Genomic DNA, 57,671 nt, shown 5'->3' with positions numbered 1-57,671 from the left:
ATTCGTTGTTTTTCGCATATAAACTACCCTTTCTGACCCATAGGCCCATTTAATTATTTAAATACTAAATTCAGGAATGCTCTCAATGCCTTCCTCCAAAATGTCCAGTTATGTTCTCCGGGTATATGGAAAAAAGTGATTGGAAGCTCATATTCCTTAAAAGAATAACCGCTGTTCATTACTATGATCATTTCCTGACACTTTTTTTCTGCAATTAAATTATCTAAAATATAATTGGCCTTTCCACTCCAGAGCCAACTGGTCTCATCTTCACATACACCATGCTGCAAATAAAGAACGGGGTACAATTTATCGACATTTTCTTCATACAAAGGCGGTGTATAAATATAGGCATATTTTGTTCTTCCATTCACGGATGAATGATAAAGTTCAATGCGTACCGTCCCATGCGGCACTTCTCTTCTGAAATAGAAATCATCCTGTGTCTCCGGAATATCGAAAAAATTCATCATTCGAAAGCCGCCATAAAAACGTCCATCCGGATTTGAAACTCTTACTCCGTCTACAAACCAGTCACAATAATGGAATCCTGCAGGAATGCCGCTGAGTATTCTGGTAAAATACCCGTTTTCTTTTTTGAATAAAGGTATTTTATCGCTTTTAAACGAACCTGTAACTCCTGCCACTTCCACGCACTCCGCTGAGGGCGCATAAAAATTAAATTCAACATCGCCATTGTCAAATACATTCACCGCCTGAATTCGATCGATGTAGTGTAAAAAATCAATCCCTTTTTCTCCGCCTGCCGCCTGTTTGGCGATTGGTGAATAGGCCAAAGGATGTGACAACAGCGCTGTATTGGTAAGCCTCTTCATATCATAATTCCCCTTACGCTTTTTCTTCTATTTTACCATTCTCAGTTCATAAATAATTATGAAAAATTGCTTACAAATCTATTAAAGTTGCTTTTTCATTATCTTATTAGGAATAAATGCAAATTACATACTTGTACCTGCCGTTTTCATTCACCTTTTCATGTTTCATAAAGTGATTGTGTCTTCACTTTTTTTTGAATAATTATATAGATTTATTGCTCTTTTTTTGGAATAGTTGTCCTTGCTAAAAAAACAGCTGATAATTATAATTTAATAAAAGGATGATATTTAGAATCGTCTTTTGGCAGCATTTTACTAATTGTTCTTGTGTCATTCAATTCTGCTTTATAGAATTGGAACAGATACACAGAAAGGGGGATTATTTTGGAATTGCATTTAGTTAAGCAGGAACGTCATGAATTTTTCGGATTTGGCTGGACTTTCCATTATGGAGATCTGGATATTCACGAAGCAGAACAGGGAGAAAAAGATTTTTCACCGGTTACTCTTCCGCATGACTGGCTTATGGATTATGAAGCAAACGGGCCGGATGAAAAAAGCGGTTCTATGAACTGGAAATATGGGGTGGGAATATATCGTAAAAAATTCATTATTGATAAATCAAACAAAAATCGTATTATCAGCCTGTTGTTTGATGGTGTTTACCAGGATGCCACCGTGTATTTAAATGGGGAAAAGCTTGGAAATAATTACTATGGCTATATTCCTTTTGAATTTGATATTACTAATAAAGTAAATATAGGTGAAGTAAATACATTGCTGGTCAGGGTGGATAATTCCGCACAACCCAATACAAGATGGTATTCAGGAAGCGGAATCACAAGAGATGTCTGGATTTCATCACTCCCCCCTATACACGTGGCTTCTAATGGTACTTATATCGTAACGGACTCACTGGAGAATAATATTGCATCTTTATCAATTACAACAGAAATCAGCAACAGCGCGGCCGTTGATTCTGAGATTGAAATAAAGAATAAAATTTACAGCCCCGATGGTCTTCTAATTGCATCCATGTCCGAAAAAATGACTATCGGAGCAGGTCTCAACAATGCACTTATCAAACAGAATCTGTCAATAAGAAATGCCCTTCTCTGGAGTCCGGAGCACCCCTGTATGCACCAGATGATAACAGAGATTATAGTAGACGGTATCATAGAAGACCAGTACGTTACCCCTTTTGGAATCAGAACCCTTTATTTTGATGCCGACAAAGGTTTGTTAATCAATAAAGAACATATAAAAATACATGGTATGGCCATCCATAACGAAGCAGGACAATTAGGCGCCGCAGTTCCCATTAAAGTATGGAAAAGGCGTTTTGAAAAACTGAAAGGCATGGGCTGTAATGCAATACGGACAGCGCATAACCCGGCCGATCCTTTAATATTAGATTTAATGGATACTATGGGACTTCTATGCATGGATGAATTTTTTGATGAGTGGACCATTTGTAAATGGAGTAAGTCCAGAGGCACTAAAGAAGTCCCTCCCCGCGGTTATGCAGAACATTTCGACAGGCTGCATATAAAAGATTCCGAGACAATAATCAGGAGGGACAGGAATCATCCTTGTGTTATTTTATGGAGTGTCGGCAATGAATGTGAAGAGGTTAACACGGTAGACGGTTGGGAGGTAATGAAGGAGTTACGTGATATCTGTCACAGAATGGATCCCACCAGACCAGTTACCGAAGGTACTAATATGTTGGCTCATAACAGCAAATATACCTACGAAAAATTTATGGAATATCAGGATGTCCGAGGATTTAACTGGGTTAATATCTGGAATGACAGGGCGGAACTATTCTATGAACCGGATAAAATCCGTCATCCCGCCGCCCCTATGGTCATAACAGAAACAGGCGGCATTCCGGGAAGCCGGGGCAATTACCCCCTTCTTGACAGAAGGTCCGGTTCAAACAGCCCTTTCAAAGTTACACCCTACTATGCATGGCCGGTAGAAGCCAGTAAACATATGCGTTTTATAGAGACCAGAGATTATATTTCGGGTGTATTTTACTGGACTGGTGTGGATTATATGGGTGAGTCCCCCTATCCCTTCAGATCCGGCGAACACAGTCCTGTGGATCTGGCCGGATTTATAAGAGATAATTGGTATTTTTACCGTTCCATGTGGATGCGTAAGGAACCCACTGTACACTTGCTGCCTCATTGGAATATGGATGTTGAAAAGGGAAAAATCATTCCTGTTATCTGTTATACCTCCTGTCCTTCTGTAGAGTTGTTTTTAAACGGAAAAAGTTATGGTGAAAAAGCTTATTTGTATCCTGCGGTTGGAATTGATGAATGGCCCAATTTTGATCTGACAAAGCCATATGCCAATACTGACGATCTCTTCCTTTCCTGGGATGTTCCTTTCGAAGAGGGAGAATTAATTGCCATAGGCTACGACCGGGAAGGACATGAAATAGCCCGCCATGAGGTGCGCACTTTCAAGGAAGCAAAAGAAATAAATCTGAAATGTGATTCTGCTTGTATTAAAGCTGACGGGCGTGATATAGCTCAGCTTGAAATATCTCTGACAGATGAAGATGGGAATTTGGTAATGACCGCGGAAAACGAACTCGTTGTCAAAGTAACCGGTTCCGGGCACCTTTTGGTTCTCGAAAATGGAAACAGTACGGATCATACCATGGGAAAATGCGAAACCAGAAAAGTACATTATGGCCTGCTCCTCGCTGTAATACAGTCTAACCGGGACGAAGCCGGAACAATATATGTAGAAGTTGAAGGAAACGGCTTTAAACCCCGGACATTAGAAATCATTACAAAATAAAAACATACCTTCCGCATCCATAAATAATTCCCGCCCAAGAACCTAAAAAGTGTTTTGGGCGGGAATAAACTTTAATTTTCAATAATAACGGAATATTCAGGTATCAGCTCAACGCCCGTAATCTCGCATCCTGCCTCTACAGATAAGTCATAGTATACATCCTGACCAAAACAACAGGGAATTGTATGGGCGCTATCATATATTCGTATTTCTAACATTGCAGGATAGTGAAAACGGCGGAGAGGAATATTCCAGGGCTTACCCGTATTAAACCAATCGTCGATTAGCCGTTCTCCATCATATACCTCAGCGCGATCTCCCAGGAAGTGTACATTCAGGTAAATTTGGTTTACCAACTCCGATGACAAATGTTCTAAATTAATCTGATAGGAACGATACTTAATATTCCCGTTTTTATCCCTTTCTTCTCCTGTCAGCTCGAATTCTGCCCGCATCCTGCACACCGACAGCAATGCGCTTTCAGAGGGCCCTGCCATAAACTTTTTCACAGTTCCATCTTCATGATAAATTTTAATTTCCTGCTTTTCCTGCGTAATCAGCTTCTTTGTGCCATCTTCCTCAATAATACAGCTGTCTTCTCTTTCCACTACATATAAACCATCACTGAACAGGAATCCTCTGTCGGCTTCTGACTCTGTAAGTACTGTTACCCAATCATTACAGGGTATTGCTTCTATATGCGGTTTTTCATCTGAATACAGAAAAACTCTTTTGCCGAGCCTGCACAGAAGGCTGCAATTTGTTTTTTTAATTATAGTATCGCTTATCTTCAGTTCAATTGGAATAACATAACATCTGTCTGCAGCAAAATGCAAATGTTCCACAGAAAATTGTGTTCCATCAGGCAAATGGATATATATATTCACGTCCGGATGTTCCTCCATAAGGCGGTTCCTGACATGATTATTTACAAAAAGGAATCCTGTTTTGGAGGTATAGTTCCAGCGTAATGCAGCACGTATTGTTTTCATATCTTCCGCAGATTCAGGAACAGACGCCGGAAGAACTGTTTCAGCCTCTGCAATCTCCCTTTCAAAGGATGAAAGCAAAAGATGATACTTTTTTAAAACCCCGAAACTCTCATTTATTTTTCCCGCCTCATTAATACAGGCATCGAAATCATAACTCTTTCTCGGAACTGTAGTATTTCCTCCAATACTTTGTGCTTCATTCAAATACGAATATTTACCATCAGGATTAATGCCCCCATGATACATATAGTACCCGATTAAATTAGCGCCAGCACCGAGCACGCATATAATATGCCCCGCGTTATCAATAGCTTTTGAAACAGGTCTCCTGTGGCTTGTCACCTGCAGCCCTCCGCCAAGTTCGGCGGTCAAATATGGATAATCCCTCCGGATCGTTCCGTTTTTTTCATCAGCCTTATGGAAATCAGAACCTGTATTGGCATCATCACGATAAGGAATAAAAAGGAAATTTTCCATCGCGGGTAATTCTTTTGTAGAATTATCCCAGGGAGCATCCACATATCCGGATAACACCTGCAGTGTCTCATCTATCGTACACGCTCCGCCCCAGGCAGTCGCTGTATAATAGGGTGTATCCAATCCTGCTTTTTTTGCAAGATGCAACAATGTCTTCATATGCCTGGCCTGTTCTGCTTTATCGTTCGGGCCTCCACAATGTCCATATTCATTTTCCAGCTGAATTCCAATTACAGGACCACCCTCTTTACACATCATCCCCCGTGATTGTTCACCAATCTTTGTATAGAGTGTTTCTACAAGCGCCAAATACTTTGGATCATCTGTCCTTTTCTCAAAATCGTCTGCATACTGTACATAATCAGGAAAACCGCCATGACGGCACTCGCCATGCGCCCAGGGCCCTATTCTAAGCCATACCTTCATATCAAGCGCCCTGCACACATCCAGGAATTTCCTTAAATCCCTGCATCCTGAAAAATCCCATTCTCCTTGCCGTTCTTCATGATGATTCCAAAAAACATAGGTAGCAGCAATATTCACGCCTCCGGCTCTCATTTTCAAAATAGCCTCTTTCCATTCTTCCGGTTTCAAACGTGAAAAATGGATTTCTCCCATAACCGGTATAATACGTCTTCCATTAACAAGCAGACTTTTTTGATCCGCCTGATATAAATTACCGGCCAAATCTCTGCCTCCCATATTCAATAATTCTGGCGTATTCTTAACTGCCGGAATTTGAAACATTAATTTTTCCATTACAAATTAATCTCCATTTCTTAGTATTTTTAATTAAATTTTTGAAGTCTTTGTACTTGTCAGTTTTAGAATTCTTGCTTATAATATAATTCAATTAAATCCAAATTACATAATTTTTTGCCTGTTAATAATCAAAAATTGCGTTCAGAGGAAAATATGAAATCGGTTGAAGACAAAATCGACAAAAAGTCGGATTATTTTATTAATTCCCCGACAGATGCCATAACTGAATATTTTTTATATCCTACCCATTTAGGGCATTTTTTTTATCAGCCAGGTTACAGGCAGCATCGTATGCATTTTGACAGTTTTTTGCTTATGTATGTACTGGAAGGTTCACTTACTGTAGAATTCGAAGCTAAAAAATGGCCAGCTGAAAAAAACAATTTTATTCTTATTGACTGTTATCAGGAGCACAGTTACTATTCAGATACCGGCTGGGAAGCGATATGGATTCATTATGACGGATTTTCGGCACGCAAAATGTATACTATGATCGTAAGTAAGTTCAGCAATATATTTTCTCTTGATGATCCATTGCCGATTATGAATCGCATGGCAAAAATTTACCAGCCTTTTACTAAAAAGGAACCTGTAAGAGAAGTATTGCTTTCGAAATACCTCAACGATATCCTGACGGAACTTATTATTTACACACCTCTCCAAATAAAAGAAGTTCAACGTGCCTCTGCAATTGAAAACGCGAAAATATATATTCAGGAACATATACAGGAAGAACTAAGAGTTGAAGAACTTGCAAAAAAAGCGCTGATGAGCACCTATCATTTTATACGTGTTTTTAAAAAAGAAACGGATATGACGCCTCATGAATATATTATCAATTACAGACTCCGCATTTCAAAAATTTTACTTTTGGAGAGCAACATGTCAGTCAATGATATCTGTTATGAATCCGGCTTTTCCTCTGCCAGTATATTTTGTGCCGCATTTAAAAAAAGTGTAGGCCTGTCCCCAACAGCTTATCGAAAAAAAGGACGCATTGATTAGATGCGTCCTTTTTTTGTCACTATTGCTTTACCCCTTCACTGCTCCTATAGTCATTCCTTTAACGAAATAGCGCTGGACAAAAGGATACAATAGTACAATAGGACCGGTTGCAATCACCGTCATAGCCATTTTCATACTTTCCAAGGGAACGGTAGTAATTGCGATCCCGGATTTTTCTGCAACTAACCTCATCGCCTCCGCACTGCCCAGCATTCTCTGCAGATAATACTGAAGCATAAATTTATCCTCATCCGTTATGTACAGCATACAGTTATACCAGTCATTCCAATATGCCAATGCCGCAAAAAGACATAACGTAGCAATCAAAGGCTTGGACAAAGGTATAATCAATTTAATATAGATTGTAAAATCGTTCGCGCCATCAATTTTAGCCGATTCTGTTATAGATGCTGGTATTCCCGCCATAAATGATTTAGCAATAATCATATTCCAAACTGAAAAAACCATCGGAAGAATTAAAGCCATATAATTATTTTTAAAATGAAGATATCGCATACAAAGCATGTATGTCGGCACAAGCCCACCGCTGAACAGGGTTGTAAAAAAGAAGAAAAACGCAAACTTGTTCCTCCATGGAAAATCTTTTCTGGAAAGTACATATCCCGTCATAGTTGAAAGAAATACCGCCAAAAAGGTTCCTATTAAGGTAATACATACAGTTGTTCCATACGCACGAATAATCTGTTCCGGATTCTTCAGACAAAGGCCATAGCTTTCCAGGCTGAATACCCCTGTAGGAATAATTGGATATCCGTTTTTTATTAAGGATGTTTCCGGTGTAAAGGATGCCAATATAATTAAATAAAATGGAAGTAAGCAGATTATAGCAAAAATGCCGATAAATAAATAAGCAACTATATTAATGGAAATTACATCCGCACCAATGTGTATACGATTTTTTGCTGCATTTGCTTTGCGATTATTTTTCATACTGCCCTCCTCCTTTAATACAATGCATAATCAGGATTTGTTTTCTTTACTAATCCATTTGCACACATAATCGTAACAAAACAAAGTACTGACTGAAACAGGCCTGCAGCTGCCGATACTCCTACATCACCGGAAGAAATCAATAATCTGAAAACATAGGTGTCAATAACATCAGTTACAGACTCAAGTAAAGCACTTGATTTTACTGTCTGATAAAACAATCCAAAATCTCCTCTGAAAATATTTCCGATTGCCAAAAGTACCAGGGTCATCATCGTTGGTATCAAAGATGGTATGGTCAGATATCTGATTTTCTGCCATGCATTGGCCCCATCCAGCGAAGCTGCTTCAAACATTTCCTGATCCATAGACGTAATGGCCGCAAGATATACTACCGAGCCATAACCCGTCTGTTTCCACATTTTCAAAAAAGTCAGCAAAAACGGCCATGCGCCGGGAGAGTTGTATAAATCAAAAGGTTTTGCTCCAAGACTTGTAAGAATATTATTTGCAACACCTCGTTCGAAACTGAAAATATTATAAACGATTGCGCCTGCAACTACCCAGCTGATAAAATAAGGAAGGAACATAAATGATTGTGCTGTTTTCTTAAAAATTTTGCAGCGCAGTTCATTCAATAAAATAGCGCTTCCCATTTCCAGGACCACACCAAGTGATATGAATATAATATTATATAGGATTGTGTTTCTTGTTACCATTCCAAGTTTTCCTGAAATCATCAGTGCCTTAAAGTTATTGAGACCATTCCAGGGTGAAAAATAAATTCCGCCATTATAGTTATATTTTTTGAATGCCAGTACAACACCCGTCATAGGAATATAGGAAAAAATCACCACATACAAAATTGCTGGAAGCAGCATCAGAAGCAGTATCCAATGTCTTTTCACTGTTTTTAAAAACGGTGTTTTCACTGGTTTCACTTTATTTATCCCATCCATTGTTTTTCCTCCGCCAATGCATATTTAATGAAAAATGGCGGGGTATCCGCCATTTTTCTTACTCATTTAACGAGCTGCAAGCCATTCATTATACTGTTTAAATAACTCTTCCTCAATCGTTTTTATCCCGGCCCCGTCCAGTTTGGCATTCATTTCTGCAAGGTATGCATCTACATCATCTACCAGGCCTAACTGAAGCGACGGAATATAATCACCAAGGATTGCTTTACATGCAGATGCATAATCAGACACTTCTGTATCATTAAATACGAAAGTTATCGTTGGATTGGAAGTTATCCTCGGTTCCCAGGAATCAACCATTTCCTGTTCACGCGGTTCCACTCCGGTTTCCTTGTAAATTCCATTATTTATCCCCCAGGATAAAGAAACACTGTTTGGAGCATATGCTTCCACATTCGCTGCTTTAGCATAATTAAACCCGTCAATCGTATAATGATCATTTTCAAAGCCCAGGGTTATAAGTCTGTTTACGTAGGTATCCATCTTCAGGATATCAAGTATCATAGCCGTACGTTCAGGATTTTTTGAAGCTGCTGCAATAGCAATATCCGAATTATTGTACTCCTCGCAGGCCACAATATTTTCTTTTGTCAAATCATAGGCCGCACACTTAACACCTTCATTCTTTTCGGCCATCCTCATATAATTAAACACAGTACCGTTCCAGGCTATGGAAGCTCCCTGCAGTGCGCCAAACGCATCATCATCGGAAATTGTATTGGAAAGTGCGCCGCGGGACCAGCAGCCTGCATCAGCTAAAGTCTTCATATCCTTTGCAAATTTAACAAATGATTCTGAATTCCAGCATAGTTCAATATCATCAGTAGAGGGCAGTTCTCCTTCTTTATATTCATATTGATAATGTAAATAATTATCCTTGAGAATATAAAAAACATTATATTGCTGACGGTATACTTCCCAAAGTTCCGCATTGTTTCCTGAAGAAGCCTGTGCAAGTATGCCTGATTCCGGTGTTTCTTTTTCTGCAATTGTAAGCATAAAATTCATATAATCCGACCAGTTGTCCAACTTCTCTATGCCGTATTTTTCAGCTAAATCCTGACGGATTGCAACAATTTTAGTGTCCGCTTTTTCAGCGTTGCAGGGAATTGCAACAATCTTACCATCGATTGTGGCTTCCGCATAACTTGTCTCTGCCTGATATTTATTTGTTAACGGCATATTCTTTGCTACAAAATCTCTGTCAAACGTATAGAAAGAGCCTTTTGCCGCTTCAGTATACATATAACACCATGGAGCTGTATAAATTGCATCCACTTCTTCACCGCCTGCCAGAACCAGTGAATATTTTGTACCGTAATCAGCCCAACTCATAATCACTGTTTCAAGCTTGGTATTAAAAGGCTCCAGGTATTCGTTAACAGCTGCCATAACCTTATCCCAGTCCTGAGGCGTATCACCAATTAAATATAAATAAACAGTATAGGGCTTGCTTAAGTCAACATTTGTATACATTTCCGGTGTTGCTTTAACCACTCCGTCTGTCAATGAAGCCGGAAGTTCCGCTAATACATCAGCCGCAGGTTCTGCTGCATCTACTGCTTCTGTACTTTCCTGTGCTCCTCCTGTTGCCCCTCCTGTTTGTTTACTCGTTCCTCCACATGCTGCCAGCAGTGAAAGTGCAAGCACAGCAACAAGTAAACACGATAACCTTTTTTTCATAAACTGTGTCCCCCTTTATTTTTTCACTAATTTTTGCTAAATCTTAGCAATGTTTTATATAGATAATATAGCATTAACTTATTCTGTTTTCATTCTTATTTTTGCTTATTTTTATAGAAAAATTGCTTTCACACAATCATAAATTATGAAAAAATGTTGGGAAATCCATATTATAACCAAGGGTATAGTTTTCTTTTTCTCCTTTCCATTCAGCATAGGTATGATCCCGTTGCAGATAAATAATCATAGTTACTCCTTACTAAATTTTAAAATATAAATAACCCTGTCGTTTTCGTTTTAATTGATTGGATTATATGATTTATTTATTCCTTCAATATTTATTCTATAATCAATATATTATTTTGCTAAATTAATAAATCTGTGCTAAAATGATTTCAATATACCTAATTCGTCTCTATAGCTATAATCAACAGCAATTTTCTTATTACTCAGAAAATCTCATATAATGAACAGAATTTTAGCTATAATCCTTTTGTTCATTTATGATATTTTTATATCAGAATTATTTTCTACATATCAAAAGGAGGATTCTATGGGTACTTTTAAAAATCTTGACAAGCTGCTTGATTCGTTTACACAGGGTTCGATTCCCGGCTGTGCCTGTGTCGTCATGCAGAATCATGATATTCTCTACGAAAGCTATTCCGGCTTCGCCGATATCGAAAAGGGGACTAAAATCAACGAACGTTCCATTTTCCGCCAGGCGTCCACAACAAAACTTTTTACTTATGCCATCGGCATGATGCTGTTTGAGGAAGGGGCGTTCCGTTTCACGGATCCGATATATGATTTCCTGCCGGAATGGCAAAATACTACCAAATATGTGCAGCTTCCGGGGCGCGCAGCCCAGGTGGTTCCTGTGGAGCATCCCATTACTGTAAAGGATGCCTTTACCATGTCCTGCGGCCTTCCCTACTGTATGAGACCGCTTGATCATGTGACGGATAATCCTACCGTCAATGCCATGTCCGAAGCGGTAAGGCCCTATTGTAAAGATGGGAAAATCCCCACACTGCGCGACGAGGTCCGCGCCATGGGCTCCGTTCCGATTATGTTTGAACCCGGCACCCATTGGCTTTACGGGCTGGGAAGTGAAATTGTGGGAGCTATTGTGGAAGTAATCACAGGAAAATCTGTGCGTCAGAACATGAAAGAAAGGCTGATTGATCCCCTTGGCCTGAAGGATACCGCAACTTTCCTGGATGAGGAAATGATGGGCCGACTGGTCACCTGTTACCAAATCACTCCTGATAAAAAGAAAGAGCCTATGCCCCGGGAACTGGACGATATCATAAAGATCGGCTGTGCTCCGGAATACTCCAGAGCCAACTTAAACTGCAGCTGCAGGGATTTTGCCGTATTTATGAGCATGCTGGCAAACGGCGGCCGCTACAAGGGTGAAAGTCTTCTGGGAAGGAAGACCATTGACCTGATGAGAACGAATCAGCTTGGGCCGGATCAGCTCAGGGATTTCTGGCATTATAACGGCGTGGATATTCTCGGTTATGGCTATGGAATGGGAGTACGGACCCTGATGGACAAAGCCCCCGGCGCATCCAACGGCTCGCTGGGCGCCTTCGGCTGGTCCGGCGGTTACGGCTCCTGGGCGGAGGCCTCTCCTGAAGATCATCTCTCTATTGTTTATATGCACAATACGCAGGGAGAACATAATGAGCTGTTTCATGTGAAGGTCCGGGATGTTGTTTATGGGTGTATAGAATAAACATCTGTTTTATGCATTTATAAGGGGCTATCAATTCCTGACAGCCCCTTATCTTATTTCAAATATTATAAAAAACTTTTTTGTATCTATTAGGAGCTGATTTTAAAACAAATCCAATTAAAGGAAGTTGTGAAATCAGTTATTACAGTACCTGCTAAAAACACTTATTAAAAGTATTCTCCAGATATTTACCTGAAATCCATGACGAACAATTATATTCTCCTGCAGACAAAATCTATTACCGCCTTTTTTATTTCATCATCTTCGCCATACATACTATTATTATTGCAAAGCAAAAATGATTTCACACCCTGTTCACTCATTGCCTTAAACATACGAACGCTCTGTCCCATAGGAACCTGAATGCCGCACTCATATATTCCATGAACAAAACATGTTGGAGCACTGTTTCTGGTTACCTTGGAAATCGGGCTGGCATCATTTGTCCGTTTTACTAGTTCGCGGTAAGAAGAATCATTCCAATGAAGTTTTACATCTCCGAGTCCTTTTCCTTCTCCAGAGTGTCCAATCATACATCCCAAAGGTGCAAAAGGACCGTCTGACTGAAGAATTTTTTCGGGCTGGTTCGGCCATATTTCAGCGGAGTCTTCTGCAAAATGAAAATAATCTGTAAACCCAAAATATACAACTGCCGCATTAATTCGGCAATTTTCCTCAAGGCAGCCTCCCACAACGCCTTCCATATCCGGACTACCATTACATGCGGCGAGCATTGCCGCCAGATATCCTCCCATGGAGCCGCCGATTACGCCAAAACGCCGGCTGTTTAGATGCAACTCTTTGTTATGAGCTTTTATATAGCGTATACAAGCCCTAACATCATCATCCGGCATGGGCCAGATATTCGGCGGCGAAAGCCTGTAATCCAGAGAAGCAATTACATATCCCTTATTCAGTAAATCCTCTGTTATTGGATCAAAACTGTGATGATGTCCTCCATATCCATGAATATTAATAATACATGGGTAATTTTCCCGCCCTTGTTCCGGGTACAAAAGTGTAACACGTAAATCCATGGTCTTGCCAATCTGTAAATTAGGATTACCTCGCACACCTTTCATCAAAGGTACTGTAGCTATATATAGTTCTTTTCTCTTGGCAATTCCCTGCCATGCCGGAACTTCCGGAAGAGATGGAAGGTATTCCTGATTTTTTCTAAAGAAATAGCGTCTGGGAAGCTTTTCACGTGCATAGAATGTAGAGCCGTTCAAATCTGCCCATACCTCTACAAAATTTCCACTGACTTGTTTTTGAACTGTAAAATCAGAAGTTTCATAGATTAATGTATTATCGCCTTTTGGATAAACCTGTCGGCATGGATACTCATAAAACTTATCATTTTCTTTCAAATAAACAGCACTTCTAAAAATATACAATGTCCTCATTTTTTCATGAAATACTGTTATTTCTGGTTTAATGATAGGAAGAACCAAGTTTGACGGAAATTCCTTCCCATAATGAAAGTATACAAAAGCTCCCTCCGGACAAAAGTCTTCCGGCTGTTCAAACCCGCTGCCTCCGCAGGAAAGAGTAATTCGGATCCTGCTTCCTTTTCCGATTATTCTGGATAATGCTTCCAAATGAAAACTAAGCTTCAGCGGAGAATCCTCTTTTAGCTCCACTCTGTCTTCTTTAAAACCTCGATGATAAGGAATTCCTAATGAATTATAAATTGTATTCGTATGTGTTTTTGCATGAGATGCCCGAATCATCCCCTCACTTAAATAATGACTTACACCATCCGGAGTTACCTCTTCCAGACATGCAATAAAATTTCCATCCTTATTATTGGAAGTCACGTATAAATGCAGAATGGGGATTCCTGTTATTTCCATTTGTTCCGGAATCGGAGCTGAAGTAAAGCAGACCGCCTTCCTATCATATGCAGTCATATCCTGCCTGTTATCCCGATTCATCCTCCCCATCCCGCCATATATGGAAAGATCATCTCTTACCATATATTTATTCCTCCCGTTCTCTCCGGGCTCCAGCGTTGTTTTTCCGTTTTTCCCTAAATATAAGCACGAAAACATTGTTCCTTCTACAGGGAAATCTGCTTCATAATGCCACTGTCCCCCTTCACGTTCAATCGTATAGTATCTTACCGGAGGCTCATGCCTGTATGGATCCTCTTTTTCTTTCAGATAGGCATCAAAAAAATGAATATATTCCTGTACCCAGTCCAGTGTACCTCCCGGATACTCTCTGCACTCATGATAAATTCCGGTATGCATCCATGGTCCAAGTATCAGTTTGCCTCCCCAATGCTTATATGTCAGGATTTTATTTGTACATCCAGGATCAAACCATGCCCCCGTATGCCAGACAAAGGCCTTGCCAAATCTGATGCGGTCCATCTTTTCCCAAACCGGAATATCCAGATTAGGTTTGTATCCTAAATCCGGATGAATACTGTCCCTGTACATATTAGGCAAGTATTGCGCCAGAAATGGAAGATTACTCATATGCATCTTTGCTGCAGCTCTCGCCATCGGATAATCAGGTCCCGGATCCTCATCTACCGGATCGCCCAACAGAACCTGTGGACTTTCTGCAATTCCATGCGTCATATAGCTTACTCCATTAGGATAATTTTGATCATAAATATCCATACTGCAGTCACATGGAATTGCTGCGTATAATGAATCCGGTTCTTCCGCCAGCACCAGTTCCTGACTCATCCCATAATTAGATCCCCCATACATCCCCACTTTTCCGCTGCACCACTGTTCTGCCGCAAGAGTATCACATACCTTTTTTATATCTTTTCCATCGTATAGTCCAAAAAATCCATCATTTGTGCCAAAAGACGCACCAGAACCTCTAACGTCCATAAACGCAACCGCATAGCCCGCATTCAGGAACCGATGTACTGCATCTTTTTCCTGTTCATAAGCCATTCTTCTGGAAGTATAACCAGCTTTCAATAAAAGCGGCACCCTCTCCTCCGAAATCGGTAAATAAATGTCCACCGCCAATTTTGTTTGATCATTCGCCTCAATATATTTTGATATTCTTGAAAAAGAAGGTTTTTGAATCACCCCTTAATTCCCCCTATTACAATTCCCTTTACAAAATATTTCTGGAAAAAGGGATAAATAATTAAAATCGGTATAACTGCAATCACAGCGATGCCCATACGCACTCCGGACGTCGGTACGCTCAGATTCGATTCTCTCAAAGCAGCCACATTTGAATTGTTTGTAAGAAAATCCGCATTAGCCATCATAGTATTCAATACATTTTGTATTGTATATAAATCTGTGCGCCTTACCAAATAATAAAGGCCATTAATCCAGTCATTCCAATATCCCAATCCAGCAAGCAATCCAAGGGTTGCTACCATGGGCTTTGACAGCGGTGCTACAATACGGAACATAATTCCAAGCTCACTGCAACTGTCAATTCTAGCCGCTTCAATAATTCCATCCGGTATATTTGATGTAAAATAAGTCCTTGCCAAAATTACCGAATATGCTCCCAGCATTAAATTGGGAAAAATTAGTGCAAATATCGTATCCCCTATTTTCATCACATTTCCCCAGATAATATAAGATGCTACCATTCCTCCATTAAAAAGCATAGTAAAAAAAATGAAAAAAGATAAAAAACCTCTTCCAGGCAAATCCTTCTTTGACAGCATATACCCCAGCGACAACGTTAAAAATACATTTAAAGAAGTACCAAGCAATGTAACCAAAAAGGTCATGCCATAAGCTTTTAAAATTTTTCCTGCTGCTGAAAATAAATATTGGTAAGCTGTAAAACTGAATCTTGCCGGAAAAAAAGAATAGCCATTCAAAGTCAATGTAGTTTCGTCCGTAATCGAAGCCATAATCAGTAATATAAATGGTAATATACATGCACATGATAATACCGTCATAATAATATTCACAAATATTTTGAAAAACTTATTTTTTCCTGCCATATCAATCTCCTAAAATAATGCACTGTCTTTTTCAATTTTACGTACAACGGCATTGGCGCTCAGGACTAATAAGAATCCCAATATAGACTGTAAAAAACTTGCTGACAGGGAACGTCCAATATCATGGTCCTCCATAAGAGCTCTGTAAACATATGTATCAATTGTTGTAGTTGTGCTGTACAGCATACCGCTGTTCTGGGGGACCTGATAAAACAGCCCGAAGTCCGAACTGAACATTCTGCCAAATCCCATAATTGTCATAATGATAATTGTGGGTTTAAGAAGTGGAAGCGTTATTGCTGTAATTTGTTTCCAGGTACCGGCCCCATCAACTACTGCCGCTTCGTAATATGCTTTATCAAAACCTACAATTGTAGCATAATAAACGATACTCTGAAAGCCAAACGCCTTCCAAACCTCAACGATTGTCAATATTACAGGCCAATACCCCGCTGATGTATACCAGTTAACCGGCTCTGCCCCCAAAAATGCCAGTATGCTTTTGTTTATAAATCCATTTGTATTGCTCAGGAATGCAAATACAAGGTATCCGACTATCACCATAGACATTAAATGCGGAATCAGAATAACGGTCTGATATATTTTTTTTGCTCTGTGGCCGGTAACCTCGTTTAAGAAAATAGCGATGGTTACCGCCACCAAAAGATTCAGCAACAGAAAAACAATATTATATAAAACCGTATTTCTGAACATAATTGCGGCCCATTTAGAGTGAAAAAGATATGTAAAATTCTTTAGCCCATTCCATGGGCTGCCAAAGATACCCTTGGCAAAACTATACTTTTTAAATGCCAGTACAAGACCTATCATTGGCATATAATTGTTAATTATTAAATAAACTATACCAGGCAGTGCAATAAGATAAACCGGTAAATATCTCTTGAACCTGCGTTTCAGCGGTGCCTGTGTTCTGACTGGCGCACTGTTTTTTGCTTTCATTTCTATCTCCATTCCATTTGTCATAACAACGGCGACAATAATTATTTATTATTTAGAAAAGCATCGTATTGTGCCTGTTTTTCTGCAATCACGCTGTCAATACCTGCTGCTTTCAATTCCTTTTGAAATTCAGGCAACATAGTATCAATATCCACTTCCGCATAAATTAATGCAAGAAGATACTCATCAACAACATTCGCTACCGCGGAATATTCATCATAAACGCTGCTGTTATCAAATACAAAGCCCAGACCGTCTGTCACCTTACATGTACGATTGCTTTCCAGCATATTGCTGAAATAAGCCGAATTATCTGTTTCAAAGGGATACGTTAATGTACCATTAGGAAAATAAGTAGCACAACCTGCAACCCAGTTAACATTGGAAAGATCCTTACCATCCGCAAACCATGAACATCCATTTTCATCTACCACATAATGACGTCCCTCTATACCCTGCGCCACGAATTTTGCAACTACGGGATCCGTATACAGAAGAGACAGCATCTTCATTGCTGCATCTGGATACTTACATACAGAAGATATATAATACAGACTACCGCCAGACGATGCATTTGCAACCGGCTCATTAATTTTAAATACTACATAATCACCATATGTATTCATACTTGACTTTACTGCTTCAATACTATATCCTCCGCAGAATTCCCCTCCTGCAACACCATTTTTTAAATTAGTCGCTACTGCTCTGTCAGCATTAAGCGGATCGGTAAGAAACAAACCTGCATTTTTCCATTTTTGAGCATATTCTAAATAGTTCATAAATGTTTCTGATTCATAAAAATTTACCACTTCAGCAGTATCAATTCCTCTGTTCAAAAGTACTCCTTCATATGAACTATCTCCCATATTATCAACACCAATACCATAACTCACAGTCGCATCAATGAAAAAGCAGAGATCCGGAAAAAGTTCTTTTGCTTTAATAAGCATATCTGTCAATTCATCATAATCCAACATTTCCCCTTCTTTATCTGCTACTCCGATTGACTCTGCAATATCTCGACGTAATGCATAACAGTTGGATGTGGCATGTGAACTGACAACAGGAAGTCCATATTGTATACCGTTTAACTGGCCGCACGCAAGAAACTGTTCTCCAATCATATCTACAACCTCTGGATACTGTTCCAAATATTCATCAAGTGGAATACATTGTTCATTTGAAACTGCACCAGTCAGATTTGTGTAAAAACAATCTGTGAAAATATCAATAGGATTATCAGATGATGTCAGCATCAACGTCAATGTCGTCCCAATATTTCCCAGCTCAAAATCAACAATATTAGCAAGAACTCCCGCGTTAATGGAAATCAGATAATCATTTAACGCCTGATTTACAATATCCATATCAGTCACGCCCTGCAGAGTACATATTGCAAAAGAAACTGTTGGCCATTTGTCAGGATCCGATTCTTCTTTTTTTACTTCGCCACTGCCTGGTGTAGTCTTTTCTTTCTCCGCTGTCATCGGGGCGGTCTTTGAGCATCCAGAAATCAATGAACAGCACAATACAACTGCCAATAATAAACTCACTATTTTTTTCATATAATTTTTCTCCTTTAATCCTTTAGTAGTTCTGAAATAAGTGCTGCCATATTGGGACTCAGCGAACAGGGGTGTGTGTTAATATACATAACATGCTCTCTTTCACTGATATATTTTCCCAAATGCTGTGCAAACCATTTTATAGAAACATATAAAATGCCTTCATGTGTTTCTGCCTGCCGTTCCATACAATATATACGATTATTGACAACAACGCCAATGCTTCCTGCAGCTACCTGCATGTATTCTCCCTTCGGGCTAATCAGTTCAGCATATTCTCCATCTGTTTTTACCATATACCCCAAAATTGCAAGAAAGCTTACCGGAACATAAAGCACATCTTCAAATCCATCCGGTGTTCCAGGAGGAAGGCCTAATTCTTCTATCCTGTCCTGCCATTCAAATGTAACCTTGACATAGTAGCTGCGGCTGCCTTTCTCATCAATATGCTGTTTTCTGTTCCCAATATAAGCAAAAAGCTTTCCGTCCGATAATGCAACAGCATTTTCATCATATCCCGTTTCATCAGGAACCGTATATTCAACTGTTCCATCTTGTTTCCGACGCAGGCCAGAGAAAAAACAACTCCACATAGTATCCGCGCTATCAAAGGTCTGGCCATGTCCACGACCAAGCACTTCCCTAAAAACTACCGGTGCCAAACCGCCATCGTAAAATGCCATATTTTCATTTCCGATAATTCTCAATTTAGGATAAGGATTTACCTGATTTACCGTAATCCAAAATGAAAGATTACGCATTTCTTTAGATTCCAGACGGCTTGAAGGCCTGTCTTTTGCCAGCATTCCAATATCATTGTTAGAACAAAAATCAATATACGCAGGAACAAATGTCTCATGTTCACCCGGATTTCCTTCCGCGTCAAAAAAAGAATCCGCCGAGGCAGGCCCATTAGACTGACCTATTCCAGCAAGCATACCTCCATGCCTGATTGCAAAATTCATCGTAAAAAAGTCTCCCATGGACATACCCTGCATAAAAATTCTGCTGAGATCTATATTATACCGTGAACATATATCGTCAATTATCGCTTTCATCTCACGTACAAGCAAGTGTTCCGCAGGTGTATAAATATCAAATACCAGATTAAGTATATCTGCTTTTTTCCCTTTTTCTGATGCATTGTCATAATACGCTTTTCTTTCCTCCTGTGTTGGAAAATGCCAAGCGTTCGGATTAATATCCGGAAAGATTACAATGAACCCTTCTCTATCTGCCACACAACTCCATGAAGTTGCATGGCACTGCATCCACCCCGTATGTCCGCCTCCCGGACGGCTTATAACCAGAGGAACAGGTATTGTCCCGTCATAAACTGCCGGTACATATTCGGTCCAGGAAGAAAGAACATCATCAACCAGTCTTTTTTCTATGTGAGGAAGATTTTCAGAGGTAACATGTGAATTTTGATCATATACTCCTTTAGTATTTATAATCTGCCCAGACTTAGGGTATACCTGGTTGGCATCCACATCAATACTTTCACCCGCTAACAGATAAATTTTTTCTTTCTCCTTCATTTATTTCCTTTCTCCGGCCCTCTGATTTATTTGCTTTCAAGAAATTTATTCAGCTGTTCCTGCTTTGCATCTATCACCTTTTCTATACCAGCATCCCTTAATTCTTGCTGGAACTCAGGCAGATAGCTTTCATAATCTATTTCGGCATAAACCAACGCTTTCAAATATTCATCGATTACTGTGGAGACCGCAGAATATTCATCATAAACTTCACTGCTGTCAAATACAAAACCCACCGCATCTGTCACCTGGCAGTCCTGATTGCTCTTAATCATATCCTTATAATAATTCGGATTTGAGGTTTCGAACGGATAAGTTAAAGTTTTGTTCGGAAAATAAAATTGTGATCCTGCACACCAGTTCACCGTAGTCAGTTCTTTCCCTGCCGGATACCACGAACAGCCATTTTCATCTAATACATAATGAATATCTTTAATTCCCTGAGCAACATATGTTGCCACCACTGGATCCGTATACAGCAATGCAAGCATTTTCATTGCAGCATCCGGATTCTTGCAGACGGAAGAGATAAAATAAGCACTTGAACTGGATGATGCATTCACAAGCGGTTCATTCAGCTTAAACATTGTAAATTCATATCCATAAGTACTTATACTGGTCTTGGCATCTTCAATACTGTAACCTCCAAAAAATTCTCCGCCTGCCACTCCTGTTTTTAAATAAGAATTATCAATGGTCTGGTTCAGAGGATCTTCCAGAAATAACCCTGCATCCTTCCACTTTTTTGTATAACGAAGATATGATAAAAACTCTTCAGACTCATAATAATTTACCACCTCTGATGTATCCAGCCCGCGATTCAACAAAACTCCCTGAAGCGTGCTGTCTCCCATTGTATCGATATTCGTATTACATCCGGTTACTGAATTGATGATAAAACACATTTCCGGATGTGCTTCTTTGGCTTTCAGCAAAATTTCCGTCAATTCATCATATGTCAGTACTTCCCCATCTCTGTCAGCCACTCCAATTTCATTCGCTATATCTTCTCTTAACGCATATCCTGAAAATCCTGAGTATGCACCAACTACTGGAAGTCCGTACTGTATTCCGCTTATCTGTGCAAAGGGAAGATATTCTTCACCTATAACATTCACTATTTCCGGATATTTCTTAATATAATCATCTAGTGGAATACACTGTTCATTATTAACTACATCAATCATAGTTGAATAAAACATATTTGTAAAAATATCAATAGGTGTATCCGAAGATGACAGCATCAATGTCATTGTTGTACTTAAATTACCAAACTCAATAGGCACTATGTCCGCCAGAACACCTGCATCAATGGATACCAAATACTCATTAAGCTTATCCACTACCAAATCAACATCCGTAATTTCCTGTGTAGGAAGAATTGCAAACGTTACCGTCGGCCACTTTAATGAATCAGTTATCGTTCCCTCCATTTCCGCTATAGATACTTTTTCCCCGTCATTGCTATTTTTCTCCGCTGCAGGAGCAACGCAGCCTGCCAGAAGCAATCCGCTCATCGCAACTGCCAAAAATAAACCAATTATTTTTTTCATAACTTATCTCTTCCTTTTTTGCCTTTCAATGGTAATATCCTTTAAAAACTCCCTGATGCATATTTCCCACATGTCCCACTCATGACCCAGTTCATACGTATCAAAATCTGTAATTACTTCAGCGCCATTCTCCTGCAAAAGTTCTGCATACAGCAGCGAAAATTCGCACACATCCTCCGTTCCATTCATCATAAAAAACTTTGGAAGGCGTTCTTGGCGTGAGCCGGCCGCTTTCACCGGTTCAACCAAATCCGGTATCAGATTTGCTGCCAATTCATCATGGGACAGAGTTATTCTGTCTGCCTGAAACATTTTCTGATTAAACAAATAGCCCGAAAATATTCCAACTTCCGCAAAATGTTTTGGATAAGTAACACCATAATATGCAGCACCATATCCGCCTAATGACAGTCCCGCAATATATGTATCTTCTGTATTGGACGAAACAGGAAAATAGCCTGTGACAATATCATTTAATTCAGACATCATAAAAGTCTCAAAGTCTTCAACCTTAGGTTTTTCCCAAGCCATCCCCGGATAGGTTATCTCTGCTTTCCGCCAGCATGTATTTCTGGAAAAAGGCATAACCACTGCTATTCTGGCTTTTTGTGCATAACGTTCTATCGCCGTGTGACGTATCCATGGTGTTCCATCACCGCCATGCAATAGATAAAGAACCGGATATTTCTCTCCTGTCAGGCCGTCAGGAAGCAAAATATCCACACTTGCAGGATACCCTAGAGCCTGAGAAGGAAATTCACATTTCATAAACATATCTTTTCTCCTCCCAAATCATCTTATTTATCTGCCAGAAAAGCATCATACTGTGCCTGCTTCTCTGCAATAACTGTCTCAATACCCGCAGCTTTCAATTCCTGTCTGAATTTTGGTAAATACTCATTCACATCCACCTGATGATAAATAATAGCTTTCAAATACTCTGTTACTACATTCGCGACTGCCGAATATTCATCATAGACACTACTATTATCAAATACAAATCCTAATCCCTCTGTAATTTCACATTCAGCATTACTTTTATTCATACCTTTATAATAATCAGCATTGTCTGTCTCAAACGGATAGGTAAGAGTCCCATTGGGAAAATAAAAGAAAGTTCCGGCGCACCAATTAACATTAGATAAATCTTTTCCTTCCGGATACCACGAGCAACCATTATCATCTACCACATAATGAATACCTTCAATGCCCTGCGCAACGTATGTGGCAACTACAGGATCCGTATATAACAGAGCGAGCATTTTCATAGCGGCATCTGGATGCTGGCTTACAGAAGAGATAAAATAGGCACTGCCACCAGAAGAAGCATTTGCAATAGCATCATTGATTTGGTAAATAACAAAATCCCCGTACGTATTCATGCCGGATCTGGCAGCTTCTACACTATATGCACCGAAGAATTCACCTCCGGCGAGTCCGTTATTCAGCATTCCGGCAATTGTATTGGAATTATTCAGCGGATCATCCGCAAACAGCCCGGCCTCCGACCATTTCTTGGTATAATCCAGATATCTATTGAACTCATCTGTTTCAAAATAATTTACGATTTCATTCGTATCTACTCCTCTGTTTAATAGAACACCTTCATATGAGTTATCTCCAAGTGTATCAATGCCAATCCCCAGACTGACTCCTGCATCTGTAAAAAAACACAACTCTGGATAAGCCTCTTTTGCGTCTATCAGAATTTCTGTCAAGTCGTCAAAAGTAATCTTTTTCCCATCCAAATCGTCTGCACCAATGGTTTCTGCAATATCACGGCGAAGAGCATAAGTATTCAGTGATGCATATGCATTTACAATTGGCAAACCATATTGAATACCTTTCATCCGACCAAATGGAAGAAACTTTTCCCCAATTACATCAATTACTTCCGGGTACTCTTTGAGATAATCATCAAGAGGAACGCACTGATCATTTGCAATAATATCATTTAATGTGCCATAGAATAAATTGGTAAACAAATCTATGGGCTGTTCCGTAGAAGACAGCATCAATGTCAGTGTTGTTGACAGATTTCCGGCCTCCAGACACAAAATATCAGCATAAACTCCTGCATTAATAGATTCCAGATACCCATTTAACGCATCATTAACCATTTGAAGGTCCGTAACTTCCTGTAATGGACAAATTCCCAAGGTAACAGTCGGCCAATCTGACGTATCTGTTTTATTTTCAGCTTTCTCGGTCTCTGTCTCACTCTTTGACATCGTTTCTAAAGCTGCAGTTTCAACATTCCCACACCCTGTAAGCAGTGTACAGACCATCACAGTCACTAACAGTAACCTTAATCCCCTTCTCATAATTTTCTCCTTTCAAGACCTTAGATAAGATTTAACATCTTTTCTTTGATTATATTGGGAACAAGAAAAAAGAAATAGCCTTTTTCTATCCAAAACACTTACACTTTCTGCCAAAAAAGGCATAGGAAAAATCCTATGCCTCATCCTTGATTCAGTTTATGAATTATTTCTATATTCTAATGGAGTGCACTTTTCTACTGCCTTAAAAGTTCTGATGAATGTATTGTAATTCTCATATCCTACATGATCCGCTATTAAAGTTACTGTCATCTCCGTTTTCGTCAGAAGCATTTTTGCCATCTCCATCTTTTCATGGACTATTGCTTCCTTTATCGAATATCCCGTACGCTTTCTAAATAGCTTTGTCAAACTTTCAGGAGTCCTGCATACATAATCAGCAATCTCGCTTACAGACATCGGTTCATCAACATGTTCCTTAATGTATTTTACAACAATATCAATAACATCTTCACATTCATCTGACTTTTGAGCGAGCACTCCTGCGATATAATGTACCATTTCTCTAAATTTCTCTACATTGCTATAAGAATTCATATACGTGGAGTAATCCCACGGCTCTTTAAATATCTCCTGTGAAGGAATATTGCATTCTATCAGATATCTTAATAGAGTCCTGCTAAATGCCTGGTGAAAAGGTATCATAAAATAAACATTTATCTGTTCTTTATTTTTATCCAACATATTCCATATGGAGTAGCAAAATTGATTATATTCGTGCATGGTCAACATTTCGTGCCATAGTTTCGCCTCATCCTCAAACGAATACTCTTTCACCATTGGAGAACCTTCATCGGTCTCCCACATCACTTTTTCTCCTTTAGGTACATAATGAGAAATATACTTTTGTAAACTTTGGTATGCCGACTTTACTTCCCTTTTAACTACCTCTTTTCCAAAACAATATAAACTTTCTATACCCAAAAGCATATCGCAGTTTTTTTGTATTATACTTATTTTATCATATAGTTGCTTCCTTTTTTCCAATCCATGACTATAGTCCGTCAGAAAAAGTATTCCTGCATATTCCTCATCATTTTTTATCATTAACACACATTTTCCCTGAATTGAGTATAGCTGTTCATTCATAATATTTTCCAAAATAAAACGTTGCAAAGCTCGCTCCATTCTTTTAGATGATACCATTCTCTTAGTAATAAGTACCGTAAAAGGCACCATAACTAAATTATCGCAACTGCCGATCTCACAAAAGTCCATCAAATTTTTCAGAAACATTTCGTCCTCATTTTCCGACAGCAGCCATGACAGAACACCTCTTCTCAAAACCTCTTCTTCTCTTGACTGATAAAAGCTTCCCTTCTTTTCCAACATTCGTTTTTTTTCCTGCAGATGATATTCAATTATAGCATTTTGTAATACCCGTTCCAGATCATCTTTCGAAACTGGCTGAAGCAAATACTCAAAACCATGAATGGAAATAGCTTCTTTTACATAATTAAAATCGGCATGGGATGTCAGAAATATAATTTTAGTATCTGAAGAAAATTCATTCACCCACTTTGCCAGACTCAGCCCATCCTCCGCAGGCATTTCTATGTCACATAGCATTATTTCATATTTATATTCTCTATACTTTTCTCGGGCAGCATCGGCGCTTGTAACAATATCCAGTTCGTCAATTCCCAGTACCTGACAATCCACCTGACTGCGAATCAAATCCAGAACTATTTTCTGATCATCAACTGCCAGTATTTTCACTTTTATCCCCTCCTGCCTTCTTCGCTATTCTTTGTGTCCGCACATTCCTGCTCGATATAAACCTCAGCGACTGCGCCCCCAGATACTCCATTATATAAAATTACTTTTGCCTTCTCCCCATACAAAAGCCATAAGCGGCTACGCAGATTGTCTATTCCTATATGCTCTTTGCTGATTACCGGCGCGCAAAGCGGTTGATTTACTGCAGCTATCATTTTATCACTATACCCTTTTCCATTATCGCTGACCACCAGTAATAGAATATTCTTTCCATCAACACTTATAAAAGAAGTTCTTATTTTAATATCCAAGATTTTTCCGTTAATCTGCGCATATTTATAGGAATTTTCAACAAATGTCTGAAGTGCAAAAACTGGAATAAGACTGCTTTTTGTATTTTCGGCAATTTCTTTTTCCAATAATACCGGTGTCTGGTGCAGAATCGACATAAGAGAATAATAATCTTGTATCATCTCTTCTTCCTCTGCAAGAGAAACCGTAGCCGACAAATAGGAAAGCCTCTTTCGCATATAATCTGAAAGCACGCGCAGAAAAACGTCCAGAGAAGGACTGTTATTCTGGTACAAGGCGTCAATACTTTTAAGACAATTTAAGAAAAAATGAGGTTTTAGGCAAATTTGGTAACTCTGCAGCTCCACCTGCTGCTTTTCTGACTCCACCTTAAAAATTTCATACTGTAGATTATAGATACGCCTTATCAGTTCATCTATTTGGATTTCTATCTCACGAAACTCTTGTACTTTACTATAGGTTTCTTTCTGATGGGGTATATCTTTTTTTTCCAGATTATTTACTTTTTGTACTAATTTATTTATCGGCACCAGTACCACCTTTTTAGCAAAAGCATTGTAGCCAAATGCAATTATGACATTTATTACAGTTATTGCAATAACCGATATCCAGAAGTACCATTTTTGCCAAAACCTCATGTATATAAGATATGGCCTTATCATTACTAGCCGTATATTCCTGCCGCCAATATGTGAAGATACAAGCAGATATCTGTATCCATTCAGTCGGGTACGCTGCATAGCTTCCAAAATCTGATCTTCCTCTATAATTTTCTCACCAATATCGCATAAATAATTTGAATCCTTATCAACGAGAATTAACTGGATATCCGAATCTTCATGTAAAACCTCATTTTCATAAAACCTGTTTAATTCGAGGAAATAACCGACACAATATGTACCATTTCCGCGTATTGTCAATAAAAATTTCTTATTATCAAACGATTCAATCCCTGAATAAAATGTTTCTCGTCTTTCATACAGCCATCCACGCAGTTCATGATTTATCGAATACATCTCTGGGGTACTGTAGTTCCCACTATAGCAGCTGCGGAGAGCATTTCTTGTACCATCATAATAAAAAACCCCACCATATTCATTGATAGAATCAGCTTTACTTTGCATTGCATTCTTTAAATAATACTCCCAGTTAATTCTATTTAACATTCCAAGCTGATGCGTTAGTATATGAAAACTATTATTTTCGGCATATAGGCTTTCGACATAGGAGTCCAATACATTTAACTCAACCTCAAATTTATCAGAGAAAGTCTCAACTACATAATTATTTGTTTCAAAAAATTCATCCCTTATCTCATAAATAAAGGATAATCCGGAAATAATCATCAATATAAAAAGCATTGTTATTGATATAATAGTTATAATTAGCAACCGAAAACGCAATGTTCCTATTTGCTTTTTAATTTTCACAAGTTTTCTCCTAAGAATGACTCATTAAAATATTTGCTAAATTTATTTAAAAACAGCTAAATAAACCAAAGTTGTATATATTCATTTTTGCTTTCATTTATCTATATAAACTAATATTTCTAAATTCATTATACTATTAATATATTGTATCTTTCAAGGCACAATTAAGCTAAATTTATTTTTTTGCTAAATATTATATTGCAAGCCAACATATATAAAAAGAGAAGTACTGTGTTTACAAAAAATACAGTGCTTCTCTTTTTATAATACTCTATTATTTTAGTCACATTTTTCCGGATTGGGAAAACTCTCCCTGAACACAAAGTCTGCCGTCTTTATTTTTGCCATCGGCTCCTTAATATTATTTTCAAACATTGCAATCAATAACGATATAGCGTCTTCAATCATATCATTAACAGAAAATCGAATACAGCTAATTGTAGGCTTCATGATGTTCAGCAACTCATTATCTCCGTAACAGATTATACTCAGATCCTCTGGAACCGATAAATTTTCTTCATTAAGAGTATAAACAGCTCCAATCGCAATTTTATCCGACATAATAAACACTGCCTGCGGAATTTCCTGCTGACTCAGCAGCTGTTTCATCGCCGTTCTGCCGCAATCAAAGGTGCGTTCCTGCGTATCTATTTTCCAATTTTCTTCAACCCGGATTTCGTATTCTTTACAAGCCTGCAGGAATCCTAATTGCCTCATTCCAGGGCCTCGCCCTTTATAAATTTGCGTAATAATTCCTGCTGTGGAAATAGCAGCTTTCTGAAATAGCTTTGCACACTCCCTTCCAACCTGATATTCGTCCACATATACACTGCTGAAGCCTTCACCCGGCACATTCATAACTACCACAGGCAAATCCAATTGCTTATTATTCAGGTAATCAATATCCTTCTCAGATGTACCGACTACAAGAGCGCCATTATACATGCTGGAGCTGATTACACTGTCGCATTCTGAAAGATTATCATATTCAAAAAATTCCAGAATATAATCAAGCACATATTTCTTATTTTTTTCAGCTGCCCATAATCCTTCATTGATACCGGCTATTCTCTCCCCTGTGGTACGGATGTTCATAAAAATTGCGATGACAAAATGAGATTTTTGCGTATCTGCATTCCGTAACCGTCTCGCATACACATTAGGATGATAATTCATTTCCTGCGCCATCTTCTGCACAATTTCCTGTGTTGCTTTAGAAATCCTCATTTCATCGCCTTTACCGCTCAATACAACAGAAACTGTGGAAGGTGATATATTTAATCTTTCAGCAATCTGCTTGATTTGAACAGTCTCATTTTTTTTCTTCATCCGCCATATGTATGATTAAACCAAAAAACAGCAATCACACTTCTCCTTAATTTATCGTACTGATTTCAACGCTTTTCCTGATATTGATTATTATAATACAATTATTATCCAATATCAATGCGCCAAATCCGCTATAACTCTTTTCCCTTCCCGTTTTTGATACATATTAAAAATTACCAATGAAGCGATCATTATTATCCCTGTTACATAAAACATAATCTCATAATTAGTGTTTTCCGCAATTTTACCGCAAACTATAGGTCCTATTCCCTGACCGATGTCTGCCCCAATATAATAGGTGCTTGTGGCAATACCAACTCTTGCCGGACCCGCTTTTTTGATACATGCTGTCTGAAGGGATATCTGACCGCCTCCCTGGCTGAATGCTTTAAGCACCGCCGACAATATGATAAGCGGCATTCCATAAGCGGCCCCCAGCAGCGCCATGGAAACCGCGCCTGCAATAAGCGAAAAGTTTACTACGCCTGTTAATCCGCTCTTGTCCACCACCTTCCCCATAAAAAGCCTGAGAACAAATAATATAATGGCATTCACAGAAAAGAATAATGGAATTCCGGAAATATTCCTGCTCGTTCCAAGAAGCTGCAAAAAAGAATTTACAACACCGTTACACATGGAGAACATGCCTGCAACCAGGGCATATATAAGACAATCCCTGGCAATGAGATTTTGAACGGAAATTTTTTCTTTCTTTTCCGTACTATATTGCGCCGGCGCATACTTCAGAAGCAAAAGAACAGCTACTGCAATAAGAGTAAGGAAACAAATACAGTAAAATAACGTATGATATCCAAAACGGTTCTTTATCGCCACCCCAAGGCTGGGGCCGCAAACCTGTGAAAGCACCTGCCCCATACCATAATATCCTAATCCCTCTCCCATCCTTTCTTCAGGTATATATTCGCTGATTAAAGACATATTGGCAGTTCCGCTGATACCAAAGGCCGCGCCGTGAATAATCCTGATAATCATCAGAGCGCCAATATTTGCCGCCAGACCATAACCAAGCATAACAAAACATATTACAGATGTAGCCAAAAGGCACATATATTTCCTGTTTACCCTGTCTGCCGCTATACCGCTGAAGGGGCGTACCAATAATGCTGATATCGAATATATTCCTGCTGCCGTACCTGCTATAGTTAAAGATGCGCCTATTTCCACTGCATAAGAAGAAATCAGGGTTGAAATCATACTGTAGCCGAATGCAATTAATAATCCAACCAGCATCATCATATTATAATTTCTGTTAAAAAGAACCTTTTCCTTTTTTCTCATATTTCCCTCACTTAAGCTGTTTTAGATTTCTTCCCCCTCAATTGATCTTAATAAACCTTTTACATATTTTTTTAAACGCAGGACATTCCTGATATTCCTTTATAAGAGGGAGCAGCAACGATGCATCCCTAAGCCGGACTCCGGATGTCATAACAAAAGCTTTTCCTATCTTCATCGTATTCAGAGTACCATTTCCAACCTGCTTCCAAAAATTTTTATTATCTTCTCCATTGGGATTTCCTGAACGGGCAAAGTTATACCATGCATTACGTATCTGCCTTTGGCATTCTTCATCAACAGTACTGTCTTTCATAAATAATATGGGGATTTCTGCTCCATGCGGGCATCTTGTATTCTTCCCCCCGCCCGTACCCTGTAAAGCAAGATAATAAAGATAGGAAGAAGAGCCTTGTTCTGCAAATATCATTCCATAGCTTAAAGCCCCCATCCGCAGATAAATATCATTTTTTAAATCTCTGTATGCATCGAAATCTGTCCTCGCCATTTTTTCATTTTCTGCATATAAAGATATAATATCCTCCCTTCCTCCATGTAACGGATCAAGTTTTGCTTTACAATGGTCCAATAACATTTGTTTCGCTTCGGCCCATTTACCGGGTTCTTTAAATCTTTCAAACTGCTGGTCATATTCCCCCTCATTTGTCCCTCCAAGGAAATCTATTCCGCAGCATCCGGTCTGTATGAAGTAATCCCAATAATTTTCCGGGATTACAGCATTATCAATAACAGGGGAAAAAAGCTTTGAATTTACGCCTGAAAATATCGGTGTTCCCCCCATAGAATGCTTTATAATCTCATTCTGCACTCTCAATAAGGTCTTCGCTTCCAGCCTTTCAGCCTCTTCCACAGATTTCACATGAAGGCGTTTGAAAAATTCATCAGATATCGTAATACTATCCTGATATGAGGTCAGACTCAAATCCATAGCGAACGAACTTTCACAGATAACCCTTTTAAATAGTCCTCTGGCCTCCGGCATCAGAAGCAGGCTGCTTATATTGGCAGAGCCAGCTGACTGCCCAAATAATGTTACCTTGTTTTTATCACCGCCAAAGGCTTCAATATTTTCATGGATCCACTTCAGGCACTGTACAATATCCAGTCTCGCAAGATTATTACTGAATTGATAACGTTCTGTAAAACCGTTCAATGTGGAAAGATTTACAGAACCCCAGATTCCAACCCTGTAATTGGGAACCACGACCAGGATATCAGAATTATTTTCCACTATCTTCTTCCCGTCAAACAGCGCTTCTCCGGAACCTGTTTTGCAGCCAATATTATTTCCGGCTACCTGGGCCCCTCCATAGATCCAAACCATTACTGTTTTTCCGGTTTGTTCCAAATCCCTGCCAAACAGATTCAGGTTCAGACATTCCTCATTCATTTCGACGGGAATCCCATAGTCCTCCTGTACAATGTCCTGCCAGGGGGAAGGCCCGTAACTGCATGCGTTGATTTTAACTTCCGGTGTTGTTTTCACGTCGGCTGCTCTTTCCCACCGCGCGGCTGTACCATATGGAATTCCCAGAAAGGAACAGGTTCCTGTCTCCTTCTCTGCTCTTCCTATGTAAGTTCCTCTTTTAGTGACAATTTCTTTTATCCCTGCACTTCCCATATCTTCCTCACACCACAATCCTTATTATAACCCGCGATCTTCACAAAAACGGACAATATCCCTGACGACCTCATCTTTATGTTCCATATCCAGCCCATGAGTTGCATCTTCATATATAATCATTTTAGAACCTGTAACCGCTTTACATGAACGTACCAGATTTTCAGGCAGACAGATGGGATCGTGCATACCGCCCATCATCAGCACAGGAATCTTAACCTGGCTTAAAACCGCAATTAACTCTTCTTCTGTTTTTTGCTTCGGAAAAGGTTTTCGCGGATTCAAACGTGCTTCTTCCAAAGACATATTCCGCATGTTTTCGATTTGTTCCTCATGGAACCGCAGTTTCAGTTCCCAAAGCTCTTCGCTCATCCCTTCCGGACGTTCTCTTGAAAAATCAGCGTCACAGGCGTCGCAATGTGCTTTCCATGTTTCTTCTGTCTTTGCTGCCATTATGGTTTTCATACGTGCAGAACCTGTTTCCTGTCCATCCTTACTATGAGGTCCTCCCACAATAGAAAAAAAGGCCCTGACTCTTTCCTGATGATTTACGCAAATATGCCATCCTATTCCCGCGCCATGGGATACTCCCGAATAAAAAAACTTGTCTATTCCCATTGCATCTGCGAAATCACAGGCATCCTGTGCCCACATATCATACCATGTATCTCCCAAATCTTCCGTAATATGTGTTGACCTTCCAAATCCGCGAATTACAATATCGTACACATGGAAACCTGCCTTCTCAGCAAGATCAATTGTCCAGTTTACCACTTTTGAATGGCTTTGCTGGCAGCAAAGTAAATATCTTTCTCCTGTTCCGTATTCTTCATATTCAAGCTCTATATCCTTTATTTTACAAACCGCCATTTTACTTCCTTTCCGCCTGCTCCTGCAAGGCTCCAATTTAACAGGACTTTTTTACAGCAAAGCATGCTACAAAATGTCCCTTTTCAACTTCCTGGAAATCCGGGATCTGCTGTCTGCATTTTTCCGTTGCCAGCTCACAGCGGTTACTGAACGGACAGCCTTCGGGCCTCTTTACAATACTCGGGACTTCACCTCTCAGTTCATAGTTCTTCTCTCCCTCCTGAAGAACAGGATCCGGTATTGGAACTGAACGCAGCAACGCTTTTGTATAAGGGTGTAATGGATTTTTATATAAATCACTGCTGCTGGTTAATTCTACAATTACCCCCAAATACATCACCGCCACCCGATGACTGATATGCTTGACCACCGATAAGTCATGCGCCACAAATAAATAGGAAAGTCCCAGCTTTTCCTGCAAATCTTCCAATAGATTAATAATCTGCGCCTGTATTGAAACATCTAACGCGGATATCGGTTCATCACAAATAATGATTTCCGGTTCACAGGCCAAAGCTCTGGCAATCCCAATACGTTGTCTCTGCCCTCCGGAGAATTCATGGGCGTACCTGGTTTTGAGTGCAGGCTCCAAACCGACCAGCTTAAACAGTTCATCCACCCTGTTATCATACTCTTCTTTGCTCTTCACCAGGCCATATGGAAACAGCGGTTCCCCTACAAGCTCTTCTGCCGATTTCCTGGGGTCAAGAGAACTGGAGGGGTCCTGGAATATCATCTGTATTTTTCTTCTTTCCTTCCGGAACAAACGCTCAGGTACACCCAGTATTTCTTCACCATTAAGATAGACCTTCCCCACTGTTTCATCCAATAATTTTAAAACCGCCTTTGCCGTTGTTGTCTTTCCGCAGCCGGATTCGCCAACCAGCCCCAATGTTTCACCTTTATATAATTGAAAATTTACATGATGCAATACATTGAGATTTCCGCTTTTTTTCTTGAAAAAGCCTCCCTTTACAGGAAAAGATACATCAATATCCTTTGCCTCCAGCACCACTTCATCCCCCGGCAAAGATTTATGTACCGATTTTTCTGTTTCCCAGCTTTTTTCTTTTTCATCCAGTTCTTCTTTGCTCAAATAGCAGGCAATAAAATGTGTTTCACTTTCCTGTCTTAAAGCCGGCATAGCTTTTCCATAACATTTCTCACATGCATATCTGCACCTGTCGATAAACTGACAGCCTTCTTTCCTGTTTGTTGGCGTCGGAGGATTTCCGTCAATTGGAATCAAACGGTTTTTATCATCGTCCAGTCTGGGGACTGCTCTCAATAACCCTCTGGTATATGGATGCGACGGCTCATGGAATATTTCCATTGTGGTTCCGGCTTCCACAATATTCCCGGCATACATAACGTATATCCGTTCTGCATATCTGGCTACAATTCCCAGATTATGGGTAATCATCAATAATGCTGTATTTTTTTCTTTTGCAAGCGTTTTGAGCAGATCCAGTATTTGTGCCTGCGTCGTAACGTCCAACGCTGTTGTTGGTTCGTCCGCAATGATCATATCCGGATTCCCCGCCAGGGCTATGGCTATCATAATCCTCTGTCTCATACCGCCGGAAAACTGGTGCGGATAGTCATATAAACGTGTTTTCGCATCAGCAATGCCGACTTTTTCCATTAATTCGACGGCTTTCTCTTCCGCCTTCTTTTTATCAGTATCAGAATGCAGAAGAATTGCTTCTATAATCTGAAATCCTACTGTTTTAACCGGATTAAGCGATGTCATTGGTTCCTGAAAAATCATCCCGACACGTCCGCCCCGAATTTTTCTCATCTCGCTGCTGTTTGGTTTTGAACTTAATATATTCCTTCCATTAAGCAGCACCTCTCCATTATCAATTTTCCCCGGCGGTGTCGGAATCAGCTGCAAAGCCGCCAGCTGTGTCTGGCTTTTCCCGGATCCGCTTTCTCCAACAATCCCCACAATTTCTCCATGATCAACATAATAGGATACATGATCGACAGCTTGTGTAAGTCCATCCAAATTTTCATAGCTCACCGAAAGATCTTTCACTTCCCAAAAGTGTTCCATAGCAACCTCCTATAATGTTCCTCTTAATCTTGGATCTATTGCATCCCGGATTCCATCACCCAAAATATTAAAACCAAAAACCAACAGCATAATACATATGCCCGGCGCCATCGCATAAACGGGCCTTGATAAAAGTAATGTATACGCTTCACTCACCATACCGCCCCAGCTGGCTACAGGAGCGGATACCCCTAACCCTAAAAAGTTGAGGCTGGATTCTGCTAATATTGTAAATCCTATATTTGCTGTTAATACCACTAAAATCGGCGATATGCAATTAGGAAGCAGATGTGACATTATTTTCTTTTTATTACTGATTCCCAACACCTTCTCCGCCGTCATAAAGTCAGAATTTTTTATCTGTAATACCTGTGCGGTCAGCAGTCTTGCATAAGTAGGGACTGTGGATATTCCCAGTACAAGTACAAGCCCTAAAATACTTCCGCTGGAAAACATTATACTCAGCGCCATGGCAAACATAATATTGGGAATTGCCAGTAATGCATCTACAATTCTTGACAAAACAGTATTGACAATACCTCCGTAGAAGCCGCTTATCAAACCAATTGCCACTCCCAGAATACTTGAAAGAAAAACCGAAAGGACGCCAATACATAAAGAGGTCCTTGTTCCATACATCAACCGGGTCAGCACGTCCCTTCCCAGCTTATCCGTACCAAGCCAATGTTCCGAAGACGGCTTTAACAGAGAACTTGTCATATCTGTTTTATATGGATCATAAGGGGATAAAACCGGAATGAAAACGGCAATCAGGACAAATAAAACAACAAGGCAGACAGCAAATACCACTAATTTCCTGCTGAACAGCACTTTCAGGCTGTAGGTAAAACGGGACTGATGCTTCATAATATTTTCTCCTTTATTGTAATCGGATGCAGGGATCAAGATAACCATAGCAGATATCCACCAACAGGTTAGATAATACGACTACTACAGATATAATCAGAACACATGCCTGAATAACCGGATAGTCTCTCCCAACAATGCTGTTAACCAATAAAGAACCTGTGCCATTAATTGCGTATACCGTTTCAATGGTAACTGCTCCTGAAACAATCCCCCTCAGATTCATTCCCAATAATGTAACTACCGGAATAATTGCATTTTTAATAGCGTGCCTGACGATAACCTGGGATTCCTTCAATCCCTTTGCCCGTGCAGTCCTTATGTAGTCCTGCCGAATGACTTCCAGCATGCCTGAACGCATTTGTCTGGTCAGGCTGGCAACAGCGCCAACACTGAGGCAGACCACCGGCATAATCGTCTGTTTTATACTTAATCCCACGCCTGCTGTCGGAAAAGAAAAACCATAAGAAGGCAGCCAGCCAAGCTTAATGGAAAAAATATACATTCCAACAACAGCCAGCCAGAAGCCCGGTACAACAGAACCAATATTGGCCAATACAGTCAAAACATTATCCACCGTTCTGCCTCTGTTAATTCCGCATAAAGTTCCCAGAATTATTCCCAAAAACACACTGATAATCAGAGATATCCCCCCAAGATACATGGTTACCGGTAATCGCTGCCGCAATAAATCCATTACCGGTTTCGTATATTTATAGGATAATCCCATATCTCCCTGCACAATCTTCTCAACCCAATGCCAATACCTTACCAGCATAGGTTTATCTAATTCCATGAGTAAATATTGTTTTTCATACTGCTCTCTTGTAATATCACTGCCTAATATGGCATAAACCGGATCCCCCGGCACTATGTACATCAGCAGATATGCAAAAACAGAGATCAATATAATAGTAATAGCAGCCTGTCCCAAACGCTTTATTATATATTTCTTCAAAATCCTGCTCCTTCCGTTAAAAATGATCGGCAGATATTTTTCTGCCGATCATCCCTAATCATTTACCTGGTGAGATACGCAGATTCCGGTGTCCAAATAATTGCGTTAATCTGATAAATACCGTGATCAACTAAATTACCATGGGTAAAAATTGTATCGCTGGAGATATACAGCGGCATTAATTCACAGTAGTCATCAATAACTGTTTTGGATAATTCCTGACAATACTTTTCTTTTTCTTCAAAAGTTTTACATGTGGTTGCAAGATTAATTAATTCAACGATATCTTCCTCATGCGTAACCTGGTTGACCCAACGTACACCATCCGGTAAAAATGTCCGATTATAATATGTAGTAAGATCTACTTCAGCACGCCCGGCGCTAAATATCATCCCGTTAAAGGATTCTCCATTAATACCGGATAACTCATTTGTTATAGTGGAGTCAATCAATTCCAGCTTCGCATTAATTCCAACTTCAGCCAGATAACTTTGTGCCAGAGAACAAATTTCCTCATCATCGCCGCCGTTACCATAATAAATAATCATATCAAATCCATCCGGATAGCCTGCTGCTTTCAAATATTCCCTGGCAGCTTCAGGGTCATATGGATATCCTTTTAAGTCAGGATTTGCAGACCATACATCATTCGGTCCCCACTGCGCAGTCCTTTCTATCACTGCACCGCTATTCTCCTTAATATAATTTACAATAGCATCCTTATCAATTGCAGAACATACAGCCCGGCGGGCATCAACATTTCCCATAGGGCCATCATCCTGACAACTGAACCAGAACATAAATGACATACCGCCGCTTATTAAGGATTTCGCCTCAGGAGTAAAACCGGCTTCTTTCAGGGTCCTGCTCGCATCAGAGTTACAGTTCAGGAGAACATCTATTTCCCCGGTCTGGAATGCGGATATCTGGGCGGCCTCATCCGGAATAATAGCGAACTCAATGCCGTCAAGATAGGGCAGACCTTCGATCCAGTAGTCCTCGTTTGCTTTAAATACTATCTTTTCATCAACAACCCATTCCTCAAATTTAAACGCTCCGGTTCCCACAGGATTTTTATCCAGCGCATCTGTGCCATTTGCTTTCGCATACTCTGCAGAAACCATAATTCCTGCAGTATAGAGGCAGGATGTTGCTATATTATTGGACCATTCACTTAAATGTACCACAACTGTATGGTCATCAATAATTTCATAATTATCAACACAGTTTAGTTCAATATTCCCTGCATTTGTCCATTCCTGCCAGTTCCAGACTACAGCTTCAGCATTAAAATCACTGCCGTCATGAAATTTTATGCCTTCGCGTAAATGTACCGTCAGCGTCAGATTATCCGGATCCTCTTCATAAGCAGTACAAAGCCAGGGAGTAAGTGTTCCGTCTTCCGCGTATCTGCATAAATGCTCACAGCAGGTATCCAGTATCATTGCTTCTGATGTACCAAGCCCGGTATGAACATATCCTAAATGAACAATGGCATTTTGGAGCCCGATTTTTAATGTTCCGCCGTAATTGCTGTTTTCCGCATTTGTTTCAGCGGCCTGACTATTCTCTCCGGCATTTGCTGCCGTTTCTGTTACCCTGCTTTCATCCGCTGAGCTAGAGGCTGTGTCTTTCGTTCCGCCACATCCCGCTGCAGATAGCGCCATAGTTCCCGCGAGCAGTAATGCAACCCATTTTTTAACTTTCATCTGTTTCCTCCCAATAGATTTTCTGATTTACATTTGCTAATTCATATTGCTAATTCGCTAAAATAATTTTTGCCGTTTGCTGCAGTCAAACAGCATATTATCTCATTTATTATTTTTGCTAATTAGCTGTAACGATTTAGCTAAATTTATTATATAATCTACACATCATATGTGTCAAGATATTTTAGATAGTTATATTTTTTATATGAGTCGGCTAAATAAGCTAAAACTCAAGTGCAATATTACTTTTTTCGGGGAATCTGAATCGGATCGCTGCCATTCTATCAGTGAAACTCAGAAAATGTCATACAGGAAATGGGATTTTTGCTATAAATGCCCGAATTAGATATGCTATTTTAAAAGAATAGAAAATAGATTCCAAAAGGAGGAGAAGATGGAAAGACTTAAAAACTTTGTCTGCCGCGACGGCTTTGCCGAAGTCAACACAAATGCCGGCAGAATACGGGGCTTCATGGAAAATGATGTATATACCTTTCTCGGCATTCCCTATGGTAAAGCAAAACGTTTTAAAAAAGCAGAACCGGTCAGCCCCTGGAAGGGGACATTAACTGCCACAACTTATGGCTACACCTGCCCCAATATGGATGATAACTTCTTACCGGATGAAATTATGGGCATGCCCAGGCTGTGGCATAGCTCGGAGGATTGCCTGAATCTGAATATCTGGACCACCTCCCTGGATAAAGAAGCGCAAAAACCGGTAATGGTCTTTCTGCACGGCGGGGGATATTTTTCCGGAAGCGCCATCCATCTTACCTGCTATGAAGGTAAGGAACAGGCTCTTTTAGGAGATGTGGTTTCCGTAACCGTAAACCACCGGCTTAATGTTTTAGGTTTCCTTGATTTATCTCAATATGGCGATGACTTCCGGGAATCCGGAAATGTCGGTATTCTTGATCTTGTGGAAGCCTTGAAATGGGTACAGGAAAACATTGCTTCCTTTGGCGGAAATCCTGATAATGTTACAATTTATGGACATTCCGGCGGCGGCGGAAAGGTGACCACGCTGATGCAGATGCCCTGCGCCGATGGTTTATATCACAAGGCCATTATCATGAGCGGCATTACCAGGATGGAAGGACCTGTTGACGGTCTTCCCATGAGGATTACCAGAGAAACCGCACAAAAAAATGCCAGGATTCTGGTGAATGCCACCGGCGGCACAGATAAGCTGCAGAGCATGCCTGTAAATGAACTAATGGCGCTTGTTCCCCGTACCTTTAAAGATTACTTTTTCTGGTCACCGGTGCCAGGCGCAGGAGACTATCCCGGAGATCCCGGCCAGGCCGGAATCAGAGAAGAAACCGGAAACATACCTGTTATGATCGGCAATGCATTGTGCGAATTTTCAGGTCCGGCAGACAGCCGGGATAAATCACAGGTAACGGAAGGTGAGGTCGTTAAAAAGCTTACTGAGAAATATGGTCTGAAAGGTCCGGCCCTTTATGACATTTATAAAAAAACCTATCCGAACCTGAAACCCTATTATGCGCTTACCCTGATTCCCATGGCCTTCCGCCAGGATGTTAATCTCATTTCAGAAAAACGCGCCGATTTATCCGGCGCTCCGGTATACGAATATCTGCTCGCATATGAAAGTGCCTATAACGGCGGTACAATCAGCTGGCATGGGGTGGAGCTTCCTTTTGTTTTCCATAATGCAGAAGACAAGGGCTGTGTCTTTAGCGGAGAACAGACCTGGGTTACGCAGGAAGAAATCTTTAATGCATGGATCCATTTTGCTAAATATGGAAATCCCAATCACGATTTGCTGCCCAAATGGGATCCGTTTACCAGAGAGCACCGGGCATGCATGGTTTTTGGCGCGCCATCTGCCTGCCGGGTCAATCATGATGAAGAACTGCTTTCAATTATTAACGAACTGAAAGGGTGACAAATGACGGCAGCCCCCTTTTAATGAGTCTGTGTCCGCACAAAGAGAGACCTGCAATTTCAGCAGGTCTCTCTTTGCTTGTAGTTCTCTGGTGACCATCAATAAGTCCATACTTTGTGTCATTATCCTGACAGTTGATAATAATTGTTCCGAAGAAGTATCTGTCCTTGCTTTCGCTTTCAACAAAGTCATTTATGTCTTGCCACAGCTTATCACAATTATCAATACCCCAAGAATACGCACGCTGGTATTCTGGTATGGTAAAAACAGTATCTTCTTCAAGTTTCAGATAATCACCAATCTTTTTAAGTTTGGGTTCAATATTCTTTGCCATAATCAGGCCTCCATAACCGTTCTAAATATTTCATTGAGTTGCTATTCGCCTAACAGTGATTTCTCTCCATTGTCACACAATATTCAGCTTGGATCTGCAATGAGAATGACTCTTAACTTAGTTCATCTACTGTTATATCAATCCTTTCAATCGCATAGAGCGGCAAATTTATAAGCCAATCTTCTTTTTTGAAATCTGCCATCGAAGTACGAACAGATATATCAGGTGAAAACTTCTCCTGATATGTTTTCAAGCTCTTTGCTCTAAGGTTCACTTCCGCCTTTACTTCAACCGGAATGATTTGCTCACCTGTATCAACAACAAAGTCAATCTCACAAGAACCTCTATCGTTGGTATAATAATAAATACCTAAATCTTCGATGGTTTTTAATTGCTGACAAACATACTGCTCGGTAAGAGCACCTTTGAATTCAACAAAAAGATCGTTCCCATCAAGCAAAGTACGTTGACGAAGTCCGGTCATACATCCGAGCAATCCCACATCTACCAAAAACAACTTAAATGCTTTCAAATCCTCATACGCTTTCAAAGGGATACCCACTGTATTTATACGGCTGACCTTATGAACAAGACCGCAATCACTGAGCCACATAATTGCAGTTTCATAGTCCTTAGCACGAGCCCCCTCACGAACGAGACCATAAATGAATTTCTTATTCTCTTTTGCAAGTTGAGAGGGAATACTATTCCACAGCATGCGAATCTTCGGAACGATCTCATTTGGTGCGTGTTTGGAGAAATCTTGCTCATAAGCAGCAAGGATTCTCTTTTGAATTTCACGAACCTCGTTAAAATCTTTACTCTCTGCGAAGCTTTGCACAGCTTCTGGCATACCTCCAACAAAGTAGTAGTGTTTCAGAGCATCAACATATGTTTGCTTAAAACTTGTAATCATCTGAAAGTCTTGCTTATCAAGAAGTTCTGCAAAACGCTCCTTGTCGGTAGCCATCAAAAATTCTCGAAAAGACAGCGGATAGAGTTTTAAGAAATCTACTTTGCCTACCGGAAAGGATGTACCTTGATGCAAAGCAATACCGAGCAAAGATCCTGCACAAACAATGTGATATTGCGGTGCATTTTCATAGAAATATTTGAGAGATGACAGTGCTCTCGGGACTTCCTGTACTTCATCAAAAATCAATAAAGAATTGTCTGGATTAATTTTGCGGCCAGCATACAACTCTAATCCCATAATTAAGCGGTCAGTATCCAAATCGGAGGCAAATAACTCTGCCATTCTGGAATTGGAGTCAAAATTGACATATATGGTATCTGCATACGCCTGTTTGCCAAATTCTTTCATTAGCCAGGTCTTGCCGACCTGGCGTGCCCCTTCAATAATCAAAGGTTTACGGCGCTTGCTTTGTTTCCACTTTAATAGTTTTTCAATAGCAATTCGGTACATACACGCACCTCCGTTTTTTTATAATTCAAGTATAGTTTATCTCATAATTACAAAAAATACAACGAATATTGGAAGTATAATTACATTTTTTACAGCGATTAAAGTCGGTCTTCTCTACAATATTCTGAGGAATATTAAAACACAAGCGATACTTGGCAGTTTTACCGAGCATCGCTTGCTTGTAGCTTTATTTAGTTAGCGATAAATCAATTCGCTTTTGAAGATTTCCTCCGCACGGTTACGGATGCTGTTCATAGCTCCACCCAAGTCATTTGAGCTGTTATCTTCAAATCCTCTGTCACTCCCTCAGAAGCCTTCAGTTGCTCGATAATGAGTTCCAAGCGTTTCCAGCGCCTTTTTATTTTACTGATTCTTTCTGAAGATATCTTACGCCTTACTCCTTATCTGTAAGCTTCTCCTTCCCCCAGGACAGCCTGAAGTCCAGAACCGGGCATTCCTCCAGGATCTCCGGCACAGGAGTATCCAAAAATTTCATCACCGCCTTTTTGTCCCTGCTGTAAGGCTCCCACAAGGGAAGCGGATTTCCGTTATAGTCGGTTCCGTTAGGATCCTTATATTTAACGAAATTCGTCCAGTAGGAAGTCACCTGGCGCGCCAGATCATAATGCTTCCCCTCAAAAGGCCTCCAGCTGTTGCCCAGGGAATCAAACATAAACCACAGATCCGAGCCATGGAAGGAGCCCGCATCATCTCCCGGGATATCATGATCAAAAATATAGTAATACACCTTCTGCCCCATGGAGGAACGAAGCTCACAGAAGCCCCTGGTCCCTGCCAGGAAATTGTTAAACGCATCTCCTGCCATCAGGGCGTCCGCTTCTTCGTCGTTGGTAACTTCAGCAAGCCTTAAAAACTCAGCCTCCCTGTCTCCGTATTTTTTTGCTTTCTGCAGATATTCCTGATAGTTCAAACTCCCTTTTATAAAAGGGCTTTGGGTTTCTCCCTGGCATACGCCCACGATCAGCGGGATATCCGCAACCCGGTTATTATAATAGGCGCTGGGAGCCGATTCCCGGACAAACCTGCCGTCCGTACAGAGCCCGAATACATACCTGGCCTTTTCAGAAGCCTTATCCAGTCTCCGCATCAGTTCATGGGCATCCGTCTTTTCCGCCTCCTCCAGACTGTCAATGCCGATTGTCTGCAGGAAATCGGCTCCATATTTTTCAGCCTCCTGTAAGGAAGGGATAGCAGCCATGGACTGATCCTCGTCGCCGAACATCATGGAAACAGCCGACTGGATAATCGCCCCTTTAATAAGGCCGTCATTCAATGGAGTGCATATCTGCGCCTGTACACTACGCGCGCCTGCGCTCTGCCCACAGATTACAATATTATCCGGATCCCCGCCAAAAGCCCTGATGTTATCGTATACCCAGTGGATAGCCATTGACTGATCCTGCATACCGAAATTGGAAATCACTTCCCCTTCCGGCGTCCGGGCCGTAATTTCCGGGTGGGCCAGAAAACCGAACAGGCCCAGCCGGTAAGCGACCATCACCACAATCACGCCGCGTCTTGCCACACGCTCCGGATCAAATTCCACCTCATAGCTGTAACCGTCCTGCAGTCCGCCGCCGTGAATGTAGACAAACACAGGAATATTATCCTCCGTTGTCTTTGCGGGGGTAAAAATATTCAGATACAGGCAGTCCTCGCTCATCTTATATTCCGCTGCCACAGGATGCAGCTCCTTCGTATAAAAATCATCATCCATCCCGGGATGGACACGCATCATTGCCATATCTGCATATTCATAACATTTTCTTACACCCTCCCAGTCCTCAGCCGGCTGAGGCGCCTTCCAGCGAAGTTCTCCCACAGGAGGCTTCGCATAAGGTACTCCTCTGAAAACGGTAATTCGCGGATCTTTTCCTGTCATTCCCTGAAGCAATCCGTTTTTTACTTTTACTTTTCTAAGCATAATGCATTCCTCCGCCTAATCAGTGAGCTTACTTTTACCATATTCCAGCCGGTAATCCAGAACCGGGCATTCCTCCAGTACCCCCGGAGCCGCCTGGTCCGTAAACCGCATCACCGCTTTTTTCTCTTTTCGGTAAGCATCCCACTCAGGCAGCGGGTTCCCGTTATAGTCCAGCCCATTGGGATCCCCATATTTCACAAAATTCGTCCAGTAGGAGGTCACCTGGCGCGCCAGATCATAATGCTTTCCTTCAAAAGGCCTCCAGCTGTTGCCCAGCGAATCAAACATAAACCACAGGTCCGAGCCATGGAAGGATCCCGCATCGTCTCCCGGAATATCATGATCAAAAATATAATAATACACCTTCTGTCCCATGGAGGAACGCAGCTCACAGAAGCCTCTGCTGTTACTTAAAAGCATATTCCTGGCGTCCGTCCCGGTCAGCGCCCGGGCATCCGCGTCATTGGCAACGCCCGCAGCCTTGATAAACTCCTCTTCCTTCTCTCCGAACTGCTTCGCCCACTGCAGGAAATCTTCATAAGTAAAATCTCCGCCGCCGAACATTCCCCCCTGAGTTTCTCCCCAGCATACGCCGATGATCATGGGGACATTGGGAAGCCGGTTGTTATAATAGGAATCCCACACCGATTCCTTCACAAACCTGCCGTCAATACATTGCCCGAACCCGAATCTCCAGTCGGAAGTGATGCCGCGCAGCTTCTCCATCAGCACAGAGGCATCCATCTTCTGCGCCTGCGCCAGATTTTCAATCCCCGCCTGCCTGAAAAAATCCTCCCCGTGCGCTTCCGCTTCCTTCAGCGGCATTGCCGCGCCGAAGGGTTTCTCTTCGTCCCCAAAGGCCATGGAAACACCGGACTGGCAAATCGCTCCCGCAATAATCCCTTCATTAAAGGGGCTGCACAGCTGGGCCTGCACACTGCCCGCCCCCGCGCTCTGTCCGCAGATCACAATCCGGTCGGGATTGCCGCCGAAGGCCCTGATATTTTCATGAACCCAGTGAAGCGCCAGAGACTGATCCTGGAAGCCGAAATTGGAAATCACTTCTCCCTCCGGTGTCCGGGCCGTAATTTCCGGATGGGCCAGAAAACCGAACAAGCCCAGCCGGTAGCCGATCATAACCACAATGACGCCCCGCCTGGCCACCCGCTCCGGATCAAATTCCACCTCGTAGCTATAGCCGTCCTGCAGGCCGCCTCCATGGATATAGCAGAATACGGGCAGGTTTTCATCCGCAGCAGCCGCGGGTGAAAAAATATTCAGATAGAGACAGTCCTCGCTCATTCCATAATCCGCAGCCACAGGATGCAGCTCCTTTGTATAGAAATCATCCCCTGTCCCGGGGTGCACCCTCATCATGGGCATATCCCCGTATTCATAGCATTTCCTTACGCCCTCCCAGTTTTCTGCGGTCTGCGGCGCCCTCCAGCGCAGCTCTCCCACCGGCGGTTTTGCATAGGGCACACCACGGAATACGGTAATCCGCGGATCCTTTCCCACCAGACCCTGAAGCACTCCGTTTTTTACCTGAACCTTTCTTAACATAAACTCTTCCTCCCTTCTTTTTCCATAACCAATACATTGACAGAGTGGGCAGGGATACGGTACGTAAATTCTGAACCTCCCGGAATTCTCCGGCAGACTGCGGATACATGCTCTTTGTCCTCAAAGGAATTTACCGCCCCGGGATCCGCTGCAAGCACCTCCGCCAGAACCTCCTGCGTAACCGCGCAGTCGGTACAAATCCGTACCTCCCTGTCTTCTTCATCCACGTTGACCATTTTCAGATATATTTTTTCCTTATCCTGCACAGCCAAGGCATTGATCAGCGGATGCAGCACATGCGTTTTCTTCTGCACCAGCCGGTCATTGATATAACACTCATAGCCGCAAGGCTGGCAGACCATTTTGTAATGGTTATACTCTCCATAGGGAATGGACACGGGAACCTGCTCCTCTTCGGACAGCGGCTTATCAAAAAACCGGGGAACTCTCGTGGCGCTCCTGCCCTTCTCCAGCTTCCAGACCTGGTTTCTGACGGTTCTTGTAGTCCATTCCGTGTCCTTCGGTTCATTGCAGCCGGCATCCGTTTCCGGATGATGGTTCCAGGCGGACAGGGTGAGCGGATTATCCTCTTCGCATTTTATATCAATTTCAAAGGTATACTCCTCCAGCTCATCCGTCCCGAAAGCAGCCCAGATAACCGGATTCTCATGAAAATTGCCGCTTCCTATAAACTCCTCAAAGGCTTCATTCCATTCCCTGCTTTTTCCGGTGCAGTGATGCTTCCGGTTTCCGAAAACCATCCGCCAGGCGTCCCCCGCTTCTTCGATTTCCCCGTAAATACATTTGGAAACCTCCACCGGCCGCCCGTTTATCCTGGCATTTTTGAAAAGAAGGCCCTCCTTCTCACACATAATGCCGGGAATCCCTTTGTACACCGGGGGCTTTGCCTCGCTTTCCGTCTCGGTTTCCACCACCTCATCCCCTCTGTATTTTCCCAGAAGAGAAACGGCATGATAGCTGGGAATGCCGTAAACCTGATGATTGTCAAAAACAATCATATTCGGCTTCCAGGCAGTATAATCCGAATTCTGGAACAACGGGGCATAAGCCGTCAGCCTGACAATATCCTGATTTTTCTCCGCGCCCAGCAAAAAGGCTGACTCCGCAAGGGCGCATTCCATGGAAGCAATGGTATTTCCACCATTTACCGCATATTCCCCCAGGAAAATATTCGGGCCGCTCCTGTCGTAATCGTCAAACAGATCCACATTTTCCAGGAAAAATTCCGGTGCATCATAATAATGCTCGTCTGCAAAATCCGTGGGAAGCTTTTCCCTTTCCGTGTGACCGTTGGAAATATAAATCACCTGAGGGAAGGCAGCCTTCAGCGCATGATAGAACAGCTCATAGCGCGCATTATATTCCGGGCCGAAGTTCTCATTTCCGATTTCCACATATTTCAGACGGAAGGGCTCCTTCCTGCCGTACTGCGCGCGGAGGCTTCCGTAAGGGGTATCCTCGGAGCCCAGAGCGTACTCCAGGGCATGCAGAGCTTCCTCCAGATATTCCCGGGTTGCCTCCTCTGAAAAACCGCCGCCGTGACGCGCCTGGCAGCTCATCCCGCAGTTGCACACATACATGGCCTCCATCTCCAGATCCTCGCACAGCTGCAGATATTCATGAAAGCCAAGGCCGTTTGTGGTGCGGTAATGCCACATCAGCTGGGCGCTTGGCCGCTCCCATACAGGCCCGATGGTACGGGAAAAACGGAGGGAGTTCTGTTCGTTGATCCCTTCCACAACACAGCCGCCGGGGAAACGGATAAACTTCGCGTGGGTATTCTTCAGGGCCATTGCCAGATCCTCCCGCAGGCCGTGCCCTTTAAACGTTTTTTTCGGCATCAGGGAAGTGAATCCCAGGGTAACCGTACAGGCCCCATCGCAGGAAATGCTGATCCTGCCCTTAAAATCAGTGCCGCAGGCCGTCAGATCGCAGTCGTACCTCAAATAGCCGGCGCTCTTTTGCAGCGTAAGCCTGCTGCTCCCAAGGCTTACGCCCTCCTCTGACTCCAGCGCCACGGTAAGCCCCGCAGCCGCGTCTGATTGCACAAAAAAGTAAAAATGGTATTCCTCACCCTCCTTTACGGGTACGCCGAAATATCCGATGTTATAGATTTTTCCCCCCGGGGCGAACGTTGTCCGCAGGGCGGCCTTCCTGTTTGGATTGAGCGTGCCTTCCGTCAGAAGCGAAAAGGAGGCGTCCTGTGCATACCATCCGGGGATTTCAGTATCCGGTACCGCAGCCGCCCACTCATCCATGCCTTCTCCATGATTGAAGGCGCCGGGCCAGCCGTATTCCGTTACAAAAATCCTCTGATCAGGGTCTGTGGTACAGCCCTCGGGAAGCAGGGAATCCTCAAACGCCCTGTTCCGGATCATTTCAGGATACAGCCCTCCGTCAGCCGCGTGGTTGATATCTTCAAAAAATAAACCATAAAACTCCGGTGCTGTATGGAATTTTACCTTTTCGGTATGAATGTGAATTGTATTTTTCATGTCATCTCCTGTTATTCTGATAGATTCTCTGCATAAAGGCATCCGCCAGGGGCAGCCACAGTTCAAAATTCGGGTAATCATAGTTCCCGAACACAGATACCCCCGCCTGTCCGTGGGGCACGCCGGTAAAGGTATGTACCTCCGCCCGGATGCCGTGTGAGAGCAAATCTCTGTATACCCAATGCAGGTTATCCAGGGCCTTATCCTCCATTCCCACTGCAAAAAGCACCGGAGGATATACGACCTTTGTATAGTCGATTTCTCTGCCTTCCCAGCGGGGACCGTACACACAGAGGAAGGCGTCTGGCGCTCCGCGGTATTCATCCAGTTCGTCCGGAACGTAACCGGGAAAATGATCTGTTACCTTCTGGTTTCCTGAATAATAACGGATACATTCCTCTCCCGTCAGCCCGCCGTTGGAAAATCCTGCAAAGGCCACCTGATTTTCTTTGATCCGGTACCTGGATGCATTCTTTCGAATCATGCGGATCAGCCTTGCCGCATCTGCGCCGCATTCCTGGCCGGTATAGGGCATCATATTGGTTCTGTTCAGAAGCATGAAGCTTTGATAGCCCAGCCGGTTGAAGTCCAGACAGCTCTGGTAGGCTTCATGGATCACACAGTCCCCGTGATCCCCGCCCGCGCACAGAATGACGGCCCCTTTTGGCTGCACCTTCTCAGGCAGCAGGAATTCATACATATAGGGCCTGAATTCCGGGTCGTGATTATAACGCAGGCCCGGGTTCTCCGTATATTCCCCCGTGGCCGGCATATTTCCCTCCGGCCACAGATAAATGCGGGAAGGCGCATCCGGCAGCTTTTCCAGCGTATCCATGAAAGCATGATATTCTGCTGCCAACCGCCGCTGTTTTGCCTCATCCTGTTCTTCCAGCATCTCTCTTCTCATGCCGTGCAGCTTAACCAGCTTTTCAATCGGGTAGCAGGGAGCGTCTTCAAAATATGTCACGCTGCGGTGCTGTGCGGCGGCGCATTCCTGCGCGGCGATGCTCTGAACTATTTCATTTTCACTTTTCATATGCTTTTACCTCTGCAATGTATCATCGATTCTGAATTTCATAAGGGGATCAATCTTTACCCTGGATTCAGCCGGTTTGTCCGTAAATTCCATCACAAAATCATTCTCCGCCGTATAGGACTTCCACTCCGGCAGTTCTTCCCCAATGGTATCCGTTCCGTTGGGATTACCGTTTTTTACAAAATTCACCCAATAGGAGCTGACCTGGCGCGCCAGATCATAATGCCGGCCGGTAAACGGACGCCAGCACCTTGCCAGGCTGTCATAGGCAAACCACATCTCGCTTCCGTGGTAGCTGCCGGCCTGATCCTCGCCGGGGATATCCGCATCAAACTCATACAGATAGGTTTCCCTGCCCTGGCTGCTCTGCAGGCAGCCGAACATCCGGGCCCCTGCGACCAAATCCAGCATGGCATCACAGGAAAACAGCGCCTTTGCATCCGCGTCATTTTCCACCCGGCTGATGCTCATAAATTCCTCCGCCTTTTCGCCAAAGCCGGCGGCATACTCCCGCAGTCCGGCCACGGTATCTATGGTTTTGCCGAAGGCTCTGGAAAAGCCTTCCGCTTCTCCCCGGTTATAACCCGCCAGCACCGGGATTTTATGATGATGGTTCTTTTTATAGGCGTCAAAATTGGATTCCTGAATCAGGATGCCGTCAATCGCAGGCTCGAAGTGGATGCCAGGGCCTAAAAGCACATCCTCCAGGCGCACCAGCTCCTCTGCCGGCATTTTTCTCGCTTCCTCCAGACTGCAAAATCCCGCCTTTTCAAAAAATTCTGCGCCAACCCTTTCCGCCTTTTCCAGCGGATGGCTTCTGTCTTCCTTTTCCGCAAAAGCCACCGTGACGCTGCTTTCAATAATCGCGCCGCACATCAGCCCCTCCGCCATGGGGGAGGTCATCAAATTCTGCACGCTCATAGCGCCCGCCGATTGCCCCGCAATGGTAATCCGGTCCGGATCCCCTCCGAAAGCGGCGATATTGCGTTTTACCCATTTTAAGGCGGCCAGCTGGTCCAGTGTCCCATAGTTGCCCTTCGGATCCTCCGGCGCTTCCTTCGATAACCAGGGATGGGCCAAAAATCCCAGGACACCCAGACGGTAAGCAATGGATACCACCACGATACCCTTCTGAGCCATATGTTCCCAGTCAAATTCTATTTCATAGGGATAACCGCCCTTAAAACCGCCTCCATGGATATACATCAGCACCGGAAGCTTTTCCTCCCCTGTCCTCGCAGGCGTGTATACATTCAGGTACAGGCAGTCCTCGCTCATTTCAAATTCAGGGCCGGTGGGATGAATTTCCCTGGTCCAGAATTCCCTGGGATTACTTCCCGGCACGGGCTGGCAGGCGATAGGGCCGTACTGATCCGCCATTCTCACGCCTTCCCATCCTGCGGCAGGCTGCGGCGCCCTCCAGCGCAGCTCCCCTACAGGAGGCGCTGCGTAAGGAATGCCTTTGAATACGGCAATTCTGGGATCCCATCCGTGAATTCCCTGAAGTTTTCCAGTTTCTATTGTAACCTGTAAGTTTTCCATACCTTCTCCTTTTCCCTCTCATTATTTTATGTAACATATCCGGCGGCAGCCGGCCATATGCTTACGCTTGTTTTTTCCGTTTACTGTGCTGCAAGCCATGCATCAAACTGTTTCTGTTCTTCCGCTATAATCTCATCAATCCCCGCAGCCTTCAGTTCCTCATTAAATTTTTCCAGATAAGAATCCACGTCCACCAGCCCGTACAGCAAAGCGCCTCTGTACTCTGATACAACGGATGCACAGGCGGCCATCTGATCATATACCGGGGCGCTGTCAAAGACAAAGCCCATTGCTTCAGAGAATTTCGCATGGTTTGGGGCATCCAGCATATCGGTATAGTAAGTCGTCATATCGGTTTCCAGGGGAATACTCAGGCACTGGTTGGGGAAGAACCATGGTACATTGGACATCCATGTCTGATTTGTTGCATCAATTCCCTCCGGGTAACGGGCAATCCCTTTCTCATCTATTGTATAGTTATGTCCTTCCACTCCCAAAATGAAATAACGTGCCAACGTCTCGTCCGTAGCCATCAGATACAAAAGCTTCATGGCCGCATCAGGATGCTTGCAAACTGTGGAAATCATCCATCCGCCCAGCACAGAAGCGCTGGTTCCGGTCAGATCTGTCAGAGGGAAATATACTGCCTCGTAAGGGCTGCTGGCATTCAGGGCTCTGATATAATCTATACTGTAGCCGCCCATATAACAGCCGGCAGCAACTGCATTATTGTACTGGTTAAAGGTCAATTCATTATTCAGCGGGTCGTCCATCATTAAACCGGCTTCTTTCCATTCCTTCATGCGATAGCAGTAGTCCTTCCACTCCTGCGTCTCATAAAGGTTTACCACCTCTTTATTGCCAACACCACGGTTCATCAGCACTCCCAGCCAGTTCGGATTGCCGAAGCTGTCAATATTGATCGCCAGTTCATTGTTGGTATTGATCATGTACGCATATTCCGGATGAATTGCCTTAGCGTCTTTCATAATCTGAGTCATTTCATCCATGGTAATCCGCTCACCGTCGCGATCAGCAATCCCCAGATCCTCGGCTACATCTTTTCTCAGCATATATGTTTCGAAGGTGGCATAACTGTCTACGGCCGGGACTGCATACTGCACTCCCCCGATCTGCTGCGTTTTTAATACATTATCCGGATACATTTCCCATAAGTCCGGATATACATCCAGATATTTATCCATCGGAATACACTGTTCGTTCTTTACACAGCCATCCACGGTAGAATAGGCTCTCCAGCAGAACAGATCCAGGGGCTTCTGATTATCTGAAAGCATTAACGTCATCTGCGTGGCCAAATCACCGAAGGCAATCTGTATGGCATCCACCTTTACTCCGGCGTTAATGGAAATCAGGTACTCATTCATTGCGTCTTCAATTAACTGTTCATCCGGCATTGGACTGAAAGATGTAACCTGAACACTTACCACCGGCCAGTCGTCCGGATTCTCGGCTGCTTCAAATACATCAGCTGAAGCTGAACCTTCTGCTGTTTCTCCGGCAGCTGACGTAACGGATGATTCCATTTCCTTTCCGGGCGCCGGCGCCTCTGTAGTCTGGCTATTGCAGCCGGCCAGTGTTCCCAGCATCGCTGCAGTTAAAAGCAGTGAAATCAGTTTCTTTTTCATAAAATGTTCTCCTTTACATTTTTAAGAAAACCGCAGCATCGGTTTTCTTCTTATTAAATGTTACAGTTCAGCCTTCGGCTGCCCTGTAACGGTTAAATTCATTCTATACGTTCCTTCCATTGAAGAATATTCATTTTCAGATGCAGTTAATCACATTTTCTGACTATGGATAAGTCAGCATTTCCAGCACCGGAAATGCAAAAGCGCCGGCCACAGTTTCCCATAGCCGGCAGCTTCCTGTTTTTATTAATACCTTCTTACTGTGCAGCAAGCCAGGCGTCAAACTGTTTCTGCTCTTCTGCAATAATCTCATCGATTCCTGCGGCCTTCAGCTCTTCGTTGAATTTCTCAAGGTAAGAGTCCACATCTACCAGGCCATACAACAGGGCGTCCCTGTATTCCGCCACAACCGTTGTACAGGCTGCCATCTGATCATATACCGGAGCGCTGTCAAAAATGAAGCCCATAGCTTCTGAGAATTTTGCGTGATTGGGAGCATCCAGCATATCGGTATAATACGTAGACATTTCCACTTCCAGGGGAAGGCTCAGGCACTGGTTGGGATAATACCAGGGACCATTCATATTCCAGGTGGCGTTGTTGGCGTCTACCCCTTCAGGGAAACGGGCAATCCCGTTTTCATCTACTGTGTAATTATGGCCTTCAATGCCCAGAATCATATACCGTGCAACCACCTCGTCGGTTGCCATCAGATACAGGATCTTCATGGCTGCATCAGGATTTTTGCAGACAGTGGAAATCATCCATCCGCCCAGTACGGAAGCACTGGTTCCCACCAGATCCGTCAGCTGGAATTCAATGGGTTCATAGGGGCTGTAAGAAATCAGCGCCTTGATATAGTCGGGGCTGTAGCCGCCAAGGTAGCAGCCTGCCGCCACGCCATTATTATACTGTGTGATAGTTCTTTCATTATTCAGAGGGTCATCCAGCTGTAAGCCCGCTTCATTCCAGTCCTTCATCCGATAGCAGAAATCACGCCATTCCTCAGTTTCATAAAGATTTACTATTTCAGTATTATCAACGCCGCGGTTAAACAGAACACCAAGCCAGTTGGGATTTCCCAGGCTGTCGATATCAAGTACGGCTTCATCATTGGTATTTACCATATAGGAAAATTCCGGATGAATTGCCTTGGCATCCTTCATGATCTGCGTCATCTCATCAAGCGTAATGCGCTCGCCGTCCCTGTCGGCAATCCCCAGCTCCTCCGCTATATCCTTTCTTAAGGCATACACCTCATAGGTTGCGTAGCTGTCAACGGAAGGGACTGCGTACTGAACGCCGGAAACCTGCTGCGTCTTTAATACTTTTTCCGGATACATTTCCCAAAGATCCGGGTACACATCCTTGTAAGGATCCAGGGAAATACACTGCTCATTCTTTACACAGCTGTCCACGTTGGAATAAAATCTCCAGCAGAACACATCCAGCGGGTTCTGATTATCGGACAGCATCAGTGTCATCTGCGTTGCAAGGTCGCCGAAGTTAATGCCAATCAGATCCACCTTCACTCCTGCGTTAATAGATACCAGATACTCGTTTAATGCGTCTTCAACCATTGTTTCATCCGGCATGTCATAGCTCAGCGACTGCACCGCAATCACCGGCCACTCGTCCGGGTTTTCAGATGCTTCAAGCGGCTGGGCCGATTCTCCCTGTGCAGCTGCCGTGCTTTCCGCCGGGCCCGACGCGCCGGCCGATCCATTCCCTGCAGGCTCAGATCCACAGCCTATAAGCGTTCCCAGCATTGCCGCAACAAGGATAAGTGATACCAGTTTCTTTTTCATAGTACTTCCTCCTGCTTTTTTATCGATAACCCTATCTTAAAACTTTCTTTACTGCTAAAATATTCATTTTCCGAGATCCACTGTGGCATTTTCTGTCTCCGAAGCACTTATGCCCGTACATAAACATCTGCAACCGCAGCTTCTATCAGCGCCTGTCTGTCTGAAATCTGACAGGGGCTCAGATTCAGGATCTGCCTGCCTCCCTTAAGCGGAAGGATACACTGGCTGTAGCCTGTATAATTATAATTATTGTCAATCGGAATCAGGCTGTCCATCTTTTCCCAGAAGCCCATCCCCAGCTCTGAATTGGCAAAAATATGGGAAAAGCCTCTTCCTGTCACCAGGATTGTCCCGTCCTTTCCTCCCTTGTCAATCCATGCCACATAGGGTGTGCCAGTGAGATAACTGCCGTCGGCCGCAATCACCGGATTGCCCATAAAATCAGGCTCCCCCCAGTCATCCATGGAATCAGAAATCCTGAAATATACAGGGATTCTGTCCTGGTTTACCATTTCATAGACCATAATAAATTTCCCGTTCGGCAGATAAGCCACCACAGGCATGCCGGGCCGGAGTATTCCATCGGGAAAAGCAACGTCGATTTTCTCTTCTCCCCAGGTATAGCCGCCATCCTCCGATACCTTATGCGCCAGAAGCTGGTTATAATTTCCATGATCCTTATACCGTTCATCCGAATAATAACAGAACAGCTTTCCGTCAGGGGACTGCAACAGGAAGGGTTCCCATACAGGCAGGCCCATGATATGCTTTTCATCCCTTTCCCCTTTTATGATTTCGCTGACAAACTCCCAGGTTTTTCCCGCATCCCCGCTTTTATACAGATGCAGGGCGGTAGTGCCCATATCTTGCGGAATCATATTGCCGGCGCAAAGAATTGTTCCCTCTTTCAGTACCCCCATATCACAGGGCAGCTCGAACAGGTGCGGCTGGAAGCGGCATCCGTATCCAAGCTGCGTATCCTCAACACAGCTTAAGTAATGCCAACTGTGCGCGTCATCCGTACTTTCATAAATCGGGAAAACAGGGGTTGTCTGCGTATAATATTCCATGGTGGCCAGAAGCGTTCCGTTCTTTTCTCCGTTATGCTCCAGACAGATGCAGCGGGGATACATGGAGCCGGGCCCCCTCTGTCCTTCAAAAGGCTCGCCCGGGCAAAAAACCACGCTGGTATATCTTTTCTTCAGAAGAATGGAACAGCTGCCTCCCTCTTTGGGGACATGGCCGCCGTTGGGGGCATAAAGGGAATCGTGGATTAATTTACTGTCTACTGTCATAGTCTTTTGGCTCCTTTTCTTATCTGTTTACCATTCGTCCTGTACTAGCCCTTGACACCGCCGATTACAATCCCCTTAATAAACGCTTTCTGGAAGAAGGGATAGATAATCATTATCGGGACAACGGAAATTACCGCAATCGCCATTCTTACCCCGGATGTGGGGATCTGTGTCGTAATCTGGGCGCTGCCCGCATCCAGCGTATTTTCCTTCAGGAACTGCACGTTGTTCATCATGGAATTCAGCACGTTCTGGATGGAATACAAATCACTTCTTCTGGTCAGATAATACAGGCCGTTAATCCAGTCATTCCAGTAAGCCAGCGCGGAGAACAGCGCTACCGTGGACAGCATGGGCTTGGAAAGGGGAAGCGCAATCCGAAACAGCATCCCCAGTTCCCCGCAGGAATCCATCTCCGCCGCCTCCAGGATATCCTTGGGCACATTGGTAGTAAAATAGGTCCTCATCAAAATGACGTTATAGGCTCCCAGCGCCAGGTTCGGCAGCAGCAGTCCCAGCAGGCTGTCCCCCACATGCATGTACTGGCTCCAAATAATATAGGAAGGAACCATACCGCCGGAAAACAGCATCGTGAAAAAGATGAAAAAGGACAGGAAATTCCTTCCTGGCAAATCCTGCTTGGACAGCAGATAAGCCATGAACATTGTCATCGTCACATTCAGCGTAGTTCCCACCAATGTAACCAGAATTGTCACCCCATAGGCCCTGGTAATCTTGCCCGCAGCCTGAAACAGATACTCATAGGCACGGAAATTTATTTTTCTCGGGAAAAAAGAATAGCCGTAAAGCGTCAGGGTTGCTTCATCTGTAATGGACGCCGTAATCAACAGGATGAACGGCAGCAGACAGCAAAGCATCAAAAGTATCATTATTATATTCGCAAATATGCGAAAACCTTTATTCGTACCAGCCATATTTATTTTCCTCCTCCTTAGAACAACGCGCTGTCAGGCTCTGTCCTGCGTACGATGGCATTGGTCAGCATAACCACAAAGAAGCCAAGTACGGACTGCATAAAGCCTGCCGCCAGAGATCTTCCCACGTCATGATCCTGCATCAGCGTGCGGTATACGAAGGTGTCAATGGTGGTGGTTGTGGAATAAAGCAGGCCGCTGTTCTGAGGCACCTGATAGAATAACCCGAAATCAGAAGCGAACATTCTTCCCAGCGCCATAATGGTCAGGATAATCACTGTAGGCTTCAGCAACGGCAGCGTAATCCTCGTGATCTGCTGCCATGTGGTGGCGCCGTCCACCACTGCCGCCTCATAATAGGTTTTGTCAAATCCGATAATGGTTGCAAAATACACAATACTCTGGAAACCGAAGCTTCTCCACAGCTGCACGATGGTCAGGATAAAAGGCCAGTATTTAGCTTCCGTATACCACTGGATTCCTTCTTTCCCCAGCGGTTCCAGAATTCCTTTGTTTACAAAGCCGTTCGTGCTGGATAAAAAGGCATATACCAGATAACCGATCAGAACCGTACTCACCAGATGGGGAATCAGTATGGTGGTCTGATATACCTGCTGTGCTGTTTTCTTTCGTACCTCATTTAAAAGGATTGCAACAAAGATTGCAAAAACAGTACCTAAAAACAGGAATAGAACATTGTATCCTATGGTATTGCGGAACATGATTTTAGCCCATTTGGAACCAAACAGATACGTAAAATTACTCAGTCCGTTCCAGGGACTTTTGATAATTCCCTTGGCAAAGCTGTATTTCTTGAATGCAAGAATCAGGCCTCCCATGGGAAGATAATTGTTAATTATCAGGTATATAAATCCCGGCAGTGCGCAAAGATAAAGCGGGGCATATTTCCGAAGCTTTCTCAATGTCTGACTTTTCTTTACAGCCTTTTTTTCAGCTGCGTTCATATTCTTAGTTATCATCTCATCATTCCCTTCCGTCCTGGAAATAAAGTGCACAGTCAAATACCCTGCCGCAAGCAGCGGGCATCAAGCTTGCAGCGCCGCAAGCGGCAGGATATTTAACCCTCGCGGCAGTCGCCAGATGGACATGCGGGCATGTCCGCCCGGCTCGTTGCCCGCGGGAATAAATGCCGGCCATAGCCGCCTACAGCCGGCAACATATCTTTATTCTTTGTCAGTTTACTGTACGGCAAGCCATGCATCGAACTGCTTCTGTTCTTCTGCAATAATCTCGTCAATTCCTGCTGCCTTCAGCTCCTCGTTGAACTTTTCAAGATAGGAATCCACATCCACAAGGCCGTATAACAGGGCGTCCCTGTATTCCGCCACAACC

41 protein-coding genes (1 of these 41 cut by a window edge) are annotated in these 57,671 nt (G+C 42.7%); 4 read left to right on the top strand and 37 right to left on the bottom strand.

The window, feature by feature from the left end; all coding sequences use genetic code 11:
• Both HMPREF1548_RS18455 and HMPREF1548_RS18450 read right to left on the bottom strand, forming a co-directional pair.
• Positions 1–18 carry the beginning of a glycoside hydrolase family 2 TIM barrel-domain containing protein gene (locus HMPREF1548_RS18455; protein WP_021637957.1) on the bottom strand. The gene continues 2,361 nt to the left of window position 1, outside the view, so 18 of the gene's 2,379 nt are visible here — the first part of the coding sequence; it begins with the start codon at positions 16–18; its stop codon lies off the left edge, out of view.
• A gap of 35 nt (positions 19–53) precedes the next feature.
• Positions 54–653 carry an alpha/beta hydrolase-fold protein gene (locus tag HMPREF1548_RS18450; protein ID WP_198168653.1) on the bottom strand — a complete coding sequence of 200 codons (600 nt, stop codon included), beginning with the start codon at positions 651–653 and terminating at the stop codon, positions 54–56.
• 708 nt (positions 654–1,361) lie between these two features.
• Between HMPREF1548_RS18450 and HMPREF1548_RS18445 the strand changes: the two genes are divergently transcribed.
• Positions 1,362–3,656, top strand: coding sequence for a glycoside hydrolase family 2 protein (locus HMPREF1548_RS18445; RefSeq protein ID WP_502690638.1), 2,295 nt, complete (start codon positions 1,362–1,364; stop codon positions 3,654–3,656).
• Between the two features lie 71 nt (positions 3,657–3,727).
• Here HMPREF1548_RS18445 and HMPREF1548_RS18440 read toward each other — a convergent pair whose 3' ends face one another.
• Entirely contained in the window at positions 3,728–5,812 is a 2,085-nt protein-coding gene (locus HMPREF1548_RS18440) for a beta-galactosidase (RefSeq protein ID WP_198168652.1), read from the bottom strand.
• A gap of 228 nt (positions 5,813–6,040) precedes the next feature.
• On the opposite strand from HMPREF1548_RS18440, the gene HMPREF1548_RS18435 reads away from it, so the two are divergent.
• Positions 6,041–6,892: an AraC family transcriptional regulator gene (locus HMPREF1548_RS18435; protein ID WP_021637953.1), complete on the top strand. Its 852-nt coding sequence runs from the start codon at positions 6,041–6,043 to the stop codon at positions 6,890–6,892.
• 27 nt (positions 6,893–6,919) lie between these two features.
• Here the strand turns inward: HMPREF1548_RS18435 and HMPREF1548_RS18430 are convergent, their stop codons facing one another.
• The 3 genes from HMPREF1548_RS18430 to HMPREF1548_RS18420 form a co-directional block, all read right to left on the bottom strand.
• The gene (locus HMPREF1548_RS18430) at positions 6,920–7,843 is read right to left on the bottom strand and encodes a carbohydrate ABC transporter permease (RefSeq protein WP_021637952.1); all 924 of its coding nucleotides are present in this window, start codon (positions 7,841–7,843) and stop codon (positions 6,920–6,922) included.
• A gap of 14 nt (positions 7,844–7,857) precedes the next feature.
• A complete protein-coding gene (locus HMPREF1548_RS18425; protein ID WP_021637951.1) occupies positions 7,858–8,802 on the bottom strand; it encodes an ABC transporter permease in 945 nt (314 codons plus the stop codon).
• A 66-nt stretch (positions 8,803–8,868) separates the two neighbouring features.
• On the bottom strand, positions 8,869–10,506 hold the full coding sequence (locus tag HMPREF1548_RS18420) for an ABC transporter substrate-binding protein (protein WP_021637950.1): 1,638 nt from the start codon (positions 10,504–10,506) through the stop codon (positions 8,869–8,871).
• Positions 10,507–11,059: 553 nt separating this feature from the next.
• Here HMPREF1548_RS18420 and HMPREF1548_RS18415 point away from each other — a divergent pair.
• Positions 11,060–12,250, top strand: coding sequence for a serine hydrolase domain-containing protein (locus tag HMPREF1548_RS18415; RefSeq protein WP_035322823.1), 1,191 nt, complete (start codon positions 11,060–11,062; stop codon positions 12,248–12,250).
• Positions 12,251–12,462: 212 nt separating this feature from the next.
• Here HMPREF1548_RS18415 and HMPREF1548_RS18410 read toward each other — a convergent pair whose 3' ends face one another.
• From HMPREF1548_RS18410 to HMPREF1548_RS18325, 18 genes are all read right to left on the bottom strand, one after another.
• Entirely contained in the window at positions 12,463–15,312 is a 2,850-nt protein-coding gene (locus tag HMPREF1548_RS18410; RefSeq protein ID WP_021637948.1) for a CocE/NonD family hydrolase, read from the bottom strand.
• The gene (locus HMPREF1548_RS18405) at positions 15,309–16,199 is read right to left on the bottom strand and encodes a carbohydrate ABC transporter permease (RefSeq protein ID WP_035322820.1); all 891 of its coding nucleotides are present in this window, start codon (positions 16,197–16,199) and stop codon (positions 15,309–15,311) included. Before HMPREF1548_RS18405 ends, HMPREF1548_RS18410 begins: the two co-directional genes overlap by 4 nt.
• A 9-nt stretch (positions 16,200–16,208) precedes the next feature.
• Positions 16,209–17,159: an ABC transporter permease gene (locus HMPREF1548_RS18400; protein ID WP_051358435.1), complete on the bottom strand. Its 951-nt coding sequence runs from the start codon at positions 17,157–17,159 to the stop codon at positions 16,209–16,211.
• Positions 17,160–17,200: 41 nt separating this feature from the next.
• Positions 17,201–18,727, bottom strand: a complete 1,527-nt coding sequence (locus HMPREF1548_RS18395) for an ABC transporter substrate-binding protein (RefSeq protein ID WP_035322817.1) — start codon at positions 18,725–18,727, stop codon at positions 17,201–17,203.
• A 14-nt stretch (positions 18,728–18,741) separates the two neighbouring features.
• A complete protein-coding gene (locus HMPREF1548_RS18390) occupies positions 18,742–20,268 on the bottom strand; it encodes a stalk domain-containing protein (protein WP_021637943.1) in 1,527 nt (508 codons plus the stop codon).
• A gap of 26 nt (positions 20,269–20,294) precedes the next feature.
• A complete protein-coding gene (locus HMPREF1548_RS18385) occupies positions 20,295–21,821 on the bottom strand; it encodes an ABC transporter substrate-binding protein (protein WP_021637942.1) in 1,527 nt (508 codons plus the stop codon).
• A gap of 3 nt (positions 21,822–21,824) precedes the next feature.
• Positions 21,825–22,589 (bottom strand): alpha/beta hydrolase, encoded by a 765-nt coding sequence (locus tag HMPREF1548_RS18380; RefSeq protein WP_198168651.1) that lies wholly within the window; start codon positions 22,587–22,589, stop codon positions 21,825–21,827.
• 29 nt (positions 22,590–22,618) lie between these two features.
• Positions 22,619–24,145, bottom strand: coding sequence for an ABC transporter substrate-binding protein (locus HMPREF1548_RS18375; RefSeq protein WP_083493016.1), 1,527 nt, complete (start codon positions 24,143–24,145; stop codon positions 22,619–22,621).
• 156 nt (positions 24,146–24,301) lie between these two features.
• Positions 24,302–25,882, bottom strand: coding sequence for a response regulator transcription factor (locus HMPREF1548_RS18370; protein WP_021637939.1), 1,581 nt, complete (start codon positions 25,880–25,882; stop codon positions 24,302–24,304).
• A gap of 2 nt (positions 25,883–25,884) precedes the next feature.
• Positions 25,885–27,624 (bottom strand): sensor histidine kinase, encoded by a 1,740-nt coding sequence (locus HMPREF1548_RS18365; RefSeq protein ID WP_035322811.1) that lies wholly within the window; start codon positions 27,622–27,624, stop codon positions 25,885–25,887.
• A gap of 279 nt (positions 27,625–27,903) precedes the next feature.
• A complete protein-coding gene (locus HMPREF1548_RS18360) occupies positions 27,904–28,953 on the bottom strand; it encodes a LacI family DNA-binding transcriptional regulator (RefSeq protein WP_021637936.1) in 1,050 nt (349 codons plus the stop codon).
• Positions 28,954–29,067: 114 nt separating this feature from the next.
• Positions 29,068–30,252 carry an MFS transporter gene (locus HMPREF1548_RS18355; protein WP_021637935.1) on the bottom strand — a complete coding sequence of 395 codons (1,185 nt, stop codon included), beginning with the start codon at positions 30,250–30,252 and terminating at the stop codon, positions 29,068–29,070.
• A gap of 37 nt (positions 30,253–30,289) precedes the next feature.
• Positions 30,290–31,891: a carboxylesterase family protein gene (locus HMPREF1548_RS18350; protein ID WP_021637934.1), complete on the bottom strand. Its 1,602-nt coding sequence runs from the start codon at positions 31,889–31,891 to the stop codon at positions 30,290–30,292.
• Between the two features lie 24 nt (positions 31,892–31,915).
• Complete coding sequence (locus tag HMPREF1548_RS18345) at positions 31,916–32,761, bottom strand: alpha/beta fold hydrolase (RefSeq protein ID WP_021637933.1); 846 nt, start codon at positions 32,759–32,761, stop codon at positions 31,916–31,918.
• Positions 32,762–32,798: 37 nt separating this feature from the next.
• Positions 32,799–34,820, bottom strand: coding sequence for an ABC transporter ATP-binding protein (locus HMPREF1548_RS18340; protein ID WP_021637932.1), 2,022 nt, complete (start codon positions 34,818–34,820; stop codon positions 32,799–32,801).
• Positions 34,821–34,829: 9 nt separating this feature from the next.
• On the bottom strand, positions 34,830–35,687 hold the full coding sequence (locus tag HMPREF1548_RS18335; RefSeq protein WP_035322807.1) for an ABC transporter permease: 858 nt from the start codon (positions 35,685–35,687) through the stop codon (positions 34,830–34,832).
• A 13-nt stretch (positions 35,688–35,700) separates the two neighbouring features.
• Positions 35,701–36,645: an ABC transporter permease gene (locus HMPREF1548_RS18330; protein WP_021637930.1), complete on the bottom strand. Its 945-nt coding sequence runs from the start codon at positions 36,643–36,645 to the stop codon at positions 35,701–35,703.
• 62 nt (positions 36,646–36,707) lie between these two features.
• The gene (locus tag HMPREF1548_RS18325; RefSeq protein WP_021637929.1) at positions 36,708–38,354 is read right to left on the bottom strand and encodes an ABC transporter substrate-binding protein; all 1,647 of its coding nucleotides are present in this window, start codon (positions 38,352–38,354) and stop codon (positions 36,708–36,710) included.
• 394 nt (positions 38,355–38,748) lie between these two features.
• Between HMPREF1548_RS18325 and HMPREF1548_RS18320 the strand changes: the two genes are divergently transcribed.
• The gene (locus HMPREF1548_RS18320) at positions 38,749–40,269 is read left to right on the top strand and encodes a carboxylesterase/lipase family protein (protein ID WP_021637928.1); all 1,521 of its coding nucleotides are present in this window, start codon (positions 38,749–38,751) and stop codon (positions 40,267–40,269) included.
• Here the strand turns inward: HMPREF1548_RS18320 and HMPREF1548_RS18315 are convergent.
• From HMPREF1548_RS18315 to HMPREF1548_RS30935, 13 genes are all read right to left on the bottom strand, one after another.
• Complete coding sequence (locus HMPREF1548_RS18315; RefSeq protein WP_021637927.1) at positions 40,250–40,603, bottom strand: DUF262 domain-containing protein; 354 nt, start codon at positions 40,601–40,603, stop codon at positions 40,250–40,252. The two genes, HMPREF1548_RS18320 and HMPREF1548_RS18315, sit on opposite strands and share 20 nt — an antisense overlap.
• Before the next feature lie 112 nt (positions 40,604–40,715).
• Positions 40,716–42,029, bottom strand: coding sequence for an ATP-binding protein (locus HMPREF1548_RS18310; RefSeq protein ID WP_021637926.1), 1,314 nt, complete (start codon positions 42,027–42,029; stop codon positions 40,716–40,718).
• 394 nt (positions 42,030–42,423) lie between these two features.
• Positions 42,424–43,974, bottom strand: a complete 1,551-nt coding sequence (locus tag HMPREF1548_RS18305) for a carboxylesterase/lipase family protein (protein ID WP_021637925.1) — start codon at positions 43,972–43,974, stop codon at positions 42,424–42,426.
• Positions 43,975–43,989: 15 nt separating this feature from the next.
• Positions 43,990–45,537, bottom strand: coding sequence for a carboxylesterase/lipase family protein (locus HMPREF1548_RS18300; RefSeq protein WP_021637924.1), 1,548 nt, complete (start codon positions 45,535–45,537; stop codon positions 43,990–43,992).
• Positions 45,531–48,053, bottom strand: coding sequence for an alpha-L-arabinofuranosidase family protein (locus tag HMPREF1548_RS18295; RefSeq protein WP_021637923.1), 2,523 nt, complete (start codon positions 48,051–48,053; stop codon positions 45,531–45,533). Before HMPREF1548_RS18295 ends, HMPREF1548_RS18300 begins: the two co-directional genes overlap by 7 nt.
• A gap of 1 nt (position 48,054) precedes the next feature.
• Complete coding sequence (locus HMPREF1548_RS18290; RefSeq protein WP_021637922.1) at positions 48,055–49,089, bottom strand: alpha/beta hydrolase; 1,035 nt, start codon at positions 49,087–49,089, stop codon at positions 48,055–48,057.
• 6 nt (positions 49,090–49,095) lie between these two features.
• Positions 49,096–50,631, bottom strand: coding sequence for a carboxylesterase/lipase family protein (locus tag HMPREF1548_RS18285; RefSeq protein ID WP_021637921.1), 1,536 nt, complete (start codon positions 50,629–50,631; stop codon positions 49,096–49,098).
• 80 nt (positions 50,632–50,711) lie between these two features.
• Positions 50,712–52,280, bottom strand: a complete 1,569-nt coding sequence (locus HMPREF1548_RS18280; RefSeq protein WP_021637920.1) for an ABC transporter substrate-binding protein — start codon at positions 52,278–52,280, stop codon at positions 50,712–50,714.
• Positions 52,281–52,537: 257 nt separating this feature from the next.
• The gene (locus HMPREF1548_RS18275) at positions 52,538–54,088 is read right to left on the bottom strand and encodes an ABC transporter substrate-binding protein (protein WP_021637918.1); all 1,551 of its coding nucleotides are present in this window, start codon (positions 54,086–54,088) and stop codon (positions 52,538–52,540) included.
• Positions 54,089–54,195: 107 nt separating this feature from the next.
• The gene (locus HMPREF1548_RS18270; protein WP_051358434.1) at positions 54,196–55,383 is read right to left on the bottom strand and encodes a sialidase family protein; all 1,188 of its coding nucleotides are present in this window, start codon (positions 55,381–55,383) and stop codon (positions 54,196–54,198) included.
• 44 nt (positions 55,384–55,427) lie between these two features.
• On the bottom strand, positions 55,428–56,318 hold the full coding sequence (locus HMPREF1548_RS18265) for a carbohydrate ABC transporter permease (protein ID WP_021637915.1): 891 nt from the start codon (positions 56,316–56,318) through the stop codon (positions 55,428–55,430).
• A 17-nt stretch (positions 56,319–56,335) separates the two neighbouring features.
• Positions 56,336–57,298, bottom strand: coding sequence for an ABC transporter permease (locus HMPREF1548_RS18260; protein WP_051358433.1), 963 nt, complete (start codon positions 57,296–57,298; stop codon positions 56,336–56,338).
• Between the two features lie 219 nt (positions 57,299–57,517).
• Positions 57,518–57,667, bottom strand: coding sequence for a DUF3502 domain-containing protein (locus HMPREF1548_RS30935; RefSeq protein WP_353612055.1), 150 nt, complete (start codon positions 57,665–57,667; stop codon positions 57,518–57,520).
• Positions 57,668–57,671 lie beyond the last annotated feature (4 nt).

Origin of the sequence: Clostridium sp. KLE 1755 (assembly GCF_000466465.2) — a bacterium.
Lineage (GTDB): Bacteria > Bacillota > Clostridia > Lachnospirales > Lachnospiraceae > Eisenbergiella > Eisenbergiella porci.
Note: the sequence above shows the minus strand (reverse complement) of the source record. Positions and strands in the feature narration are given on the sequence as shown.

Excerpts from the sequence above, each read along its gene's own strand:
- HMPREF1548_RS18445 (WP_502690638.1), top strand. The coding sequence starts at position 1,362 with ATGGATTATGAAGCAAACGGGCCGGATGAAAAAAGCGGTTCTATGAAC.
- HMPREF1548_RS18435 (WP_021637953.1), top strand. The coding sequence starts at position 6,041 with ATGAAATCGGTTGAAGACAAAATCGACAAAAAGTCGGATTATTTTATT.
- HMPREF1548_RS18430 (WP_021637952.1), bottom strand. The coding sequence starts at position 7,843 with ATGAAAAATAATCGCAAAGCAAATGCAGCAAAAAATCGTATACACATT.
- HMPREF1548_RS18425 (WP_021637951.1), bottom strand. The coding sequence starts at position 8,802 with ATGGATGGGATAAATAAAGTGAAACCAGTGAAAACACCGTTTTTAAAA.
- HMPREF1548_RS18420 (WP_021637950.1), bottom strand. The coding sequence starts at position 10,506 with ATGAAAAAAAGGTTATCGTGTTTACTTGTTGCTGTGCTTGCACTTTCA.
- HMPREF1548_RS18415 (WP_035322823.1), top strand. The coding sequence starts at position 11,060 with ATGGGTACTTTTAAAAATCTTGACAAGCTGCTTGATTCGTTTACACAG.
- HMPREF1548_RS18405 (WP_035322820.1), bottom strand. The coding sequence starts at position 16,199 with ATGGCAGGAAAAAATAAGTTTTTCAAAATATTTGTGAATATTATTATG.
- HMPREF1548_RS18400 (WP_051358435.1), bottom strand. The coding sequence starts at position 17,159 with ATGAAAGCAAAAAACAGTGCGCCAGTCAGAACACAGGCACCGCTGAAA.
- HMPREF1548_RS18395 (WP_035322817.1), bottom strand. The coding sequence starts at position 18,727 with ATGAAAAAAATAGTGAGTTTATTATTGGCAGTTGTATTGTGCTGTTCA.
- HMPREF1548_RS18390 (WP_021637943.1), bottom strand. The coding sequence starts at position 20,268 with ATGAAGGAGAAAGAAAAAATTTATCTGTTAGCGGGTGAAAGTATTGAT.
- HMPREF1548_RS18385 (WP_021637942.1), bottom strand. The coding sequence starts at position 21,821 with ATGAAAAAAATAATTGGTTTATTTTTGGCAGTTGCGATGAGCGGATTG.
- HMPREF1548_RS18380 (WP_198168651.1), bottom strand. The coding sequence starts at position 22,589 with ATGAAATGTGAATTTCCTTCTCAGGCTCTAGGGTATCCTGCAAGTGTG.
- HMPREF1548_RS18375 (WP_083493016.1), bottom strand. The coding sequence starts at position 24,145 with ATGAGAAGGGGATTAAGGTTACTGTTAGTGACTGTGATGGTCTGTACA.
- HMPREF1548_RS18360 (WP_021637936.1), bottom strand. The coding sequence starts at position 28,953 with ATGAAGAAAAAAAATGAGACTGTTCAAATCAAGCAGATTGCTGAAAGA.
- HMPREF1548_RS18355 (WP_021637935.1), bottom strand. The coding sequence starts at position 30,252 with ATGAGAAAAAAGGAAAAGGTTCTTTTTAACAGAAATTATAATATGATG.
- HMPREF1548_RS18350 (WP_021637934.1), bottom strand. The coding sequence starts at position 31,891 with ATGGGAAGTGCAGGGATAAAAGAAATTGTCACTAAAAGAGGAACTTAC.
- HMPREF1548_RS18345 (WP_021637933.1), bottom strand. The coding sequence starts at position 32,761 with ATGGCGGTTTGTAAAATAAAGGATATAGAGCTTGAATATGAAGAATAC.
- HMPREF1548_RS18340 (WP_021637932.1), bottom strand. The coding sequence starts at position 34,820 with ATGGAACACTTTTGGGAAGTGAAAGATCTTTCGGTGAGCTATGAAAAT.
- HMPREF1548_RS18335 (WP_035322807.1), bottom strand. The coding sequence starts at position 35,687 with ATGAAGCATCAGTCCCGTTTTACCTACAGCCTGAAAGTGCTGTTCAGC.
- HMPREF1548_RS18325 (WP_021637929.1), bottom strand. The coding sequence starts at position 38,354 with ATGAAAGTTAAAAAATGGGTTGCATTACTGCTCGCGGGAACTATGGCG.
- HMPREF1548_RS18320 (WP_021637928.1), top strand. The coding sequence starts at position 38,749 with ATGGAAAGACTTAAAAACTTTGTCTGCCGCGACGGCTTTGCCGAAGTC.
- HMPREF1548_RS18315 (WP_021637927.1), bottom strand. The coding sequence starts at position 40,603 with ATGGCAAAGAATATTGAACCCAAACTTAAAAAGATTGGTGATTATCTG.
- HMPREF1548_RS18310 (WP_021637926.1), bottom strand. The coding sequence starts at position 42,029 with ATGTACCGAATTGCTATTGAAAAACTATTAAAGTGGAAACAAAGCAAG.
- HMPREF1548_RS18305 (WP_021637925.1), bottom strand. The coding sequence starts at position 43,974 with ATGCTTAGAAAAGTAAAAGTAAAAAACGGATTGCTTCAGGGAATGACA.
- HMPREF1548_RS18300 (WP_021637924.1), bottom strand. The coding sequence starts at position 45,537 with ATGTTAAGAAAGGTTCAGGTAAAAAACGGAGTGCTTCAGGGTCTGGTG.
- HMPREF1548_RS18295 (WP_021637923.1), bottom strand. The coding sequence starts at position 48,053 with ATGAAAAATACAATTCACATTCATACCGAAAAGGTAAAATTCCATACA.
- HMPREF1548_RS18290 (WP_021637922.1), bottom strand. The coding sequence starts at position 49,089 with ATGAAAAGTGAAAATGAAATAGTTCAGAGCATCGCCGCGCAGGAATGC.
- HMPREF1548_RS18285 (WP_021637921.1), bottom strand. The coding sequence starts at position 50,631 with ATGGAAAACTTACAGGTTACAATAGAAACTGGAAAACTTCAGGGAATT.
- HMPREF1548_RS18280 (WP_021637920.1), bottom strand. The coding sequence starts at position 52,280 with ATGAAAAAGAAACTGATTTCACTGCTTTTAACTGCAGCGATGCTGGGA.
- HMPREF1548_RS18275 (WP_021637918.1), bottom strand. The coding sequence starts at position 54,088 with ATGAAAAAGAAACTGGTATCACTTATCCTTGTTGCGGCAATGCTGGGA.
- HMPREF1548_RS18270 (WP_051358434.1), bottom strand. The coding sequence starts at position 55,383 with ATGACAGTAGACAGTAAATTAATCCACGATTCCCTTTATGCCCCCAAC.
- HMPREF1548_RS18265 (WP_021637915.1), bottom strand. The coding sequence starts at position 56,318 with ATGGCTGGTACGAATAAAGGTTTTCGCATATTTGCGAATATAATAATG.
- HMPREF1548_RS18260 (WP_051358433.1), bottom strand. The coding sequence starts at position 57,298 with ATGATAACTAAGAATATGAACGCAGCTGAAAAAAAGGCTGTAAAGAAA.